Source organism: Mesorhizobium sp. BHscii (assembly GCF_053848065.1).
The window spans coordinates 57,672-115,342 of record NZ_JBSPKW010000017.1 but is presented as its reverse complement, the minus strand read 5'-3'; the positions used below and the strand labels follow the sequence as shown (position 1 = coordinate 115,342).

At 62.4% G+C, this 57,671-nt stretch carries 47 protein-coding genes and 1 pseudogene (1 of these 48 only partly in view); 21 read left to right on the top strand and 27 right to left on the bottom strand.

Going from position 1 to position 57,671, the window contains the following annotated elements; all coding sequences use genetic code 11:
- Positions 1-134: 134 nt before the first annotated feature.
- Together hisN and ACWTU7_RS22245 are read left to right on the top strand one after the other, a co-directional pair.
- Positions 135-908 (top strand): histidinol-phosphatase, encoded by a 774-nt coding sequence (gene hisN / locus ACWTU7_RS22250; RefSeq protein WP_095517235.1) that lies wholly within the window; start codon positions 135-137, stop codon positions 906-908.
- Positions 909-1,002: 94 nt separating this feature from the next.
- A complete protein-coding gene (locus ACWTU7_RS22245) occupies positions 1,003-1,530 on the top strand; it encodes a DUF1579 domain-containing protein (RefSeq protein ID WP_455840259.1) in 528 nt (175 codons plus the stop codon).
- A gap of 98 nt (positions 1,531-1,628) precedes the next feature.
- Here ACWTU7_RS22245 and ACWTU7_RS22240 read toward each other — a convergent pair whose 3' ends face one another.
- The gene (locus tag ACWTU7_RS22240; protein ID WP_455840258.1) at positions 1,629-2,603 is read right to left on the bottom strand and encodes an alpha/beta fold hydrolase; all 975 of its coding nucleotides are present in this window, start codon (positions 2,601-2,603) and stop codon (positions 1,629-1,631) included.
- A 541-nt stretch (positions 2,604-3,144) separates the two neighbouring features.
- Between ACWTU7_RS22240 and ACWTU7_RS22235 the strand changes: the two genes are divergently transcribed.
- Positions 3,145-3,612: an Hsp20 family protein gene (locus ACWTU7_RS22235; RefSeq protein ID WP_029349636.1), complete on the top strand. Its 468-nt coding sequence runs from the start codon at positions 3,145-3,147 to the stop codon at positions 3,610-3,612.
- A gap of 73 nt (positions 3,613-3,685) precedes the next feature.
- On the opposite strand, the gene ACWTU7_RS22230 is transcribed toward ACWTU7_RS22235, so the two are convergent.
- Entirely contained in the window at positions 3,686-4,738 is a 1,053-nt protein-coding gene (locus tag ACWTU7_RS22230; protein WP_455840257.1) for a threonine aldolase family protein, read from the bottom strand.
- A gap of 468 nt (positions 4,739-5,206) precedes the next feature.
- On the opposite strand from ACWTU7_RS22230, the gene gltB reads away from it, so the two are divergent.
- A complete protein-coding gene (gltB, locus tag ACWTU7_RS22225) occupies positions 5,207-9,943 on the top strand; it encodes a glutamate synthase large subunit (protein WP_455840256.1) in 4,737 nt (1,578 codons plus the stop codon).
- Between the two features lie 144 nt (positions 9,944-10,087).
- Positions 10,088-11,542, top strand: a complete 1,455-nt coding sequence (locus tag ACWTU7_RS22220; RefSeq protein WP_455840255.1) for a glutamate synthase subunit beta — start codon at positions 10,088-10,090, stop codon at positions 11,540-11,542.
- Between the two features lie 70 nt (positions 11,543-11,612).
- Here the strand turns inward: ACWTU7_RS22220 and ACWTU7_RS22215 are convergent, their stop codons facing one another.
- Together ACWTU7_RS22215 and ACWTU7_RS22210 are read right to left on the bottom strand one after the other, a co-directional pair.
- Complete coding sequence (locus tag ACWTU7_RS22215; protein ID WP_455840254.1) at positions 11,613-12,848, bottom strand: SGNH/GDSL hydrolase family protein; 1,236 nt, start codon at positions 12,846-12,848, stop codon at positions 11,613-11,615.
- 131 nt (positions 12,849-12,979) lie between these two features.
- On the bottom strand, positions 12,980-14,206 hold the full coding sequence (locus tag ACWTU7_RS22210) for a lytic murein transglycosylase (RefSeq protein WP_455840253.1): 1,227 nt from the start codon (positions 14,204-14,206) through the stop codon (positions 12,980-12,982).
- A gap of 213 nt (positions 14,207-14,419) precedes the next feature.
- Between ACWTU7_RS22210 and galU the strand changes: the two genes are divergently transcribed.
- Positions 14,420-15,325 (top strand): UTP--glucose-1-phosphate uridylyltransferase GalU, encoded by a 906-nt coding sequence (galU, locus tag ACWTU7_RS22205; RefSeq protein WP_036267133.1) that lies wholly within the window; start codon positions 14,420-14,422, stop codon positions 15,323-15,325.
- Positions 15,326-15,477: 152 nt separating this feature from the next.
- Here the strand turns inward: galU and ACWTU7_RS22200 are convergent, their stop codons facing one another.
- Positions 15,478-17,220: an outer membrane beta-barrel protein gene (locus tag ACWTU7_RS22200; RefSeq protein ID WP_455840252.1), complete on the bottom strand. Its 1,743-nt coding sequence runs from the start codon at positions 17,218-17,220 to the stop codon at positions 15,478-15,480.
- 151 nt (positions 17,221-17,371) lie between these two features.
- Here ACWTU7_RS22200 and ACWTU7_RS22195 point away from each other — a divergent pair, with 151 nt between their 5' ends.
- Positions 17,372-18,373 (top strand): KpsF/GutQ family sugar-phosphate isomerase, encoded by a 1,002-nt coding sequence (locus ACWTU7_RS22195; protein ID WP_029349650.1) that lies wholly within the window; start codon positions 17,372-17,374, stop codon positions 18,371-18,373.
- A 52-nt stretch (positions 18,374-18,425) separates the two neighbouring features.
- Here the strand turns inward: ACWTU7_RS22195 and ACWTU7_RS22190 are convergent, their stop codons facing one another.
- The 9 genes and pseudogenes from ACWTU7_RS22190 to ACWTU7_RS22150 form a co-directional block, all read right to left on the bottom strand.
- Positions 18,426-18,890, bottom strand: a complete 465-nt coding sequence (locus ACWTU7_RS22190) for an NfeD family protein (RefSeq protein WP_095517228.1) — start codon at positions 18,888-18,890, stop codon at positions 18,426-18,428.
- 10 nt (positions 18,891-18,900) lie between these two features.
- Entirely contained in the window at positions 18,901-19,851 is a 951-nt protein-coding gene (locus ACWTU7_RS22185; RefSeq protein WP_029349653.1) for an SPFH domain-containing protein, read from the bottom strand.
- 147 nt (positions 19,852-19,998) lie between these two features.
- Positions 19,999-21,063 (bottom strand): ferrochelatase, encoded by a 1,065-nt coding sequence (gene hemH, locus ACWTU7_RS22180; protein ID WP_455840251.1) that lies wholly within the window; start codon positions 21,061-21,063, stop codon positions 19,999-20,001.
- 144 nt (positions 21,064-21,207) lie between these two features.
- Positions 21,208-23,310 carry a 5'-nucleotidase C-terminal domain-containing protein gene (locus tag ACWTU7_RS22175; protein ID WP_455840250.1) on the bottom strand — a complete coding sequence of 701 codons (2,103 nt, stop codon included), beginning with the start codon at positions 23,308-23,310 and terminating at the stop codon, positions 21,208-21,210.
- A gap of 178 nt (positions 23,311-23,488) precedes the next feature.
- Positions 23,489-23,863, bottom strand: a complete 375-nt coding sequence (locus ACWTU7_RS22170; RefSeq protein ID WP_065007649.1) for a hypothetical protein — start codon at positions 23,861-23,863, stop codon at positions 23,489-23,491.
- Positions 23,864-24,061: 198 nt separating this feature from the next.
- On the bottom strand, positions 24,062-25,507 hold the full coding sequence (locus ACWTU7_RS22165; protein ID WP_455840249.1) for a homospermidine synthase: 1,446 nt from the start codon (positions 25,505-25,507) through the stop codon (positions 24,062-24,064).
- 345 nt (positions 25,508-25,852) lie between these two features.
- Positions 25,853-26,113 carry a nitrate reductase gene (locus ACWTU7_RS22160; RefSeq protein ID WP_455840248.1) on the bottom strand — a complete coding sequence of 87 codons (261 nt, stop codon included), beginning with the start codon at positions 26,111-26,113 and terminating at the stop codon, positions 25,853-25,855.
- 33 nt (positions 26,114-26,146) lie between these two features.
- A pseudogene (locus ACWTU7_RS22155) lies at positions 26,147-27,150 on the bottom strand (CobW family GTP-binding protein).
- 84 nt (positions 27,151-27,234) lie between these two features.
- Positions 27,235-27,615, bottom strand: coding sequence for a Fur family transcriptional regulator (locus ACWTU7_RS22150; protein WP_455840247.1), 381 nt, complete (start codon positions 27,613-27,615; stop codon positions 27,235-27,237).
- Positions 27,616-27,951: 336 nt separating this feature from the next.
- Between ACWTU7_RS22150 and aztC the strand changes: the two genes are divergently transcribed.
- Together aztC and aztD are read left to right on the top strand one after the other, a co-directional pair.
- Positions 27,952-28,938, top strand: a complete 987-nt coding sequence (gene aztC / locus ACWTU7_RS22145; protein ID WP_455840246.1) for a zinc ABC transporter substrate-binding protein AztC — start codon at positions 27,952-27,954, stop codon at positions 28,936-28,938.
- A gap of 68 nt (positions 28,939-29,006) precedes the next feature.
- Entirely contained in the window at positions 29,007-30,218 is a 1,212-nt protein-coding gene (gene aztD / locus ACWTU7_RS22140) for a zinc metallochaperone AztD (protein WP_455840245.1), read from the top strand.
- A 133-nt stretch (positions 30,219-30,351) separates the two neighbouring features.
- On the opposite strand, the gene ACWTU7_RS22135 is transcribed toward aztD, so the two are convergent.
- From ACWTU7_RS22135 to ACWTU7_RS22120, 4 genes are all read right to left on the bottom strand, one after another.
- On the bottom strand, positions 30,352-31,014 hold the full coding sequence (locus ACWTU7_RS22135; protein WP_455840244.1) for an aminotransferase class IV family protein: 663 nt from the start codon (positions 31,012-31,014) through the stop codon (positions 30,352-30,354).
- Complete coding sequence (locus ACWTU7_RS22130) at positions 30,963-32,108, bottom strand: aminodeoxychorismate synthase component I (RefSeq protein WP_455840243.1); 1,146 nt, start codon at positions 32,106-32,108, stop codon at positions 30,963-30,965. Before ACWTU7_RS22130 ends, ACWTU7_RS22135 begins: the two co-directional genes overlap by 52 nt.
- Before the next feature lie 172 nt (positions 32,109-32,280).
- On the bottom strand, positions 32,281-33,084 hold the full coding sequence (locus ACWTU7_RS22125) for a proton-conducting membrane transporter (RefSeq protein ID WP_455840242.1): 804 nt from the start codon (positions 33,082-33,084) through the stop codon (positions 32,281-32,283).
- 377 nt (positions 33,085-33,461) lie between these two features.
- Positions 33,462-35,300: a M3 family oligoendopeptidase gene (locus ACWTU7_RS22120; RefSeq protein ID WP_455840240.1), complete on the bottom strand. Its 1,839-nt coding sequence runs from the start codon at positions 35,298-35,300 to the stop codon at positions 33,462-33,464.
- Between the two features lie 193 nt (positions 35,301-35,493).
- On the opposite strand from ACWTU7_RS22120, the gene ACWTU7_RS22115 reads away from it, so the two are divergent.
- Together ACWTU7_RS22115 and ACWTU7_RS22110 are read left to right on the top strand one after the other, a co-directional pair.
- Positions 35,494-37,029, top strand: coding sequence for a sigma-54-dependent transcriptional regulator (locus ACWTU7_RS22115; protein ID WP_455840239.1), 1,536 nt, complete (start codon positions 35,494-35,496; stop codon positions 37,027-37,029).
- A gap of 379 nt (positions 37,030-37,408) precedes the next feature.
- On the top strand, positions 37,409-39,313 hold the full coding sequence (locus ACWTU7_RS22110) for a DUF882 domain-containing protein (RefSeq protein WP_455840238.1): 1,905 nt from the start codon (positions 37,409-37,411) through the stop codon (positions 39,311-39,313).
- A gap of 107 nt (positions 39,314-39,420) precedes the next feature.
- Here ACWTU7_RS22110 and ACWTU7_RS22105 read toward each other — a convergent pair whose 3' ends face one another.
- The gene (locus ACWTU7_RS22105; RefSeq protein ID WP_455840237.1) at positions 39,421-40,059 is read right to left on the bottom strand and encodes a 2-dehydro-3-deoxy-phosphogluconate aldolase; all 639 of its coding nucleotides are present in this window, start codon (positions 40,057-40,059) and stop codon (positions 39,421-39,423) included.
- A gap of 191 nt (positions 40,060-40,250) precedes the next feature.
- Between ACWTU7_RS22105 and trhO the strand changes: the two genes are divergently transcribed.
- From trhO to ACWTU7_RS22090, 3 genes are all read left to right on the top strand, one after another.
- Positions 40,251-41,174 (top strand): oxygen-dependent tRNA uridine(34) hydroxylase TrhO, encoded by a 924-nt coding sequence (trhO, locus tag ACWTU7_RS22100; RefSeq protein ID WP_455840236.1) that lies wholly within the window; start codon positions 40,251-40,253, stop codon positions 41,172-41,174.
- Positions 41,175-41,388: 214 nt separating this feature from the next.
- Positions 41,389-42,201 (top strand): tellurite resistance TerB family protein, encoded by an 813-nt coding sequence (locus ACWTU7_RS22095; protein WP_455840235.1) that lies wholly within the window; start codon positions 41,389-41,391, stop codon positions 42,199-42,201.
- Positions 42,202-42,481: 280 nt separating this feature from the next.
- Positions 42,482-43,237: an SDR family oxidoreductase gene (locus ACWTU7_RS22090; protein ID WP_455840234.1), complete on the top strand. Its 756-nt coding sequence runs from the start codon at positions 42,482-42,484 to the stop codon at positions 43,235-43,237.
- Between the two features lie 23 nt (positions 43,238-43,260).
- Here the strand turns inward: ACWTU7_RS22090 and ACWTU7_RS22085 are convergent, their stop codons facing one another.
- Positions 43,261-43,641 carry a YciI family protein gene (locus ACWTU7_RS22085; RefSeq protein WP_029349689.1) on the bottom strand — a complete coding sequence of 127 codons (381 nt, stop codon included), beginning with the start codon at positions 43,639-43,641 and terminating at the stop codon, positions 43,261-43,263.
- A gap of 125 nt (positions 43,642-43,766) precedes the next feature.
- On the bottom strand, positions 43,767-44,951 hold the full coding sequence (locus ACWTU7_RS22080; protein WP_455840233.1) for a pyridoxal phosphate-dependent aminotransferase: 1,185 nt from the start codon (positions 44,949-44,951) through the stop codon (positions 43,767-43,769).
- Between the two features lie 83 nt (positions 44,952-45,034).
- On the opposite strand from ACWTU7_RS22080, the gene ACWTU7_RS22075 reads away from it, so the two are divergent.
- The 4 genes from ACWTU7_RS22075 to denD all read left to right on the top strand — a co-directional run bounded on the left by ACWTU7_RS22075 (position 45,035) and on the right by denD (position 48,235).
- Positions 45,035-45,721 carry a GNAT family N-acetyltransferase gene (locus tag ACWTU7_RS22075; protein WP_095517269.1) on the top strand — a complete coding sequence of 229 codons (687 nt, stop codon included), beginning with the start codon at positions 45,035-45,037 and terminating at the stop codon, positions 45,719-45,721.
- A 269-nt stretch (positions 45,722-45,990) separates the two neighbouring features.
- On the top strand, positions 45,991-46,986 hold the full coding sequence (locus tag ACWTU7_RS22070) for a cation diffusion facilitator family transporter (protein WP_455840232.1): 996 nt from the start codon (positions 45,991-45,993) through the stop codon (positions 46,984-46,986).
- A 63-nt stretch (positions 46,987-47,049) separates the two neighbouring features.
- Positions 47,050-47,256 carry a hypothetical protein gene (locus ACWTU7_RS22065; RefSeq protein WP_029349698.1) on the top strand — a complete coding sequence of 69 codons (207 nt, stop codon included), beginning with the start codon at positions 47,050-47,052 and terminating at the stop codon, positions 47,254-47,256.
- Between the two features lies 1 nt (position 47,257).
- Positions 47,258-48,235 (top strand): D-erythronate dehydrogenase, encoded by a 978-nt coding sequence (gene denD / locus ACWTU7_RS22060; RefSeq protein ID WP_455840231.1) that lies wholly within the window; start codon positions 47,258-47,260, stop codon positions 48,233-48,235.
- A 32-nt stretch (positions 48,236-48,267) separates the two neighbouring features.
- Here the strand turns inward: denD and ACWTU7_RS22055 are convergent, their stop codons facing one another.
- The 4 genes from ACWTU7_RS22055 to ACWTU7_RS22040 all read right to left on the bottom strand — a co-directional run bounded on the left by ACWTU7_RS22055 (position 48,268) and on the right by ACWTU7_RS22040 (position 52,255).
- A complete protein-coding gene (locus ACWTU7_RS22055) occupies positions 48,268-49,395 on the bottom strand; it encodes a nickel/cobalt transporter (RefSeq protein ID WP_455840230.1) in 1,128 nt (375 codons plus the stop codon).
- Positions 49,396-49,399: 4 nt separating this feature from the next.
- Complete coding sequence (locus tag ACWTU7_RS22050; RefSeq protein WP_455840229.1) at positions 49,400-50,068, bottom strand: DUF1007 family protein; 669 nt, start codon at positions 50,066-50,068, stop codon at positions 49,400-49,402.
- A gap of 86 nt (positions 50,069-50,154) precedes the next feature.
- The gene (locus ACWTU7_RS22045; protein ID WP_455840228.1) at positions 50,155-51,054 is read right to left on the bottom strand and encodes a LysR family transcriptional regulator; all 900 of its coding nucleotides are present in this window, start codon (positions 51,052-51,054) and stop codon (positions 50,155-50,157) included.
- 1 nt (position 51,055) lies between these two features.
- Entirely contained in the window at positions 51,056-52,255 is a 1,200-nt protein-coding gene (locus ACWTU7_RS22040; RefSeq protein WP_455840285.1) for an amidase, read from the bottom strand.
- Between the two features lie 545 nt (positions 52,256-52,800).
- On the opposite strand from ACWTU7_RS22040, the gene odc2 reads away from it, so the two are divergent.
- Both odc2 and ACWTU7_RS22030 read left to right on the top strand, forming a co-directional pair.
- On the top strand, positions 52,801-53,934 hold the full coding sequence (gene odc2 / locus ACWTU7_RS22035) for an ornithine/lysine decarboxylase (RefSeq protein WP_455840227.1): 1,134 nt from the start codon (positions 52,801-52,803) through the stop codon (positions 53,932-53,934).
- Positions 53,935-54,091: 157 nt separating this feature from the next.
- Positions 54,092-54,763, top strand: a complete 672-nt coding sequence (locus tag ACWTU7_RS22030; RefSeq protein WP_455840226.1) for a GNAT family N-acetyltransferase — start codon at positions 54,092-54,094, stop codon at positions 54,761-54,763.
- A gap of 61 nt (positions 54,764-54,824) precedes the next feature.
- Here ACWTU7_RS22030 and ACWTU7_RS22025 read toward each other — a convergent pair whose 3' ends face one another.
- Together ACWTU7_RS22025 and ACWTU7_RS22020 are read right to left on the bottom strand one after the other, a co-directional pair.
- Positions 54,825-55,109 carry an SCP2 sterol-binding domain-containing protein gene (locus ACWTU7_RS22025; RefSeq protein WP_455840225.1) on the bottom strand — a complete coding sequence of 95 codons (285 nt, stop codon included), beginning with the start codon at positions 55,107-55,109 and terminating at the stop codon, positions 54,825-54,827.
- Positions 54,994-55,821, bottom strand: coding sequence for a TauD/TfdA family dioxygenase (locus ACWTU7_RS22020; RefSeq protein WP_455840284.1), 828 nt, complete (start codon positions 55,819-55,821; stop codon positions 54,994-54,996). The genes ACWTU7_RS22025 and ACWTU7_RS22020 overlap by 116 nt, the downstream gene beginning before the upstream one ends.
- Before the next feature lie 446 nt (positions 55,822-56,267).
- Between ACWTU7_RS22020 and ACWTU7_RS22015 the strand changes: the two genes are divergently transcribed.
- On the top strand, positions 56,268-57,671 hold the 5' portion of the coding sequence (locus tag ACWTU7_RS22015) for a hypothetical protein (protein ID WP_455840224.1). Its footprint extends 18 nt past the window's final position; 1,404 of the gene's 1,422 nt are visible here — the first part of the coding sequence; the start codon lies at positions 56,268-56,270; the stop codon falls past the right edge of the window.

Sequence of the window (57,671 nt, the reverse complement as noted above, 5' to 3'; positions counted from 1 at the left end):
GAAACTGGATTCGAGGGCGCTAGCGTTGCAATCGAGCAACAGTTGACGATGCGCAAAAGTTCCGCACGCCCTTGTTTTGGCGGAAAACCACAGGCAAACGACGGTTCCAGCACGCTACAACGCGGGAGAATCAGTTGGACATCAGCATCGATTTCATGCGGCGCATTGCGCATGCCGCCGCAGCCGAAACCTTGCCGCGCTTCCGCAGCCAAGGCGCGGTCGCCAACAAGGAGCAAGGCAGCTTCGACCCGGTCACCGAGGCCGACCGCGAGGCCGAGCGGGTCATCCGGGCGCTTATATCAGCGGAATATCCCGATCACGGCATCCTCGGCGAGGAGCATGGCAGCGAGAACATATCCAGCAGGCATGTCTGGGTGATCGATCCGATCGACGGCACGCGCGCCTTCATTTCCGGCCTGCCGGTGTGGGGAACATTGGTCGGGCTGACGGTCGACGGCGATGCCGTCGCCGGCATGATGTCGCAGCCCTTCACCGGCGAGCTTTTCTACGCCAACGCTTCCGGTGCCCATTATGAAGGCCCGGGCGGGCCACGAAGGCTGACGACGCGCAAGACGACAAGCCTTGCCGACGCGACGCTGTTCACCACCACGCCGGCACTGTTCAAGGGAGACGCGCGTCTGCGCTACGACCTGTTCGAGCGGCAGGTCCAACTCGCCCGCTACGGCACCGACTGCTATGCCTTCGCCATGGTCGCGGCAGGAAGCGTCGACATCGTCGCCGACCCCGGTTTGAAACCCTACGATATCGTCGCGCTGATCCCGATCATCGAGAACGCCGGTGGCGTCGTCACCACCTTCGAAGGCGGACCGGCGGAAAGGGGTGGCGACATCCTGGCTGCGGCAACGCCAGAGCTTCATGCCGCCGCGATGGCGGCGCTGCGTGGCTGAGCGTGGAAAGCGTTCGGGCGGTGATTCCCCGACCCTCCTGACAGGAGGATGTCGGCAGCTCTCTGCTATGGAAGTGATGTCCGGAGGGATTCACATGCCGACGCAGTCAACAACCAACCATTCCGAAGATGCGTCGGCAGAAAACGCTCCAGCAGACGGGCGGGCCGATTTCGATTTCTTCTTTGGCCGCTGGAACGTCAGCCATCGGAGGTTGGAGAAGCGCCTGCAAGACGACACGAACTGGGACGTGTTTGGCGGGACATGCGAAGTGCGCCCGATCCTTGGCGGCCTCGGCAATGTCGATGACAATGTGATTGAATTGCCCGTCGAGGCCTATCGCGCCGCCACGTTGCGGACGTTCGATCCGGCGACGAGCCAATGGTCGATCTGGTGGATCGACGGCCGCAACCCGGCGACCATCGATGTTCCGATGCGCGGCACCTTCGAAGCAGGCGTCGGCACGTTCCTGTGCGAAGACGTCTTCGACGGACGCAATATCTACGTTCGCTTCCTGTGGTCGCGGATCACTGAAAAATCGGCGCGCTGGGAGCAGGCTTTTTCACCGGATGTCGGCAAGACCTGGGAGACGAATTGGATCATGCATTTCGCCCGGCAAGGGTAGGCGGGCCGATCGACTTGGAAGGCATTTTTTCAAGCCGAGGCATGGATTTCAATGATTTGAAGCGCTCTTTGCGCGTCCGGAGGGAGTGCGGTACTCAATCAGCCCGTGTCGTCGCTTCCCGGGATGAAGGCATCGAAGGCGGCAAAGAACTGCTCGCGATAGAAGTCGGCTTCCTGCAATATTTCATGGCGTGCACCATCGATCACCAGCAGCGAACCGAGGCGCAGACGCCTGGTGTAGGTTTCCACCGCCTTGGTCGAGACGACCTGGTCGGCGCCGGCGGCGATCACCAGCAAGGGTACCTGGATCCTGGCCATGAAGTCGGGGTCGCTGATGGCGTCGGACGCCTCCGCCGCCGCTTTCAGCCAGCGTATCGTCGGGCCGCCGAGTGCCAGTTGCGGGTAGGTTTCGTAGATCAGCGTGTTGCGCCGATACCGCTCCGGATCCGATGTCACCATGTTGGCGGCAAACGGAATGGTTCTTCTGGGCCGCGGACCCCAGGCGGCATAAAGCTTGCCAAGGCCCAGCAGACAGAACAGCGAGCAGAGGCGGCGAACGGTGGTTGTCGAGACCGGCAGGTCGGGCACGGCCAGGAATGGCGCGATCAGCACCATGCGCCGTACGCGGTTCACCATCGACGGCGCAGCAAGCAGCGTAATCACCGCACCAGCCGAATGGGCCAATATGTAATATGGCCCCCGGCAGTCGGGCAGCACGATCTCCTCGAAGAACTGTTCCAGGTCGCCGGTGTAGTCGAAGAAGCTCCGGACATAGCCGCGCTCGCGGTCGCTGATCAGCCGATCGGAACCGCCCTGGCCGCGCCAGTCGAGGGTGGCAACGCCAAAGCCGCGATCGGCAAGGTTGCGGATGGTCTCGAAATACTTTTCGATGCACTCGTTGCGGCCGGTCAGCACGACCACGGTGCCCTTCATCGGGCGGGCAACGGCGGGAAAGAGGCCATAACGGATCTTCTTGCCGTCGCGCGTGGTGAAGAAACCACCGGCCGCATTTTCCGGTAGCGGATTGCCCGGAACTTCGCGGAAGAGGGGAATTTCGTTAAGAAGGTCCGTCATTCGGCGCTGCGTTTGTGTGTCGCTGCCTGCATGGCGCAGGCTTTGGTAGGCATAGACGTCCATGCAGCAAAAGCAAAGGAATTCCGGACGCGTTGGAGAGGCTGAACGAGGCAGCCAGCAAGTGAGGCCGAAAGCAGCTTGCGGCATGCTTCCGGCCCCCGTCGATCCGGGAGGAAGGGACGTTACACCCGGTCGGCCTCGTTGCGGTATCTCGCGCATAACCCCGAAAATCGCACCCGATTTTCGCTGTGAATCATGCGCAATCAAACTGTTACAGCGTCCTTTGCGTGTCCGAGAGGACGCGCGACGCCGTAACCGCCGCCTGTTCCTTGATCCTGGAACCAGTCTAGCGCGACTTAGCTGAACGCCCGCCGAAGCCGCGGTTCATCTGCCGTTCATCGAGAAATCTTGAAATGCTTTCACGTGTTCCCCAAATGTCTGTTGCGGCCGCCAATGTCGGGGCCGCTGGCCTATCCGGAACGCCGTCACGGGTTTCGCACCGGCCATACGCAAACCTTGTTGCTCAACAGGAGAACACACTATGCGTCACGTTGATTTTTCCCCGCTCTATCGTTCGACCGTCGGTTTCGACCGGCTGTTCACCATGCTCGATTCGCTTGCGCAGCCTGAAAGTGCGCAGACCTATCCGCCCTACAACATCGAGCGCACCGGCGAGGATTCCTATCGCATCTCGATGGCGGTCGCCGGCTTCTCGGACGACGAGCTCTCGATCGAGGCTCACCGCAACGTCCTGACTGTCACGGGTGAGCGCAAGGAAGAGGGCAATGGCGAAGGCTCCGAACTGCTCTATCGCGGTATCGCCGGCAGGGCCTTTGAGCGCCGCTTCCAGCTTGCCGACCACGTTGACGTCGTCGGCGCCTCGCTGAAGAACGGCCTGCTCTTCGTCGACCTCAAGCGCAATATTCCCGAGGAGCTGAAGCCGCGCAAGATCGCCATCACCGCGTCTTCGGCGAAGGCCAAGCAGATCGAGGCTAACACCGCCGCGTAAGCCGCGTCACAAGACGACCTCAGGGACGAAGGGCGGCGCCTGGCGCCGCCCTTTTTTGTTGGATAAGGTGCCGCTATCGAGCAACTAGCTGGCCAAAGCGGTCGACCTCTTCGGCCGTGGTCGCAAAGCTGGTGACGAAACGGTAGAGCGCCTCGTCCTCGCCGATATGGCCGTCGAAGCCATACGGCTTGTGCCAGTCGTAGAAGGCGGCACCGGCCAATTGCACCCGTTCAGCCTCGGCCTTTTTCATCACCGCGAACACTTCGTTCGCTTGCGGCAGCCAGGCCAGGCGAGCCGACGGGGAATCCTCGATCAGTGCAGCAAGGCGTGCTGCCGTAACGTTGGCGTGCCGGGCCGTCTCAAGCCACAGGTCGTCCTTGAAATAGGCTTCGAACTGCGCGGCGACGAAGCGCGATTTCGAGAACAATTGCGCCGCGCGTTTGCGCAGGAAGGCCAGTTCCCTGGCGCGGTCGAGATCGAATAGCACGATAGCCTCGGCGCACCAGCAGCCGTTCTTGGTACCGCCGAAAGAGAGGATGTCGACGCCGCGCTTCCAGGTCATCTCCGCCGGCGTCGTCTCTAGCGCGACCAGCGCATTGGCGAAGCGGGCGCCATCCATGTGCAGTGGCAGTTTGTGATGCTTGGCGATCGCCGAAATCCGGGCAATTTCGTTCAGTGTGTAGATGGTGCCGACTTCGGTCGACTGGGTGATCGACACCGCCATCGGGCGCCCGGAATGGACGATTTCAGGCGCGAATCTGGCCACCGCCCTGTCCAGGTTGTTCGGATCGATCTTGCCCAGCGCACCGTCGACGGGATAGAGCCGTGAGCCGCCGGTAAAGTATTCCGGCGCGCCGCATTCATCCTCAATGACATGCGACTCTCGATGGCAGAAGGAAATGCCGCCTGATTTGTTATAGGCGGTCAGCGACAGCGAATTGGCGGCGGTGCCGGTCGCCACGAAAAACACCGCGACCTCGCGCTCGAAAATTTCGTTGAAGCTCTGGTAGACAGCCTGGTCGAGGGCGCCGTCGCCATAGGCGGTGGAGAAGCCGCCGGCGTGGGCGGACAGGCCCGCGGCGATGCTGGGATGGGCGCCTGCCCAATTGTCGGAAGCGAAATTCATACGTTTGCCTGTGCTAGAAAAATCGATGCAACCTTGGCCGCTTTCGCATGCCGCTCGCAAGTGCCAAGCACCGGATAGGCGGTAACGCCAGCGAGAGCGGAAAACAGGACATACGGGCGAAGGTTGCGTTTTGGCGTGGCCGCGCGTAATTTTCTGTCGCGGACAGCCCAAGATTGTTGTGAATCGGTCTTGTGCGCATACGTGATTTCTGTCATAAAAATTTAGGACAGTAGTGCTGTCTTATTTTGTCGCACAAAACAGGCTGGATTGGCGTATCATTAAGCCTCTCCGGCCGCTGCCGCGAGCGACAGATAGACGGCCGGCTCTGGCCTGTACGATTACCGGATGCGAACCAGGCCGCCTGGTTCGGCAAGGATTTCGCAAGACGTGCCGTAAGGATGAGAGGGAAGCTCATGCGCTTCCCAACGGAAACCAGCGCCCTAAGGGCTGGGGATGGAGGACAGGACGATGACGGAAGTGACGCCATCTGCGACGAACGGCCCGGCCGCGCAGACGAAAGCGCCAGCCGTCAAAAATCGGTCCCGAACCAAAATTGAGCGAACCGACACCGGCTTCGCCGCGCACGGCCTGTACGATCCGCGCAACGAGCACGATGCCTGCGGCGTCGGCTTCATCGTCAACATGAAGGGCGTGAAGTCGCATCAGATCGTCAAGGACGGCCTTGCGGTGCTCGAAAACCTGACGCATCGCGGCGCCGTCGGCGCTGATCCGCTGATGGGCGACGGCGCCGGCGTGCTGGTGCAGCTTCCCGACCGCTTCTTCCGCGAGGAAATGGCCAGCCAGGGCGTCGAATTGCCCAAGCCCGGCCACTATGCCGTCGGCCATGTGTTCATGCCGCGCGATCCGGAGCTTCAGGCGCATATCGAAGGCATCATCGCCGAGGTGGCGCAGCTCGAAGGCCAGCCGCTGCTCGGCTTTCGCGATGTGCCGGTCGACAATTCATCGCTGTCCAAGGCGCCTGATATCGCGGCTTCCGAACCGGTCCAGCGGCAGGTGTTCCTGGGCCGTGGCGCCGAGATCGAGAGCGACGACGATTACGAGCGGCGGCTCTACATCCTGCGCAAGGTCATTTCCGGTCGTATCCACGAGGAGACCAAGGGCGTCGACAATGGCTTCTATGTCGTGTCGATGTCATCGCGGACCATCGTTTACAAGGGCATGTTCCTGGCTTATCAGGTCGGCGCCTATTACAAGGATCTGACCGATCCGCGTTTCGAGACGGCGCTGATCCTGGTCCACCAGCGTTTCTCGACCAACACCTTCCCGTCGTGGAAGCTAGCGCATCCCTATCGGATGGTCGCCCACAATGGCGAGATCAACACGCTGCGAGGCAACGTCAACTGGATGGCGGCGCGGCAGGCTTCGGTCGATTCCGAACTGTTCGGCAACGACATCTCCAAGCTGTGGCCGATCTCCTATGAGGGGCAGTCGGACACCGCATGTTTCGACAATGCGCTCGAATTCCTGACGCAGGGCGGCTACTCGCTCGCTCACGCGATGATGATGCTGATCCCGGAAGCCTGGGCCGGCAACAAGTTGATGGATCAAGATCGCAAGGCCTTTTACGAATACCACGCCGCCCTGATGGAGCCGTGGGATGGGCCGGCGGCGGTGGCCTTCACCGATGGCCGCCAGATCGGCGCCACGCTCGACCGCAACGGGCTGCGCCCGGCGCGCTACATCGTCACCGACGACGATCGCGTCATCATGGCCTCGGAAGCCGGCGTGCTGCCGGTGCCGGAGGAGAGGATCGTCAAGAAGTGGCGGCTGCAGCCCGGCCGCATGCTGTTGATCGACCTGGAAAAGGGCCGCATCGTTTCCGACGAGGAGATCAAGTCGGAGATCGCGACCAGGCATCCCTACAAGAACTGGCTCGCCAACACCCAACTTATTCTGGAAGACCTGAAGCCGGTCGAGCCACGCGCATTGCGCAGGGACGTCAGCCTGCTCGATCGCCAGCAGGCGTTCGGCTACACCCAGGAAGACACCAAGCTGTTGATGTCGCCGATGGCGACCACTGGCCAGGAAGCGGTCGGCTCGATGGGCACCGACACGCCGATCTCGGCGATGTCGGACAGATCGAAGCTGCTCTATACCTATTTCAAGCAGAACTTCGCCCAGGTCACGAATCCGCCGATCGACCCGATCCGCGAGGAGTTGGTTATGAGCCTGGTATCCTTCATCGGACCGAGGCCGAACATCTTCGACCTCGTCGGCAATTCGCGTCGCAAGCGGCTCGAAGTGCGCCAGCCGATCTTGACCAATGGCGATCTCGAGAAGATCCGCTCCATCGGTCATACCGAGGACCGTTTCGACACCAAGACGATCGACATCACCTATGCTTCGAACGAAGGCGCAGCCGGCATGCAGGGCGCCATCGACCGGCTGTGCGAGCGCGCCGAGGCGGCGGTCGCCGGCGGCTACAACATCATCATCCTGTCTGACCGTCAGCTCGGGCCGGACCGCATCGCCATCCCGGCATTGCTGGCGACAGCGGCGGTCCACCATCATCTGATCCGCAAGGGCTTGCGCACCTCGGTGGGGCTCGTTGTCGAGTCCGGCGAACCACGCGAGGTGCATCATTTCTGCTGCCTTGCCGGCTATGGCGCCGAGGCGATCAATCCCTATCTCGCCTTCGACACGCTGCTCGACATGCATAAGCGCGGCGAGCTGCCGGCCGAGGTCGACGCCTATGAGGTTGTGTCCCGCTACATCAAGTCGATCGGCAAGGGCATTCTCAAGGTGATGTCGAAGATGGGCATCTCGACCTACCAGTCCTATTGCGGCGCGCAGATCTTCGACGCCATCGGGCTGAAGACCGATTTCGTGCAGAAGTATTTCACCGGCACCGCGACGCTGATCGAAGGCGTCGGGCTGGAAGAGATCGCGGCCGAGACGGTCAGCCGCCACGCCGACGGCTTCGGCAACGACCCGGTGCTACGCAACAGCCTCGAGGTCGGCGGCGAATACATGTTCCGCATGCGCGGCGAAGCACATATCTGGTCGCCCGATGCGGTGGCCACCCTGCAGCACGCTGTGCGCCAGGGGTCGTGGGAGACGTTCAAGGACTATTCCGCTCAAATTGACAGCGAGACGGCGCGGGCGCAGAGCATTCGCGGCCTGTTCAAGATCAGGCTCGCCGAAGAAACCGGGCGCAAGAAGGTCGCGCTCGACGAGGTCATGTCAGCGGCCGATATCGTCAAGCGGTTCTCGACCGGAGCGATGTCCTTCGGCTCGATCTCCAGGGAAGCGCACACCACGCTGGCGCGCGCCATGAACACCATCGGCGGCAAGTCGAACACCGGCGAGGGCGGCGAAGAGGCCGACCGGTACCTGCCGCTGCCGGGCGGCGGCAAGAACCCCGAGCGTTCGGCGATCAAGCAGGTTGCCTCCGGGCGTTTCGGCGTGACGGCGGAATATCTGGTGAATTCCGATGTGATGCAGATCAAAGTCGCGCAAGGCGCGAAGCCCGGCGAGGGCGGTCAGCTGCCCGGCCACAAGGTCGATGCCACCATTGCCAAGGTCAGGCATTCGACGCCCGGCGTCGGCCTGATCTCGCCGCCGCCGCATCACGACATCTACTCGATCGAGGATCTGGCGCAGCTGATCTACGATCTCAAGAACGTCAATCCGGCGGCTGATGTCTCGGTCAAGCTGGTGTCCGAAGTCGGTGTCGGCACGGTTGCGGCCGGCGTCGCCAAGGCGCGCGCCGATCACATCACCATTTCCGGCTACGACGGCGGCACCGGCGCATCGCCGCTGACCTCGCTCAAGCACGCCGGCAGCCCGTGGGAAATGGGCCTTGCCGAGACGCACCAGACGCTGGTGCTCAACGGCCTCAGGTCGCGCGTCGCGCTGCAGGTCGATGGCGGCCTGCGCACCGGCCGCGACGTGGTCATTGGCGCGCTGCTTGGCGCCGACGAATTCGGCTTCTCGACCGCGCCGCTGATCGCGGCCGGCTGCATCATGATGCGCAAGTGCCATCTCAACACCTGCCCTGTCGGCGTCGCGACGCAGGATCCGGTCTTGCGCAAGCGCTTCAAGGGTACGCCGGAACATGTCATCAACTTCTTCTTCTATGTGGCTGAAGAGGTCCGGGCGTTGCTCGCCGAGATGGGTTACACCCATCTCGACCAGATCATCGGCGACACCGATCTCTTGGAAAAGCGGGCGCTGATCCAGCACTGGAAGGCGCGCGGGCTCGATTTCAGCAAGATGTTCTTCAAGCCGGATGCCCCGCATGAGGCGGTGCACTGGACTGAGCGGCAGAAGCATCCGATCGACGACGTGCTCGACCGCAAGCTGATCGAGTTGGCCAAGCCGGCGCTAGAAGCCAGGCAGCCGGTCAGCATCGAGCTGCCGATCCGAAATGTCGACCGTTCGACCGGCGCCATGCTGTCCGGCGAAGTGGCAAAGCGCTTCAAGCACAAGGGCCTGCGCGAGGACACGATCGCGGTGAAGCTCACCGGCACCGCCGGCCAGTCGTTCGGCGCCTTCCTGGCGCGTGGGGTCTCGTTCGAGCTGGTCGGTGCGGCCAATGACTATGTCGGCAAAGGCCTGTCGGGCGGCCGCATCGTCATCCGCCCGCCGGAGAACACCAAGATCGTCGCAGCGGAGTCGATCATCGTCGGCAACACGGTGCTCTACGGCGCGACCGAGGGCGAGGCCTATTTCAGCGGCGTCGCCGGCGAGCGTTTTGCGGTTCGCAATTCGGGCGTGGCCGCCGTCGTCGAAGGCGTTGGCGACCATGGCTGCGAGTACATGACCGGCGGCATTGTCGTCGTCATCGGCCAGACCGGCCGCAACTTTGCCGCCGGCATGTCGGGCGGCGTCGCCTATGTGCTGGACGAGGAAGGTGATTTCGCCGAGCGCTGCAACATGGCGATGGTCGAACTGGAACCCGTTCCCGAAGAAGACGACCTGATGGAGAAACTGCTCCATCATGGCGGCGACCTCGACCACAAAGGCCGCGTCGACGTGTCCGGCGACATGACCAGCCATGACGAGGAGCGGCTCTATCAGCTGATCTCGAACCACGTCCATTATACGGGTTCGGTGCGCGGCCGCGAGATCCTCGACAACTGGGCGATTTTCCGGCCGAAATTCCGGAAGATCATGCCGGTCGAATACCGTCGCGCGCTGATCGAAATGGAGCGCATGCGCATGGGCGTGGCGGCGGAATAGGCTTTGGGAGTTGCCGGGAAGCCAGGCTTCCCTGTCGACGCCTTTATCAACAATCCTAGCCTCGGACTGAAGGTTGCCATGGCTGCCTTATGAGGTTAACGGGTGCGTCTTCGAGCGCGCCATCTGGACAGCAGGGACTGGACTATGGGCAAGGTAACAGGGTTTCTCGAGATCGACCGGCAGGTGCACAAGTACCAGCCGGCTTCCGACCGCATCCGGCATTTTCGCGAGTTCACGCTGCCGATGTCGGACAAGGAGGTCGAGAAACAGGCCGCGCGCTGTATGGATTGCGGCATCCCGTACTGCCACGGGCCGACCGGCTGCCCGGTCCACAACCAGATCCCGGACTGGAACGACCTCGTCTACAATGGCGACTGGGACAATGCGATCCGCAACCTGCACTCGACCAACAATTTCCCGGAATTCACCGGCCGCATCTGTCCGGCGCCTTGCGAGGAAGCCTGCACGCTCAACCTCGAGGACATTCCGGTCGCCATCAAGACGATCGAGCAGGCGATCGCCGACAAGGCCTATGAAACCGGTCATATCCGGCCCTATCCGCCGGAAAAGAAGACCGGCAAGCGCGTCGCAGTCATTGGCTCGGGGCCGGCCGGCATGGCGGCCGCCCAGCAGCTTGGCCGCGCCGGCCACGACGTTCACGTCTATGAGCGCGAGAGCCGGCCGGGTGGGCTGATGCGCTACGGCATTCCCGACTTCAAGATCGAGAAACACTATATTGACCGGCGCATCGAGCAGATGCAAGGCGAGGGCGTGAGCTTCCATTGCGGCGTCAATGTTGGCGTCGACAAACCGGTGGCGGAGCTGCTCGCCGAATACGATGCGGTGCTCTATTGCGGCGGTTCGGAAACACCGCGCCCGGCCAACATTCCCGGCGACGATCTCGACGGCGTGCATGATGCGATGCCCTATCTGGTGCAGCAGAACAAGCGCATCGGCGGCGAGCCGATCCAGTCGGTGGCGTGGCCCTCGCGGCCGATCGTCGCCGGCGGCCAGCATGTTGTCGTCGTCGGTGGCGGCGACACCGCATCCGACTGCGTCGGTACCGCCTTCCGCCAAGGCGCCGTTCGTGTCACCCAGCTCGACATCCGGCCGCAGCCGCCGGAAAAGGAGGACAAGCTTTCGGTCTGGCCCTACTGGGCGACGAAGATGCGCACCTCGTCCTCGCAGGCCGAAGGCGCCGAGCGCGAGTTCCAGGTGGCGACGCTCGAATTCATCGGCGAGGACGGCGCGTTGACCGGCGTCAAATGCTGCGAGGTCGATGAAAAGCGCAAGCCGATCGCCGGCACGGAATTCGTCATCCGCGCGGATCTCGCCTTCATCGCCATCGGCTTTGCCGGGCCGGCTACCGTCGGACCGGTGTCGGAACTGGCTGGCCAGATGACGATCGTCATCGACAGCCGCCGCTCGAACAACGTCGAGGCCAATGACCGCGACTACAAGACCAGCGTCGAAAAGCTCTATGCGGCGGGCGATGTGCGCCGCGGTCAATCGCTGGTCGTCTGGGCGATCCGCGAGGGCCGGCAGGCGGCTCGTTCGATCGACGAGGCGCTGATGGGATCGAGCGTGCTGCCGCGCTGAGGCTGTCTCGAGACCCTACTTGCGCGCCCTCTGAAGACGTTTTCTGCTATTCCGGTGCCCCGGGGCAGGTTTACGGAGTGGTCGCCGTGGTCGTTTCGGTTGCGGCGGCCGCAGGCTGTCCCCTGGGCGGCCAGGAAAAATCGTCGGCGCGGCCGGGCGAAGCAGCGGGCGCCTTGCCCTCGACGAGGAGCTTTTCGCCAGACCCGTCGGCCTTTGCCGGCGCTGCGGCGCCGAGAAGTTCAGAACCGCCATCGAGCGCCGGATCGTTGAGCAGCATCGGCACGGTGCGATCGACGGCCATGGGTGCCGGTGCCGGCGCCCCGACGGGAGCGCCCGCTGGCGCGTAAGCTGCCGGTGTGCCCGTGGGCGCGGTCATTCCAAGGATCTTCATCAAGGGTTTTTCGGCATAGAAGGCGAGCTTGCGTTTGCCGGCTTTCGACACATAGATGCCGTCGTCGGTGCGCAGGCGCACCGGCTGGCCGTTGATATCAGGTCCGCTGGTGACAAAGGCCCCGTCCTCGTCGACGAAACCGTCCCAGATGTCGACGAATTCGCCGCCATGGCTTTCGGCCGTCGAGCGGTAAATGTCGTTGAAAGCCAGCATGTCTGAGGTCATCTTCGGCGCCTTGAATGCCGGCATGCCGACCCATAGATACGGCACCTTGGCCGCTGCAATGGCCTTACCGAACGCTTCGGTCCGGCGTTCGTATTCCTTGGTCCAGGCCTCGGACCGCGGCTGTTCGCGTTCACCGTTCACGCGCATTTGCTGCCGATCGTTGGAGCCCAGCATGACGATTACGGCCGCGGGCTTTTCGGTCTCGATCAGCGACTTGATCTGTTCGGGCCAGTTGTAGAAATCGTCACGCACGAAACCGGACGAACCGTTGCTGCGGACGACGATCCTGACGTTGGTGTTTTCGGCAAAGGCGGTATCGAGACCTTCGCCGAGGCCGCTCGCCATGAAATCGCCGACCACCAGAACGGTGCGGGCATCCGACGCCTTCTCGACAATCGGGGTTGCCGGCTCAGCCGGCCGGCGCGGCGCGGCGCGGGGCTTTCTTGCTTTTAGCTTCCGTGGCCCGGCCCTCTGGATCTGTCGCGGTGGCTCCATCCACTCGGTTCGGCCCACCCGCTCGCTTCGGCGCAGAAACAACAAGTCGCGCAGCGACCAGCCACGCCTTTGTTCTTCCTGCGCCACGGCCGGCGTGTGAAAGACGGCGGCAGTGCTGACGGCCAGAACGGCAATAGCCAGAACCAGGATCGGCACGCGACGAAGGATCACCCGGATACGCCCAGCCGAAACCAATTACCCTCTCCATCCCTTAAGAGCGCCGGACCCTCAAATCCAACCCGGCCGCCGCTCTATCTTAGTCTGAGCATCGGATTTCCCAAAAAACCGGTTGGGTCCGAGGCTCTAGGTCGTCTCCCTATGCGAGGCTAGTTCTGCCTGAGCCATTTGAGCACTTCCATGCTCGGATGTCCGTCCTGGGTCAAGCCAGCCTTTGCCTGGAAGGCCATGATGGCGGCTTTCGATCCCTCGCCGATCTTGCCGTCGAACTTGCCGTCATAGTAGCCGTACTGGGAAAGCCGCTGCTGAAGCTCTTGCCTCTCCTCGAAGGAGAGCTTCGTGAAAGGCCGCTTCCAGTCCTGCACCAGCCCACCATGGCCGGCGATTTCGTCGGCAAGAAGGCCAACGGCAACCGCGTATTTGTCGGCATTGTTGTAGCGCTTGATGACCGAAAAATTCTTGATCATCAGGAAAGCCGGGCCGCCGCGGCCGCCTGGCACCTTCAGCGTGGCCTTCTCCGCGCTATTCTTGAACGGCTTGCCGTTGACGCGCGTGACACCCAGCGCTTGCCATTGCGACAGTGACTTCGATCCGGCCGGGAACTTCTTTCCGTCGGGAAGGCTGACTTCATAGCCCCAGGTCTTGCCGGCCTGCCAGCCGTTCTTCTTGAGCAGATTGGCGGCCGTTGCCAATGCATCGGGAATGGAATTCCAGATGTCGCGCTTGCCATCGCCGTCCATATCGACCGCATAGGCCTGATAGCTGGTGGGAATGAACTGGGTATGGCCCATGGCGCCGGCCCATGAGCCGCTGAGGTGGCTTTTGTCGATGTCGCCCCTTTGCAGGATTTTCAGCGCCGCGATCAACTGGGTGCGGGCAAATTTCGATCGTCTCGAGTCGGCATAGCCAAGCGTTGCCAGCGAACGCACGACATTGCGCATGACATCGTCGCGCTTGAGGATTTCGCCGTAATTCGATTCCATAGACCAAATTGCCAGCAGGATATGACGGTCGACGCCGTATTTTGCCTCGATCCTGTCCAGCCACGGCTTCCACTTCCTGGCCATCTGCTGGCCGACAGCGACCGACTGGTCATGGACGCGGTTGTCGAAATAGTCCCAGGCGGGCGCGGTGAATTCGGGTTGATAACGCGCTTTTTCCAGCACGACCGGGTCGGCATCGCTGATGCCCTCGAATGCCCGGTCGTAAACGGCGCCGGAAACACCGCTCCGCACCGCGGTGGCGCGGAAGCTGGCCACCCATTGCCGGAAACCGGCGTCGGCAAAAGCCGATCCGGTGGGCATCAGCAAGGCAAGCGACAGGCTGGCGGCCGCAACGATGCTTGTGAAGCGCTTTGCGGCGTTGCGAACGGACATCTTTTCCTCCTTCTTCATCACAGGAAGACTATTCATCGCCGAACCCGGTTAGCATTTAGTTTACCATAGGTGCCGTTGGGAACGAAAAGGCGGGTTGGTGCTTTACAGACTACGAATTTCTTCTGACCAGCCGTTCCATAATCCTCGATTCCGGCACGAAAATGTCTTGAAGCGGGATTGCCGAACAGGCTTAGAAGCGGATAATTTGACAGCATGAAGAGAGTTCGCAAGGCAGTTTTCCCGGTCGCCGGTCTCGGCACGCGTTTTCTCCCGGCCACCAAGGCCATACCCAAGGAAATGCTGACCGTCGTCGACAGGCCAGTCATCCAGTATGTGGTCGACGAGGCACGCGAAGCCGGGATCGAGCATTTCATCTTCGTGACCGGCCGCAACAAGGCGGTCATCGAGGACCATTTCGACGTCCAGTTCGAACTCTATGACACGCTCGCCCAGCGCGGCAAGGACGACGAGCTCGCCCGCCTGCAGCGGCTGCAACCCTCGCCTGGGCAGACCAGCTTCACGCGCCAGCAGGTGCCGCTCGGCCTTGGCCATGCCGTCTGGTGTGCCCGGGAACTGGTCGGCGACGAGCCCTTCGCGCTGCTTTTGCCTGACATGATCATGCAGTCGGAAAAAAGCTGCATGAAAGAGATGGTCGAGCTTTATGCGGAGACCGGCAACAACATCGTCGCGGTTCAGGAATGCGACCCCGCCGAGGCCCATAAATACGGCATCGTCGGCCGTGGCGAGGATACACATCACGGTTTCCGTATCACCGGTATGGTGGAGAAGCCGAAGACCGGCACGGCACCCTCCAATCTATACATCAACGGGCGCTACATCCTGCAGCCGGAGATATTTGGGATTCTCGAGGGCCAGGAGAAGGGCGCCGGCAACGAGATACAACTCACCGATGCGATGCTGAAGCTGGAGAAGCAACAGCCCTTTTATGGGTGCCACTACCAGGGGCGCACCTTCGATTGCGGATCGCCGGAAGGCTTTGTCGAGGCCAATGTCGCCTTCGCGCTGTGGCGCAGCGACATAAACGGACGCATGGCGGGCGTTATCCGCCAGCTTCTCGACGAGATGAAACCCTCAGAGCAGCGGGGCGCGGCGTTCTAGGTATGTCGCCCAAAAGCATGCCCTCGGGCTTGAACCGAGGGTGCGCAACGGTTTTGGGACAACGACAAGCATAAGAACAAGGTTCTCGAAACCACCGTTCTCGCCACGGCCTGACTTGAATCTCGACATGCCCCAACCTTCAACGGTTTGCTTTACGGCTGCAGTGTCACCCCGACGAAGATGCTGTGGGCGGTGTAGTCGCGGCCCTCCAGATTGCTGGTCTGTTTTTCAGTTCTGGCGCGGGTGGTCAGTCCGGCATACCGGTTCAGCCACCATGTCAGTCCGGCCTCGGCGCTCAGCGTCAGATCATGGCCGTCCGACCCGATGTAGTCGCGCCAGTCCACGCCGAGAGCTGCGTTCCCGATCAGGTTGGCACGGATTTCCCGCTCGCCGGTGAGGCGGCCGGAGTAAAGGATGTCGCCGCTTTCGTTGGCGGTCGTCGTGCCCTCGACGATCGTCTGCCCGGTGAGGCCGATCGTGGTGCCGCGTTCCGGCGACCATCTGAGGTCGGCGTTCACCGTGGCACCCGAAATTGCCGGCAGGCGGTCGTCGTCGATCGCCTCCCGCAGCCAGCCGGCCGAGAATTCGCCGGCAAGCTTCTCGCCAAGATCGACCTCGGCGCCGGCCCGAAGGCCGAGCCGCGTCGAGGATCGTTCGAAACCATTGGTGTCGACGCGCAAATCATAGACCCGGCGGCCGATTTCGACCTCGGCGAAAGGGGTGATGGCGGGAGAAATCTCATAGCCGGTGCGCAAGGTGGCGGTATAAAGCGTCGAGTCGCGGTCTTTCTGCGACAGCGTTCCGCCCGTCGAAAGCTTCGCGTCGCCGTAAATGTCGTGTTCGACAGCGCCGGTCAGGGCGAAGCGCATCTTGCCGGCATCCTTCTCGAGCGCAAGGCTGCCGTCAATGGTCTGGCGCACCGGCTGCTCGACGGTGCCTTCGATGACGACTGGCGACGAAGCCGATTCCGGCGCCGACTCGTAACCGAGCTTGGCGAGAGCGCGCAGATCGTTGTCGAGGTCGACACTAAGCGTGCCATCGACACGGCCCCGTGCCTCCTGAACCTCGTCGCCCGATATAGTCTTGAGAAAGGTGCCGTAGCCGTCGATGACAGCCGAATTCTCCCGCCAGTCGGAGATGGCATTGAAGCGCAGCGTCGTTTCCGACAGCAGGGCCGGCTTGCCTTCGCTGCTTGAATCGGCATTTGATGTCGCCGTCAGGCCTTGCTCGAGCGTTGGCCTGATCACGAAGGAGCCGAGTTTGATGCCGGTGGCGGCGAACGGGTCGTCCTCGGCCCTCTTATCCCGGCCTTCGATGGCTTCGGCGCGCTCAGCGCCCGGATCGAGCTGCTGCCTGTCGGCGGAATCAATGGTCATGGCACGGCGATTGGTGGCGTCCTGGTCAGTTTCGCCGGTATCCGTGTCATCCGTCGTGGCTGCAGTCGCGGCGGTGGCTTGTGTCTCGGCGGCTTCGTCTTGATCGGCCGCCCCTTGCGTTGCGCTCGATGGCCGGCGCGGCGGGACGGGAGCGGGGGTGTCCGCAAACGCATCGTCGGTGGCCTCAGGCGGATCAAAAATGCTGCCAGTCGCGGGTGCCGTGTCGTCGTCCTGTACGGCGCCCGGGCTGGCCGGCTGATAGGTGGGCGCCGGCGCAGTGCTCTGGGTGGTTGCGCCGGCCTGCGCCGTCTGATCCTCGGCGCTGGCCATGCTCAATTGCCTGGTCTTGCGCTGCTGGTCGTCCAGAATTGCCGATTCTGAAACCTCGCCGCGCAGCTCGGTTACCTGGGCATAGGGCTGCGCAGGCCGCAGCAAGGCGAAGACGCTGGTCGCCAGCAGCAAGGCGCAGACCGCTTTGCCGTTTCGTCTTCTTTTCTTTTCAGGCTGGGCCCCGGACATCGCCACCACTGCTTGCGCGGCGCACGCGCGCCATACTTACCGAACCGTAAATGGGGATGGTTAACGGAGGGTTGAGGCAGTGGTGGATCAGGCCTCGCTGGATGGCAATTCCGTTGGACAGGCGCGCGGCAAAGCGCTAATCGCATCAGCCATGCATGCGAGATCCCCAGACAAGAAGCGGCTCGATGGGCAAGCTTCGATCGCCTCGGCGCTTAGAACGGTAGCGACTGAGCAGGCCGGTGTCGCGGCGCTGGCGGCCGCGCTCGAAAATGGATTGACCGAACCGTTCGCGCACGCCGTCGACATGGTGTCGCAAATCGAGGGCCGCGTCATCGTCACCGGCGTCGGCAAGAGCGGCCACATCGGATCAAAGATCGCCGCAACGCTCGCCTCGACCGGCACGCCGGCTTTCTTCGTCCATCCTGCCGAAGCCAATCATGGCGACCTCGGCATGATCGCCAAGGACGATGCCATCATCGCCATGTCGTGGTCGGGCGAGAGTCGCGAGCTCAAGGGCATCATCGCGTATTCCAGGCGCTTCTCGATTCCGCTGATCGCGGTCACCGCCGGAGAGCGATCGGCGCTGGCGCGTGCGGCCGATGTGGTGCTCCTGCTGCCGCGTGCGCCGGAAGCCTGCCCGCACGGCCTGGCACCGACGACATCGACGCTGCTGCAACTGGTGATCGGCGATGCGCTGGCCATCGCGTTGCTCGAAGCGCGCGGCTTCACGCCGGATCATTTCCGCACCTTCCATCCCGGCGGGCAACTTGGCGCCAATCTGACGCAGATCCGCGACATCATGCATGTCGGCGACAGGCTGCCGCTGGTGCCTTCGGGCACCGGAATGCGCGAAGCGATCCTCGAATTGTCGCGCAAGGGGTTCGGCTGCGTGGCGATAACCGCCGCGGATGGTGCGCTGATCGGCATCGTCACCGATGGCGATATCAGGCGCCACATCGGCAGCAATCTTCTGGCGATGAGTGTCGATCAGGTCATGACCAAGAAGCCGAAGACCGCCGGGCCGGATACGTTGGTGGCGACGGCGCTGCAGACGATCAACAATTCGGCCATCTCCAGCCTGATGGTTGTCGAGGGCGGACGGCCGGTCGGACTTGTCCATCTGCACGACCTGCTGCGCATCGGCGCGGCCTGACAGACCTCAGGCCTGTTTGAAAAGTCGCCCGCCGAGATGGGTAGGATCGGTCCTAAACCGCCTCGACCGTCAGCTCCAGATCGGTGTCGGCAGCGCCCGTCACGCGCACCTGCGTGCCGGCCGGCAGATCGGGGCCTGAGACGCGCCATAGCGTGTCGCCCAGCTTTATGCGGCCGCGCCCGTCCTTGATCGGCTCGGCCAGTGTCGCCATCCTGCCGATCATTTGTTCGCCGCGGCGATTGAGCAGCGGCTGGTCGGTCGGGTCATGGCGTCCGCCCGCCAGTCTCTTGCCGACATAGGCTGAGATCAGCGACAAAGCGAGGAAGGCGAGAACCTGGATCTGCCAGGTCCAGAATCCTGCGTCCCAGATGAGCAGGGAGACTGCACCGATCAGCAGCGCGGCGATGCCGATCCATAGCATGAAGATGCCCGGTGCGATGACCTCCATTACGAGGAGAACAAAGCCGAGAACCATCCAATTCCAGGGACCGAGTTCCGAAATGATGCGGTCGAACATCGGATCGGCCTCAGCTTTCGCTCGGGCGAACTACCGGCGGACGTGAAGCTTGCCGCGGCGGGCCGGCATTGCCCTCGCTCCCGAAGACTTCCTTGGCGATCGCGCCGATGCCGCCGAGCGTGCCGATCAATGATGAAGCTTCCATCGGCATCAGCACGACCTTGCTGTTTGTGGCGGAGCCGATCCTGGTCAGCGCTTCGGTGTATTTCAGCGCAACGAAGTAGTTGAGCGCCTGCACATCGCCCTTGGCGATCGCTTCCGACACCACCTGCGTGGCGCGGGCCTCGGCCTCGGCCGAGCGTTCGCGCGCCTCGGCGTCGCGGAAGGCGGCTTCCTTGCGGCCCTCGGCTTCCAGGATCTGCGACTGCTTGAGGCCTTCGGCGTCGAGGATCTGCGCGCGCTTGTTGCGTTCGGCCATCATCTGGCGACCCATCGATTCGACGAGATTGGCCGGTGGGTTGATGTCCTTGATCTCGACGCGGGTGATCTTGATGCCCCAGGGATGCGCCGCCTCGTCGACGACGCGCAGCAGGCGTTCGTTGATGGCGTCGCGGTTCGATAAAAGCTCGTCTAGGTCCATCGAGCCCATCACGGTACGGATATTGGTCATCGTCAGGTTGAGGATGGCGTTCTCCAGCCCGGCGACCTGGTAGGCGGCCTGCGCGGCGTTGAGCACCTGGTAGAAGGCCACGCCGTCGACGGCGACGGTGGCGTTGTCGCGGGTGATGATCTCCTGGGTCGGGACGTCGAGCACCTGCTCCATCATGTTCAACTTGGCGCCGATGCGGTCGACGAACGGCACGATGAGGTTGAGGCCGGGGCTCAATGTCTTGGTATAGCGGCCAAAGCGTTCGACGGTATAATTATAGCCTTGCGGGATTGTCCGGATGCCTTTGAAAAGCACGAGCACGACAAGAGCGACAAGAACAAGAAGCGCGATATCGAAACCACTGAAATCCATTTGGCCCTCCCTCAGATGCCGGCCACAGAAGTGTTTCACGCGGCCGACTTCACCAAACACTTAAGTGTGTTTCAGGAACGTTACAATCAGGTGATAGTGGATTACGGTGCATAGAAAGCGGGTTAGCGGCGCGCGATTGTATCCGCTTCAGATCCAGCCCGACAGTTCGCGCCGCACCATCGCCTCGATCACCGCCATGCCCTCGGCACTGTCATTGAGGCAAGGGATGTGCGCGAACTTCTCGCCGCCGGCATGATGGAAAGTCTCGGCCGCCTCCCTGCCGATCTCGTCCAGCGTCTCGATGCAGTCGACGGAAAACCCCGGATTGACGATGGCGATCGATTTCACGCCTTCTCCGGGCAATTTCTCGACCGTCTTGTCGGTGTAAGGCTGCAGCCACTCCTGCGCACCGAAGCGCGACTGGAACGTGGTGATCAGCTTCTTCTCGCCCCAGCCGAGCTTTTCCCGCAGCAGCCGGGTCGTCTCAAGGCAATGGGCCTGATAGGGGTCTCCCTTGTCGGAATAGGGTTTCGGAATGCCGTGATAGGAGGCGATGACCACCTCCGGCTCGAAAGCGAGGGTCGCCAGATGACGCTCGATCGAACGGGCAAGCGCCTCGATATAAACCGGTTCGGCATAGTAGGGCGGCACGCTGCGGATCGCCGGGGCGCGGCGCATCTTCATCAGCGCGCGAAACAGCTGGTCGTTGGCGGTCGCGGTGGTGGTCGCGGAATATTGCGGATAAAGGGGAAAAGAGAGAATGCGGTCGCAGCCCTGCGCCACCAGCCCTTTGGCGACGCTCTCGGTGGAAGGATTGCCGTAACGCATCGCCCAGTCGACGGTGACGCCGGGCAGGTCGCGCAGCGCCTCGGTCAGCTTTTCGCTCTGAGCGCGGGTGTAGGTGCGCAGCGGCGACTCGTTACGCTGCCGGTTCCAGATCCTGGCATAGTTGGCGCCCGACTTCTTCGGCCGCGTGGTGAGAACCAGCCCGTAGAGGATCGGGTACCAGATCGCCTTGTTGAGCTCGATGACGCGCGGATCGGAAAGGAATTCCCTGAGATAGCGCCACATCGGCTTGAATTCTGTGCCGTCGGGCGTGCCGAGATTAACCAGCATGACGCCGATCCTGCCCGCCCCGACCGGCGGCTGTCCTGCCGGCGGCGGGCCGAGGACCTTCGCAGCCTTGGGATCGACAGGGTTGGAAAGCGTCATAAGGGATCTCCGGACACCGCGCGAAACTAGCGATGCCGCGCCGATTTTCAATGCAGCGTCTGGCCGCACCTTATCTTACCTCAGGCGGAAAGCAGAAAACCCGCCCGGTTACCCGGACGGGTTTTCCAACAATGACGGAAGAATTTAGTTTGCGGCCGGGATGGTCAAGGTCACGCCGACGGGAAGGCGGCGCGGCTCATAGTCCTTGTTGGCGTCGGAGATCGTTTTCCACTTGGCGCCATCGCCATAGGCTTTTTCCGCCAGATCCCAATAGGTGTCGCCGGCAACGATCACATGGCTGCTTTCGGCCGGCTTTGCCGGCTCGGCAGGCGCAGCTTCGGCTGGCTTGGCTGGTTCCTGGGCCGGTTCCGCCGCAGGAGCCGGTGCCGCGGGCGCCGTCTCGGCTGGCTTTGCCGGCTCGGCAGGTGCCGGCGTTGCCAGGGCGGGTTCCCCCGGCACGGCTGGCGGCGTCGTGGCGATATCGTCCGAACCGGCCGGCGGTTCGGGCATCGCTGGCTCCGCAGTCGCGGCTGGAGCCGTTTCTGCTGGTTTTGCGGGCTCGGCCGGAGCGGGCGCAGCCTCGGCCGGCTTCGCCGGTTCCTGGGCCGGTTCCTTGGCCGGTTCCGCCGCGGCGGCGGCCGTGATCTCGGTGATGCGGCCATCGAGCTTCGGCGTATAGGGCCGATGTGCACTGAGATAATCGGCGACCACCTGTTCGAGGCCCGGTCCGTAATCATAGGCGTTCTTGGCCTTGTCGGCGAACACCTTGTAGCCGTCGCCGCCCTGGCGCACATAGTTGTTGGTGGCGACCAGGTAATCCTTGTCCGGATTGATCGGGGTCCACGCGCCGCCTTGCATGACTTCGACCGACTTGACGCGCCCGGCATTCGGGGCAGCCGATTTGTCGAATGAGTACTTGAGGCCGGCAACCTGCGGGAAGCGTCCGGCGCCGTCCTCGATCTGGCTGAGACCGTTCTCGAGCCCGGCAATCAGATCCTTGCCGGAAATCTGGAAGGTCGCCAATGTGTTCTGGAACGGCAGCACGTTCAGCACTTCGCCCATAGTGACGGTGCCCTGGTCGATCGAAGCGCGCAGACCGCCGCCATTCGTGATGACGATCTCCACACCCTGGTCCTTGACGCGGTCAAGGACGGCATCGGAGACGAGATTGCCCATCTCGCACTCGCGGGTGCGGCAGTTCTCACGGCTGCCGTCGATCGCTTTGGTAGTTTCGGCGACCTCCTGGTTCTTCAATGCCTCGATCGGCGCGCCGAGCTCCTTGATGCGGGCAAGCACCGCGGGATCTGGCGTGATCGACTTGTCGAGGTAGATCGGGTCGCCGCTGGCTTGCTTGACGACGCCGTTGTCGTCAAACACGACCTTGAACTCGCCGAGATATTTCGAATAGGACGCCGCCTGGACGACCGGCACTTTGTAGCCGTCCGGATTGTCGACCATCGTCGGGTAGGGGCCTTCAGCCTTGGGGTCGGTGTTGGACAGCAGCGAATGGCTGTGGCCGCCGACCACCACGTCGACACCCGGGATCTTGGCGATGACGTCGCGCTCGCGCTTGTAACCGATATGGGTGACCGCGATGATCTTGTTGACGCCTTCTCCCTTCAGCTTCTCGACCTCTGACGTGATCGACTTGACGTCGTCCTCGATCGTGACGTTAGGGCCTGGCGAAGCAAGCTCCGGCGTGTCGTTGGTGACCGCGCCGACGACGCCGATCTTCTGGCCGCCGACCTCGATCACGATCGACGGTTTCACGCGGTCACCCAGCTTGGATTGCGCGTTGGCCTTCACATTGGCGCCGAGCACCGGAAATTTGATCATATCCAGGAACGGCGCCAGCGCCGCCTCGCCGTCGTCGAACTCGTGATTGCCGACCGCCATGGCGTCGAATTTCATCTGGTTGAGGAATTCGCCTTCGGTCTTGCCCTTGTAGGTGGTGTAGAAGAGCGAACCCTGGAAATTGTCGCCGGCGCTGAGCAGCAGCACGTTCTGACCTTCCAGCTTCTTGCGCTCCTGGCCGATCGCCGTGATCAGCCGCGCCGCGCCGCCGGTGCACTCGCCCTTGGCCTCCTCTTCGGCAGAGCAGGTCGATTCATATTTGTTGTTGCTTTCGATGCGGCTATGCCAGTCGTTGATGTGCAGGATGTTCAGCGTGTAGTCGGCAAAGGACACGCCGGCTGACAGGCCAAGCGTAGACGCCGACAGGGCGGCAATGGCGGCGATCTTCTTCATCTTCGTCTCCCGGATGACCTGTTTAACGCCCTTGCTCGACTGGAACATAACAGCCAGCTTTTCGCCCATGTTCACATCGCGTTTTAGGTGATGCAAGCGGAATCGGGGCCAGCTTTGCCGGCGCAAAAAGGACGGCGTCCTCAAGCCGCCGTCCTTTGCAAAGCAGTTCAGTATGGGCTCAGGTGCGTCGCGTCAGCACAAAGTTCTGCCCGCTCGCGCTGGTGCAATTAAGCTGCGAGGTGGAGATTAACAAGCAGTTGAAGCTTATCGGCGTCTGGCGGATCAGCGAAGTGCCATTGATCGCGACCGAAGTACCGCCGGTCATGGTGTAGCTGCCGTCGGCAAGTTTCTGGCCGGTGTCGGTCGCGACGGTATTGAAGCTGCCGGCGGCGAAGGTCGACAGGCCGGTGCCTTGCGCGTCGATCCATGAGCCTTCGACCGCGTTGCGCGTGGCCAATGACGGCCCGCCCGGGCCGGCGGTGGTGCACGCCGCCAAGGCGACGGCAGCGGCCGCGACAATGCCGGCCGAAAGCTGTTTGCGCGCAATCGTCATCATCAAAATCCTCTCCTCTCGCATCGGCCGGAAAATCGATCCGATTTTTCGGAAAGCACGATGCGTACATTCAAAGCGCTATACTTTATGCGTCCAAATGGACGCATACGTCGCTCTAGGCCCCACCTTTCCTTCAATCGCCCGATTTCCAGGCGAATGCAAGGCAGTGAAACATTGCTATCGAACGAGGATGTTGCACTATCGAACGAGGATGTTGCGGAATTGCCATGGGTCGTTTTTGTCGAGGTCTTCCGGGAACAGACCAGGGCGGTTATCGAGCGGCGTCCAATCGGTGTAGTAGCCCTTGATCGGCCCCAGATAGGGGGACTGCAATTCCAGGCAGCGCCTGTAGTCCATCTCGTCGGCCTCGACGATGCCGGCCTCGGGATTTTCCAGCGCCCAGACCATGCCCGCCAGCACTGCAGACGTGACCTGCATGCCCGTGGCGTTCTGATAAGGCGCCAGCTTGCGCGCTTCCGCCAGCGACAGTTGCGAACCGTACCAATAGGCGTTCTTGTCGTGGCCATAGAGCAGCACGCCGAGCTCGTCGACACCGTCGACCAGTTCGTTTTCATCGAGCACGTGATGCACGGATTGCGCCTTGCCGGCGGCACCGAACATCTCGTGCAGCGACAGCACGGCGTCGTTGCAGGGGTGGTAGGCGTAGTGGCAGGTCGGACGATATTGAACCTTGCCCTTCCTGCCGCGCAAGGTGAAAAAGTCGGAGATCGAAATCGACTCGTTGTGCGTCACCAGGAAACCGTATTGCGGACCGGGCGTCGGGCACCAGCTGCGCACACGCGTGTTGGCGCCCGGCTGCTCCAGATAGATCGCGGCCTTCGAGCCATGCTTGTGCTTCTTGGCGTTCTTCGGCATCCACATCTCATGCGTGCCCCAGCCGAGCTCGGCCGGTTGAAGCCCTTCCGAGATGAAGCCTTCGACCGACCAGGTGTTCCAGAACACGTTCATCGGCTTCGGCTTCTTGGTCCGCTGTGTGTCGCGCTCGGCGATGTGGATACCCTTGACGCCGGCCTTCTTCATCAGCCTGGCCCAACTTTCGCGATCGTGCTGCGCGGGCTCCGAGAACTCGAGGCCAAGATCGGTGGCGAGGTTGACCAGAGCCTGCTTGACGAACCACGAGACCATGCCTGGATTGGCGCCGCAGGTGGAGATTGCGGTCGCCCCGCCGGGATGCGCGTGCTTTTCTTCGATCATGGATTCACGCAGCGCGTAGTTGCTGCGGCTGGCATTGTCGGCCTTGGTATCGAAATAGAAGCCGAGCCACGGCTCTACGACGGTGTCGATGTAAAGCACGCCCAGCTTGCGACAGAGCCGCATCAAATCCACTGAGCCGGTGTCGACCGAGAGGTTGACGCAAAAGCCCTGGCCACCGCCTTTGGTCAGCAGCGGCGTCAGCAGCTTCTTGTAGTTCTTCTTGGTCACCGCATCCTGCACGAAGGTGATGTCGCGCTCGTCGAGCAGCTTGCGATCGGTATCGCGTGGGTCGATGACCGTCATGCGCGACTTGTCGAACTTGAAATGGCGCTCGATCAGCGGCAGCGTTCCCCGTCCGATCGAGCCGAAGCCGATCATCACGACAGGGCCGGTGATCTCGCCGTAAACGGGCCAGTTTTCATTCGCCATTTTATCGATTACTCCCTCAGACACGCTGAAAAGCCGGGGCATTCTTTGCCGGACGGCCAAGCGCTACAACCACAGATCATTGTCATAAACCAGCGAAAAACCGCGAGCTACGCCGCATTCGCCACGTGGTTAAGGAGGACGACCAGCCGTTCGTGGCCGTCAGAACCTTGTAGTCGTGTTGGGCAAAGTCGAGCGCCAGCAAATTGCGCGGCGAAAGGTGCGGCGAGCATTAGCTCTCGTCGACGGTTCCCGATCCGGGTCGCAGCACGATGCCTCGGCGACTCTTCCGCAAGCGCTCACAGCTTTGGCCTACAGGCCAAACATTCTGCGGATACGCCAATCTATTCACCCTTGCGGCAGATCGCGCGAGGTCACATCGGCGATTGCCTTGTGAATCCGGATCGTCTCGATTTTCTCGCCGGGACGCATTATGCCGATCACCGTTTCGATGTCGGGACAGCCATCTTTGCGGCATACGAGCTCCGTGACGGACACCACGACGTTGCCATCGAGCCCGCGGGCCTCGCGAACCCAGACCTTGATCTGGCTGGTCTTCTCCGGCAGGGCAAGCCCGCGCGGGGCGAGTGGGTTCGCGAGGCGATTCATATACAATCCTGTCCTAAAGGCGCCTTGCCGAACCTACGCACTCAGAGCCTCTACAGAGTCCACGTCGACACAGCATTTGAGGAAGCCGTCTTCAATCATGCCCTTGGGAAGGTTGCGGCCGATAAACACCAGCCGGCTTACGCGCTTCTCGCCCTCTTTCCATGGGCGCTGGTGGTCGCCTTCGAGCAGCATGTGGACGGCCTGGACGACAAAGCGGTCGTCATCGCCCTTGAACGCCAGGATGCCCTTCATGCGCAGCATGTCGATACCGAATTTCTGTGTGATCATCTGGATCCACGGCAAGAACTTGCTCGGATCGATCGAAGTTTCCGTGACGAGAGAAAAGCTGGTGACGTGATCGTCATGCTCATGCTCGTGTTCTGCGTCGAGAAAGTCCGGCTCGACTTCGAGGACACGGTTCAGATCGAACGCGCCGCGATCCAGAACCTCGTCGAGTGGAACATTGCAACGCGTGGAATGCTTGATTGCAGCCGTCGGTTGATCCTGCGAACGCGCGCCTCCACTGCCTTGACTTCGGTCGGCGTTACCAGGTCGGTCTTGTTGAGTATGACGATATCGGCGAAAGCGAGTTGCTCCTGCGCCTCGTGCGCATGATCCAACTCGCCGAGGAGATGCTTCGCATCGACGACCGTGACGATCGCGTCGAGTTTCGTCTTCTGCCTCACATCGTTGTCGACGAAGAAGGTCTGGGCGACGGGCGCCGGATCGGCAAGGCCGGTCGTCTCGATCAGGATGGCGTCGAAACGATCCCTGCGCCGCATCAAGCTCTCGATAATACGGATCAGGTCGCCGCGCACCGTGCAGCAGATGCAGCCGTTGTTCATCTCGAAGACTTCTTCGTCAGTATCGACGATAAGGTCGTTGTCGATGCCGACCTCGCCGAACTCGTTGACGATCACGGCGTACCGCTTGCCGTGCTGTTCGGTCAGGATGCGGTTGAGCAGCGTCGTCTTGCCGGCGCCGAGGTAACCGGTAAGAACCGTGACGGGCATTTGCTGGGAGGCTTCGAGAGGCATAGTCGTCTCCAAATGTTCGATTGCGGATTTCAGCTGGGTCATGCACAAGCCAATTGGATCGCCCGCGGACGGAAGGCCGGTGTCTCATCCATGCGCGCAAGCCTCGCACACACCCGAGAGCTCCACCGTGGCCGATTTGGTTCGGAAGCCCTGCCGTCGGGCAATCCGGCGTAGCACCCGCTCCAATGCCGGGTCGTGAACCTCACTTGCCCGCCCGCAATTCGCGCAGATTGCAAAGGCGGCGCGCCCATGGGTGCATTCGCTGTGGACGCAAAGCGCGAACGCGCTCAGGCTCTCGATCCTGTGAACCAGGCCCTCCTCGATGAGCCGATCCAGCGCGCGATAGATCTGTAGCGGTGAGCGGAGCCCTTCCTGGCGAAGGAGTTCAAGCAGTTCGTAGGCCCCCATCGGCCGCTCGGAGCGCGCGAGCGCACCGAGAACCAACTGCTGATTACGTCTAGGCATCCGTTGTTCCTTAGTGTTCCACGCAGTTTCGAGCACAACGGTTACCGTGAGTTATAACATAACGTTTTCGATTGACGAACGTGATAACATAACATAACGGATCGTCAAGAGCGGGGCTGACTTTGATGCTTTCCGTGGAGATGGAGCAAATGGCGGTCGGTGTGACCTTTCAAGACCTCACGCTGGGCTACAACAGCCATCCCGACGGAATGGTCCGGCCCGGCGGTCATCCGGTCGGCGGGCGTACATTCTTCCATCTTTGCCGGCGCGCAGCGTGCTCGGCACGCGTCCGGCATATGTCCCCACAGAGCCACTTGAACAGAAGGAGTTGATCGAATGTCCTGGACGCTGAAGCTTGCCGCCGTGGTGGGCGTCATAACATCATTGCCAATCATCCCGTCGGTGGCCGCGGCCGAGAACCTCAAGGTTGTCGCCAGCTTCTCGATCATCGCCGATTTCGCCAAGAATGTCGGCGGCGACCGTGTCGACATCATCACGCTGGTCGGCCCGAATGGTGACGCCCATGTCTACGAACCGAAGCCGGCCGACGCGGCCACCGTCGGTTCTGCCGACGTGGTGCTGGTCAACGGCCTTCAGTTCGAGGGCTTCCTTCAGCGTCTCGTCGAGGCGAGCGCGACGAAGGCGCCGGTCGTGGAGTTGACCAAAGGCGGCGAGGTGTTGCGCAACACCCAGGAAGAAGGTCACCACGATCAGGAAAAAGCCGCCAAGGGCGGGGAAGGCCACGCCGCGGAGGCGGAAGAGGGCCATGAGGAAGGGCACCATCATCACGGCGAGTCCGATCCTCATGCATGGCAGTCGGTGCACAATGCCGAACTCTATGTGAAGAACATCGCCGATGCCTTCTGTGCCGCCGATGCGGCCGGCTGTGACACCTATCGGGCCAATGCCCAATCATACGGGCGGCAGCTCGAGGCACTGGAAGCGGAGATCAAAGCTGCTGTAGCTGAGATCCCGGAGGACAAGCGCACGATCATCACCTCCCACGACGCCTATGGGTATTTCGAGCACGAATACGGCATAAAATTCTTAGCACCGGAGGGCGTCTCCACCGAATCTGAGGCTTCGGCCTCCGACGTCGCGGCCCTCATCAAACAGATCAGGCAAGACAAGGCTTCGGCAATCTTCGTGGAAAACGTCACCAATCCCCGCCTGATCGAACAGATCGCCAGCGAGACGGGCCCGAAAGTCGGCGGTGAACTCTACTCCGACGCCCTATCGGATAAGAACGGCCCGGCTGCGACGTATCTCGAGATGATGCGGCACAACATCACGACGATCAAAGGCGCGATCCTCGGAAGCTGACCGCCACGGAGCAATCCGCCTCTTCGTCGACCACAATCAGTTATGTGATAACATTCAAGGAGATAACCGTGAGGACAAATTGGGCGTCAGCCACGGCCATCGCGCTGTTTCTGTCTCTATCAACAAGTGCTGCCCATGCCGAGGAGGTGACCGCCTGGCGCCTCTTCATCTCAGATCACGCGGACCCGAAGGTGACCGTAATCGATGCAGTCGATGGCGAAAAGCTCGACACGTTCCATCTCAAAGGGCCGGCATCGCTCCATCGGAGCGAAAGCGGCCGGACCGTGTTCGCCGTGCAGGGCGCGGCCGGCGTCGTTACCGGGATCGCAAGCGGCATTTCCTTCGAGGACCACGGCGAACATGGCGACATCGACGTCGAAGCGCCGAAGCTTGCCGGCGTCGAGATCGCAGGCAAGAAGCCGTCGCATTTCGTCGAGCATGACGGAGATCTCGCCGCTTTTTTCGACGGCGAAGGTGTCGCCCGCATCATCTCCGAGAAGGCCGTTCTGGAAGGCAAATCGGATTTCAGGGAAGTGAAGACGGACGCGCCGCAGCACGGCGTCGCAGTCGCCTATGGCTCCCATGTTCTCCTGTCGGAGCCGAACAGGGAAAAGCCGGACGAACTCCCGGTCGGCATCAGGGTCGCTGACGAAGCCGGCGCGCCGATCGGCGGCATCCACGCCTGCCCCGACCTCCACGGGGAGGCGTCTTCCGGCAATATCCTGGCTTTCGCCTGCGCGACCGGTCTGCTTGTTGTCACCGATGGCGACGGCACCCCGGCGATCCGTCACCTACCCTATGCCGATAGCCTGCCGGACGGCAAAACGACGACGCTGATCGGCGGCAGAGGCCTGCAATATTTCCTCGGCAACTACGGCGCCGACAAGGTGGTGCTGATCGATCCGACGGTCGAGAGCGACGCATTCCGGCTGATCAGCCTTCCGACGCGCCGCGTGCATTTCGCGGTCGATCCCGTTCGTGCGAGGTTCGCCTACGTCTTCACCGAGGACGGCCAGCTTCACCAACTCGACGTGGTGAAGGGGGAGATCGCAAACTCGCTCAAGCTGACCGATCCCTATTCGATGGACGGTCACTGGAGCGAGCCGAGGCCGCGCGTCGCGGTCGCCGGCGACAGGATCGTGGTTACGGATCCTTTGAAAGGCGTGCTGCGTCTCGTTGATGCGACATCGTTCGAGAAAACCGGCGACATGGCTGTCGAAGGCAAACCCTTCAACATCGTTTCCGTCGGCGGCTCCGGTCAGACCCACGAAGGCGAATAGTCGCTCCTCCCAAGCGGCTGCCGCGCGTCCGGCCCATTCTTGCCGGGCCGGACGCATCTTCCCAACTCGCAAAGGAAAACCATGCTCGAGACAAAGTCATGGGCGTGTTGTCTGGTGCCTTTTCGCTGCGTTTTCAGCCCAGCCGCGCCGGGATCAATCCGCGCAGGGAATTGCCGACGAACAGCGCTTTGGCCGATTTCAGATCATCCAAGGTGTAGATTGCTTCGCGGGCGCGGCCTTCGTCCAGCAATTCGCCGCGCAATACGCCAGGCAGCAGGCCGCAATCGAGCCGCGGCGTTGCCAGCGCGCCGTCGCCGAAATCGGCGAAGAGATTGGTGATCGTGCCCTCACAGATTTCGTCACGCTCGTTGGCCAGCAGCACCTCGTCGGCCCGGCTGATCAGATATTCGGCTCGCGCCCGCTGATAGGTGTCCCGGCGACTCGTCTTGTGGCGCAGCAGCGTGTCGCTTGAATCGAGCCGCACCCGCGCCAGTTGCAGCCTCCACACCTTGTCGGCTGCATGCGGCTCGTAAGGCAGCGCCGAGACCGTCACCTTGCCGCTGCGCGCCAGGACGAGGCGTGTGCGCAAGGCCATGTCCGGCCGGTCGACGGCGTTCCTGAGCATCTCGCCCACCTTCTGCGGATCGCAGGCAAAACCCAGTTCGGCTGCCGAGCCATAAAGGCGGGCCAAATGGCGGTCGAAACGGAGGAAGCCTTGGCCCGGCTGCCAGCGCATGGTTTCGATCAGCTCGAAATCGGCGGTGTTCCCGTCGCGTAGCGCGCTTTCAGCAGGCACTCCTGATACTCCTCCTCGGCGGTCGAATCGAAGACGACGCCACCACCGATATTGTAGACGGCTTCGCCACTGGAAAAGAGCGATATGGTGCGGATCGCCACCGAAAAGCGCATCCTGCCGCCGGGCGCGATCCAGCCGATGGCGCCGCAATAGACATCGCGCGGCGTGGCTTCCAAGTCGTGCAGGATTTCCATGGCGCGGATTTTTGGAGCGCCGGTGATCGATCCGCATGGAAACAGCGCAGCGAAGATCTGGCGGATGGTGAGGTCGGGCAAGAGCCTGGCCCGCACGCGGCTCACCATCTGATGGACGGTCGGGTAGCTCTCGATGCGGAAAAGCTCCGGCACCTCCAGCGTGCCGACCTCGCTGATCAGCGAGATGTCGTTGCGCAGGAGATCGACGATCATCCGGTTCTCAGCCTGGTTCTTCTCGTCATTGCGCAAGAACGCCTTCAGCCGCTTGTCCTCCGCCTTGGTCGCGCCGCGCGGGGCGGTGCCCTTCATCGGATGTGTCTCGATCATGCCTTCGGCGTCGACCTCGAAGAACAGTTCCGGCGAACGCGACAAGACGACCGGATCTCCGAGCGCGATCAGCGCGCCGTATTTCACCGGCTGGCGCTCCGTCAGCGCGTCGAAGGCGGCCAGCGGATCGCCCGACCACTGCGCACGAACTGGAAAGGTCAGATTGCCCTGATAGCAATCGCCCTTGCGAATGTGATTGTGGAGCCGCGCAAAGCGTTCTGCGTAGTCTTCTGAAGACCAGGCAGCCCTTGCATCGAAGATCGGACCGTTGGTCGCCGGCGCGTTGCTGGGCACGACCGCCTGTTCGACAGGCGCGTCGAAGATCCCCAGGCAGACAAGCGGGGCGCGGCGTCCGCCCGGCAGCAGCGGAACGAGCTTCGGTTCGAGCAGGTAGCCGGCCTCGTAGGAGAAATATCCGGCCAGCCATTTGCCGGCGTCATGCGCGGCCTGCGCGATTTCCAGCGCCGGCAGGAAATCCTCCGCCTCATGCGCCACGATGATGTCGGCCGGACGGTCGAAAACGAGCTGATGCGCGCGCTCGTCATTTCTGAAAATTGCAGAGGGCAGGGGCATGGGACTCGGATGCTGCGATCGATGACGCCAGCTATCGCTCTATATGGGGGCTCGAACGCGCGCAATCGAGACAGCGGCGTCTCAAGACGCAAAGGCAGCCTTGGTGCAAAAGCAAACCGGCGGCACCTCGAAGGGACCGCCGGTCTGTTATGTGCTCGATACCGCAGGCAATTCAGGTGTTGCTCGCGGTTCCCCCGGTCGGGAAGCGACGCGCGAATTCCTCCTCATCGCCGGCGGCAAGCAGTTTCGCCTGCTCGATCCAGCGCTCACGCTCGATGCGGCCGTCGAAGTTCAACGTCTCCTCGATTCGCTTGACGTCGGCGGCCGTCCAGGCGGCGATTTGCGCATAGGTTGTGACTCCGAGCCCGTTGAGCAGTCGCTCGTTAGCCGGGCCGATGCCGATCAGGCGGCGCAGATTGCTGGCTTTGCCAGCCGCCGCCTTTGTTGTCGCGGCTTTCTTTGCCGCTGGCGCAGCGCTCTTCGGTGCAGCACCAGTTTTCGATGCGGGAAGTTTTGGCGCACTTGCCTGCGACGCGCTCGCTTTCGACGCACTGGCCTTCGGCGCGGCTGCGGCCTTCGCGGCCGCCGGTTTCTTGGACGTGGTCGTGGCTGGCGCGGTCTTTGCTGGCCCGTACTTGGACGCGGTCTTTGCCGGCGTCGACTTGGCCGGCGCGGTCTTGGCCGGCGCGGATGTCGCCATCAATGCCGACGGTGCCGGGATTGCTGCCTTTGTCGCACCGGTCTTGGTGCCTTGTGCCTCGCCCAACTGACGCTCCAGGTCGGCGCGGGCGCCGCGGCAGACTTCCAGCTCACCGGTCAGGCGGTCGGCGTCGGCGCGCAGTCTGTCGCGCTCGCTGCGCGTGCGGTCCATGTCACCGCGCAGGCTGTCGAGCTCGCCACGCAGGCGTCCCCAGATGAACCAGCCAACCAACACACCTACCAGGAACGCCAGGAGCATGTAGAAAAAAGTGCCCATTGTCTTTCTCTCCAGTCCGATCCATCTGCCGTGGCCTGGAGTGGTGACCTTGGCACAAGGACCATTCAATGGTGGCTCCGCTGTTCGCGGAACAGCCGGCTTAGATCGAGCTGTCGGCGAACGGCTTTTCCTGCCATGGCCAACGGCCGCTGTCGCATTTGCCGAGCGCCGTGACCGGACCGAAGATTTTTTCCTGGCCTGAGCCCCGCGCCCGACTGAGCTTGAGGCGGGACGCTATCATACAGCTTCCGGAAAGCTAACGGAAAAATTCCACGGAGAGTTATTTAAGAACAGATATTTAGGGGCAAGAATAGAATGGTCTCAATATGCATTGCGGCTAAATTGTTCTGTCAGCCCCGGATGTTCAGCGCTGTGCGTCAATTGTCCAAAGCTTCGAGCTCGTCGATCAGCCCGCCGATCACGCCAAGTCCGATCTGCCAAAAGGCAGGGTCTGTGGCGTCAAGGCCGAAGGGTGCCAGGAGCTCGGAATGATGCTTGGTGCCGCCGGCGCGCAGCATGGTAAAATATTTCTCCTGAAAGCCACGCTCCGCATTCTGATAGACCGCATAGAGCGAATTCACCAGGCAGTCGCCGAAAGCATAGGCGTAGACGTAGAAGGGCGAATGGATGAAGTGTGGAATATAGGTCCAGAAGACCTCGTAACCGTCGCGCAGCTTGATCGCCGGCCCGAGGCTTTCCGCCTGCACTTCCAGCCAGAACTGGCCGAGCCTGTCGGATGTCAGTTCGCCGTTCTTGCGCTCGGCATGCACCTTGCGTTCGAATTCGTAGAAAGCGATCTGGCGCACGACCGTGTTGATCATGTCCTCGACCTTCTGGGCGAGCATGGCCTTGCGCTCGCGTTTGTCCGTGGTCTGGTCCAGCAGCGAACGGAAGGTCAGCATCTCGCCGAAGACGGATGCGGTCTCGGCCAGCGTCAGCGGCGTCGAGGCCATCAGCGCGCCCTGGCCTGCAGCCAGCACCTGATGCACGCCGTGACCAAGCTCATGCGCCAGCGTCATCACGTCGCGCGGCTTGCCCATGTAGTTGAGCAGAACATAGGGATGCGCCGACGGCACGGTCGGATGCGCGAAGGCGCCCGGCGATTTGCCAGGCCTTACCGGCGCGTCGATCCAGTTGCGGTCGAAGAAAACCCGGGCGATCTCCGCCATGTCAGGTGAAAAGCGCTGATAGGCGGAAAGCACCGTGTTCTTGGCCTCGTCCCAGCCGATGATCGCTTGCGGGGTCTCCGGCAACGGCGCGTTGCGGTCCCAGTGATTCATCACTTCCATGCCGAGCCAGCGCGCCTTCATCTGGTAGTAGCGGTGCGACAGACGCGGATAGGCGTCGCGAACGGCTGAGGCCAGCGCATCCACCACGCTGCGCTCGACGCGGTTGGCGAGATGGCGAGAATCGGCGATGTCCTCGAAGCCGCGCCAGCGGTCGGAAATCTCCTTGTCCTTGGCCAGCGTGTTGGTGACCAGCGTGAACGTGCGCAGATTCTTGCGGAAGGTTGCGGCCAGCGCTTCAGAGGCCCGGCGGCGCACCTCGCCATCGGCGTGCTGGAGGCGGTTCAGCGCCGGCTCCAGGGTAAGCTCCTCGCCATCGATGTCGAAGCGCAGATCGGTCATCGTTTCGTCGAACAAGCGGTTCCAGGCGCCGCGTCCGGTAATCGACTTCTCATGGAAAAGCTGCTCGACGCGATCTTCCAGCTGGTAGGGTTTGTCCATGCGCAGATCGAGCACCCACGGCCGGTAGTGAGCGAATGCGGGATCGGCAGCAAGCGCGGTTTCGATCGCGGCGTCGTCGATGAGATTCAGTTCGAGCGCGAAAAACAGAAGATGCGCGCTGGCGTCGGTCATCTTCTCCTGAATGTCGCCATAGAGCTTGGCGCGCTGCGGATCCGCGGTGTTGCCGGCATAGATCAGTCCGGCATAGGAGACGATCCGGCCGATCAGTTCCTCCAGCGCCTCATATTCGGCAAGTGCCTCGCCCAGCCTGCCGCCGTCGGCACGCTCCGCCTCGGCTGCGAGCGTGCCTTTCCAGCGGCTCTCGAAGCTGATGGCATCGGCCGCCGCCCTGGCGATGTCCCGCTTCAGCTCGGGGGCGTCCATCCCCGAATAGAGATCTGCGAGATCCCATTCCGGCAGGTCGCCAAGCTCCGCCGCGCCCTGACCGGACGCTGCCGCCGCAAGCTGCCGACCAAAAACCATGCGCATTGCCGATACTTTCCAGATTGCAGGACCCAAGCGGCCAGTCTCAAAGATTCAAATGGGTATGAGAAAGCCGGTCAAATCCTAAGGAATTCGTTCACCGGGTTTTTTGAAACCTTATTTAGAACCCTGTGCCAAGATGATCCATAGGGCGGATTCCCTTGGGTGGGCATATTGGGCGAGCATCGTTGAACCAGTCATGACAGGTTCCATACTCATAGTCGATGATGATCCCGTGCAGCGCAGGCTGCTCGAGGCGGCCGTGACGAAATTCGGCCACAGCGCGATCATCACGGATGGCGGCGAGGCCGGTCTCGACGCGCTCGACGGGCCCAACGCGCGCGACGTGTCGGTGGTCATCCTCGACCTCGTCATGCCGGGCCTCGACGGCATCGGCGTGCTGAAGGCGATGCGTGAGCGCGGCATCCAAGTTCCGGTCATCGTACAAACCGCCCAGGGTGGCATCGAGACCGTCGTTTCGGCCATGCGTCATGGTGCTTTCGATTTCGTCGTCAAACCGGCATCTCCCGACAGGCTGCAGGCATCGATCGGCAATGCGCTCAAGGTCGAGGCGGTCGAGGGCGAAGTGAAGCGCACGTCGCGGCGGCGCGGCGGCCATCTGACCTTCAAGGACATGATCACGCACAGCCCGGCGATGGACCGGGTGATCCGTCTCGGCCAGAAGGCGGCCGCGTCCAACATCCCGATCCTTATCGAGGGCGAATCCGGTGTCGGCAAGGAACTGGTGGCGCGCGCCATCCAGGGCAGCGGCGATCGCCGCTCAAAACCCTTCGTTACCGTCAATTGCGGCGCCATCCCCGACAATCTGGTCGAATCGATCCTGTTCGGCCACGAGAAGGGCTCGTTCACCGGCGCCACCGAAAAACACACCGGGAAGTTCGTCGAAGCGCATTCGGGCACGCTATTTCTCGACGAGATCGGCGACCTGCCGCTCGACGTGCAGGTCAAGCTGTTGCGCGCCGTGCAGGACGGTGAGGTCGATCCGGTCGGCGGGCGTTCGACCATCAGGGTCGACATCAGGCTGATCTCGGCGACACACCGCAATCTTCTGCAGCAGGTCAAAGACGGCAAATTCCGCGAGGATCTGTTCTATCGCCTGAACGTCTATCCGATCTTCGTGCCGCCGCTGCGCGATCGTCGCGACGACATCCCGTATCTGGTCGAGCACTTCCTGGAGAAGGTTGCGCCCACCGATCCACGTCACCGCCTGCACGGCATTTCGGCTGCGGCGCTCGCCATGCTGCAGGCCTACGACTGGCCGGGAAACATCCGGCAGCTGGAAAACGCCGTCTTCCGGGCCTCGGTGCTTTGCGAAGGCGATGTGCTGACCGAAGAGGAGTTTCCGCAGATCCGGGCGCAGGTCGAGGGCACCGTCAACCTCGATGCGGATGGCGCGTTGCACGCGTCGCCTTTGGTCATCGAGCCGCCTGGCGAGGACGTGCCGGCCGATAACGGCATCGCTGCAACCGAGCTCGATCCGCCGGCCAGGCCGCAGCCCCGATTCGGCACGCTGCGGGCACTCGACGAACGCGGCAATGTGCGCGCGCTGGCCGACGTCGAACTCGAAATGATCAAGCTCGCCATCGACCATTACAACGGCCAGATGAGCGAAGTTGCCCGCCGCCTCGGCATCGGCCGCTCCACGCTCTACAGGAAGCTCAAGGAGTACGGCATCGATCCGGAAACAGGCCGTATCGACCGGCTTGCTTCCTGACTAAGGAAGTCCGGACCAGCTTGTCAGCCTGGCACCAGGACAATCGACAGTCATCGACCGGGCGTGACGCGCGTCGGGGTGACGCGCTTGCCGGCAGTGTTCACGCATTGAGGCAGCCAGTAACAGATCGTGTTCAGGCAAAGGCCGAAACATGATCTAAACCAGCAGTTTACCAAGAAACCCCGCGCAATATTTTTGACGGGATATTGCCACGGTGTTACCGCATTTCGGCTTCAATAAGCGATGATTAACCATTAGGATCGATATTCGGATGCGAACACCACCGCATCCGTTGGTCAAATCCGGGGACAAACGGCAGCCTGCAAGGCCTTTTGATTTGAACAAAGTCGAACGACACACAAACGGGCGGCATTATCACATGAGCGTCTGGCCGAGATGGCTGGCAGCAGTGATTCTCGCCTTTGGCTTCCTTACAGCGGCTGCGACCGGCGCCAGCGCCCAGACACGTTCGCTGAAACTCTATAACCTCCACACCAAAGAGAAGGCGGAGATCGTCTTCAAGCGCGGCGGCCGCTACGACCAGGCGGGTCTGAAAAAGATCAACGTCATCCTGCGCGACTGGCGCCGCAACGAGCCGACCAAGATGGATCCGCGCCTGCTGGACCTGGTCTGGGAGGCTTACCGGCAGAGCGGTGCCACCGACTATATCCAGGTCGTTTGCGGTTATCGTTCGTCGTCCACCAACTCGATGCTGCGCAGCCGCAGCAGGGGCGTCGCCAAGAAAAGCCAGCATATGCTCGGCAAGGCCATGGACTTCTACATTCCCGGCGTGCCGCTGAAGAAACTGCGCGACATCGGTCTGCGGATGCAGGGCGGCGGCGTCGGCTATTATCCGAGGTCCGGCTCGCCCTTTGTCCACATGGATGTCGGCAATGTGCGCCACTGGCCGGGCATCAGCCGCCAGGAACTGGCGCGTGTGTTCCCCAATGGCAAGACGCTGCATGTGCCCAGCGACGGCAAGCCGCTGCCCGGCTATTCACAGGCGCTCGCCTCCTACAAGGCGCGCAAGGGCGCCGGCGCTCCCGCCATCGAACTGGCCAGCGCAGGTGGCGGTTTCAAAAAGTCCGGTGGTCTGCTGGCGGCTTTCTTCGGCGGCGGTGAAGACGAGGCCGATGACAGCGCCGATGTGGCAGCCGCGCCAGCGCCGAAGTCAAAGAGCGTGAAGCTGGCGACCGCGAAGCCGGCGCCGGCCGCCAAGAACAGCAAGCTTCCGGGCATTGCCATCGTGTCGCCTCAGGATGCGAAGCGCGCCGAGATTCCGCAAATCGCCGATGCGCCTGCTCCGGAACCGGAGGAGGACACGCCGGAAACGATCATCGCGGCGCTGCCGGCGCGCAGTGTGCCGCTGCCTGATTTCGCCCCGCGTCCGAAGACCGATGTCGGCGCTCAGCCGCCCGAAAACGTTCCGTTCGGCGTGGCGGATGCCACTGCCACCACTGAACAGGCGGTGGCGACCGCGCAAGCGCCGGCAGGCGCTCCCTTCGGCATGGCCGAGCCGTCCGCTGTCGCCGATGCGGCGCAGGTTGCGGCCAACAACATTCCGTTGCCGACCTGGCGTCCCGATCACTCGCTGCCGTCCGACCTTGCAGCGGCCGACCTTGCGCCGCAGGACAAGGATGTGCTTCTGGCGCTGGCGGATACGGCCGGGCACGGCAAGACCGCTACCGATGCGTTCCCGGTGCTGCCGTCGGCTCGGCCCGATCTGGCGCAGCCTGACTTGGCCCAGCCTGATTTGGCCCAGCCCGACTTGGAGCGGCCCGATTTGGCCCAGACGGACCAGGTTCAATCCGATGCGGTCAAGGCCGTCCTCGAGCGGGTCAGCGCAACCGACGAATACCAGGTCGCTTCGCTCTCCCAGCCGAGCTCGATTCTCAGCGATCCGGCGAACGGCAATGCCGCATCGCCGCGCGAGGCTGTCTTTACCCGTCCGGCCGGCTCGGATCCGGCCGCGGCGATCGGTGCGGGTGTGAAGACCACCCGCAAGGCAGCCAGGGCAACCGCCCGTGACCTGAAGCCTGGTCCCAAATCCGTGGTGGTCGCCGCCGAGCCGAAGGCCGCGCGCTGGGCATTGAACAGCGGCGAGAATGTCGCCACCGTCTCCAGCGCGACGACGGCGCCGCGCTATGCCTACAATATCGTGCACACGCCGCCGACCGAGGTCTACACCGCGGGCTTCCAGCCGAACGATCAGCTGGCCGACGCCAACCGGTTCACCGGCAATGCCGTCAAGTTCATGTCGGTAGCCCGCTTCCAGACCAAGTAGCGGATCGACCAAGCAAAACAAAGCCGCGCCGGACAACCCGCGCGGCTTTTTGCTGTTCGCAAACAAACGCCGCGATGCAGCCAGTCGGCTTGGGGATAAGAGTTTCTCTACCGCCCGAGCTTGCTCGCCGCGCGCGCCAACGCCTCGATTTCGTCCCACCTGCCGGCCGTGACCAAATCGTCCGGCGCCACCCAGGAGCCGCCGACGCAGATGACGTTGGGCAAGCTCAGATAGTCGGCGGCGTTCTTGCCGGTGATGCCGCCGGTCGGGCAGAATTGCACATCGGCCAGCGGCGAGGCGAATGCCTTGAGCGACGCGATGCCGCCCGACTGTTCCGCCGGGAAGAATTTCAGGAAACGCAAGCCTGCCTCGCGGGCGGCCATGATCTCACCCGGCGTGATGGCACCGGGCAGCAAGGGAACGTCGCTGTCCTTCGCCGCCGCCAGAAGCTCGCGGGTGATGCCGGGGCTGACGATGAACTTGGAGCCGACTGCTGCCGCCTCGCCGAACTGGCGGGCGTCCAAAATGGTGCCGGCGCCGACGATGGCGTCCTCGACTTCGCTTGCCACAAGCCGGATCGCCTCCAGCGCGTCAGCTGTCCGCAGCGTGATCTCGATCGCCGGCAGGCCGCCGCGCGCCAGGGCACGCGCCAGCGGCACGGCATCGGCGACGTTGGCGATCTTCAGCACCGGGATTACCGGTTGGCCGTTGAGGAGCGACAGGAGCTTTTCGGTCTTGCTGGGCATTGTCGTCTCTCCGGTATTGATCCGTTCAACCGGTTAGCAGAAGGCCGTTTTTCTGTCCACGAAACGAAGCGTGTCGCGATGTCACGCACTGCCGGCAATGCCGTCAGCACCGGCCGTCAAAGCCACCAGGGAGAGGCTGATCCACGCGTCAGCCTTGAATCGGCTTTCATGAGCGTTTAGTGGCTTCGGCGATGACACTGCCCAATCAACCTTTCCGCGTTGCCGCGCTCTACAGGTTTGCCCGGCTCGACGGCTTCGAGGCGTTGCGCGCACCACTCGCCGCCTTTTGCTGCGGACGCAGTATCAAGGGCACGCTGCTTCTGGCGCATGAGGGCATCAACGGCACGGTCGCCGGCGGCGAAGCTGACATCGCCGCGCTCATCGATCATCTCCAATCCATCGAAGGTCTCGCCGGTCTCGAGGTCAAGTACAGCAGCGCCGCGCAGACGCCGTTCCACCGCATGAAGGTGCGGCTGAAGCGCGAGATCGTCACCATGGGCGTTAGGGATATCGATCCGGCGGCAAGCGCCGGCACCTATGTGGCACCGGCCGATTGGAACGCACTGATCTCGGATGCCGGCACGATCGTCATCGACACGCGCAATGCCTACGAGGTATCGATCGGCACCTTCAAGGGCGCGGTCGATCCCGCCACGACGAGCTTTCGCGAATTCCCGGCCTGGGTCGAGCAGCACCGGGCCGAGCTCGTCGGCCGGACGGTGGCCATGTTCTGCACCGGCGGCATACGCTGCGAGAAGGCAACGGCCTATGTGAAGTCGCTCGGCTTCGAAGATGTGTTCCATCTCAAGGGCGGTATCCTGAAATATCTCGAAGAGGTGCCCGCCGAACAGAGCCTCTGGCAGGGCGAGTGCTTCGTCTTCGACGAGCGCGTCTCGGTGTCGCACGGGCTGGTCGAGGGTGAGGCGGAACTGTGTCGCGCCTGCCGGCATCCGCTGATCGGGCAGGACCTGTTATCGCCGAAATACGCCGCCGGCATCTCATGCCCGCATTGCTTCGATGCCCGTTCCGACGAGGATCGCGCGCGCTACGCCGAGCGTCAGCGCCAGGTCGAGCTTGCAGAAGCGCAAGGCAGGGCTCCGCACATCGGACGTTAGAGCGACGTGCGTCCGCTGGACGCACAAATTACGCTGCAACACATTGCATTTCGGGCCGATGCGTTAGGAGACGGCAGATCCTGACATCATCTCGTTTCCGCCATCATTGGCAAAGCGCTCATCGGTCATTGTAATGTCAATATGGGGGGCCTACCTCTTCAACGTCCGAAAACCCGCCCGTCCACGTTCGGCCGGGCCAATTCTGGAGGCATTGATGTTCGATCCCAAGAAGCTCCTCGACGATCTGCTCGGCTCGCAAATTCCCGGAACGGGGTCGACCGTCCGCGACAAAGGGGGTCAGGCGGTGCAGATGGCCAAGGACAATCCGCTGGCGGCCGGCGCACTGGCCGCGGTGCTGCTCGGAACCGGCGCTGGCCGTCAGGTCACCGGCACTGCGGTGAAGCTGGGCGGCCTAGCCATGATCGGCGGTCTCGCCTACAAGGCCTACCAGAACTACAAGAACGGCAAGGCGCCTGCGGAAATGGCCGCAGCCGGCTCGCCGGAATTGTTGCCGCCGCCCGCCGACACCAGCTTCCATCCCTCGCAAGCGCCGCAAGGCGAGGACGAATTCACGCTGACGCTGGTGCGGGCGATGATTTCGGCGGCGAAGGCCGACGGCCATATCGACGACGACGAACGGCAAAAGATCGCCGGCAAGCTCAGCCTCTCGGGCATCGGCTCCGACGCGGAGAAGTTCCTGATGTCGGAGCTGGAAACGCCGCTCGACCTGGATACGCTGGTCGCCGGCGCCCAAACCGACGCGCAGAAGCTCGAACTCTACACCGCCTCGCGCCTCACCATCGATCCGGATACGCGTTCCGAACGCGGCTATCTCGATCTGCTCGCCGGCCGCCTCGGGCTGCCGGACGCACTGGTCGACCATGTCGAGGCGACGGTGTCAGCGGCAAAGGTACCGGCGGCAAAGGTGCCGGAGTCAGGGGTGCCGGAGTCAGGGGCGCCGGAGTCAGGGGCGCCAGAGTCAGGGGCGCCAGAGTCGGACAAGGCAACCGCCAGCTCGCGCTGGTAGGCTTCAGGGCCGCGGGGGGCGGCAATCCGGGCGCCGCTCTCGCGTTAATGTCTCGTTTACCCAGGAAGCGCATAACTTTAGGTAGTCGGATCGGCTTTCCTCCTCCCAAGTCCGGTTCAGATCAGGGCGGCCGCCAATGGCCGCCCTTTTGTTGAAGCCGGCTGGCGCATAACCCGAAATCGGAATCGATTTTTGGAAGCGATCATGCGCAAAATCAAATTGCTCGAAATCAAGCTGCTATAGCGTCCTTGCGGACACGCGGCGCTGTAGGAGGACAGTTATGACAAACTACAAAACGGCCATCGTCACCGGCGCCGGCACGGGCATCGGCAAAGCCGTCGCTACGGCGCTCCTCAGGTCCGGCTGGAACACGGTGTTCTGCGGACGCCGCAAGCCGGTGCTGAACAAGGCGATCGCCGACGCCGGATCGACACAAGCCAAGGCGCTGGCGGTCGCCTGCGACATCAGCAAGGCCGATCAGGTCGACGAGATGTTCGAGACCGTGGCGGCGGCTTTCGGGCGTGTCGACCTGCTCTTCAACAATGCCGGCACAAGCTACAAGTCGACATTGATCGACGAGATCCCCGTCGAGGTGTGGAACGAAGTCGTCGGGGTCAATCTCACCGGCTCGTTCCTGTGCGCCCGCGCCGCCTTCGGCGCCATGCGCAGGCAGCAGCCGATGGGCGGCCGCATCATCAACAACGGCTCGGTATCGGCTTACGCACCGCGGCCGGGCTCAGTGCCCTATACCGCGACCAAGCACGCCATTACCGGGCTGACCAAGACGCTGGCGCTGGACGGCCGGCCTTATGACATCGCCTGCGGCCAGATCGATATCGGCAACGCCTTGACCGACATGGCGCAGGCGATGACGGTCGGGGTGCCGCAAGCCAATGGCTCCATCGCCGCCGAAGCGGTGATGGATGTACAGCAGGTCGCCAATGCCGTCGTCCATATGGCCAGCCTGCCGCTCGACGCCAATGTGCTGTTCATGACCGTGATGGCGACGAAGATGCCGTATGTCGGGCGAGGGTAGTCGCTCGAAGACTCGACGGCGGTCTAAGACTGAGTAGCCGAAAGCGGCACGCCGGGAAGATACAGCGAAATGGGGCGGATTTCGTAGACGGCGGTTGGATTGACGCGGCGTAGGTCGCGCGCAATCGCGATCGCGGCATCACGCGTGGCGCAATCGACGACGTAAAGTCCCAACAATTGCTCCTTGGTCTCGGCGAAAGGCCCGTCAATGACCATTCCGGCGCCCGGCCCGCGCAAGGTACACGCGTCTTGTGTCGCCCCGAGCCGCGCTGCCGGGCCAAGGGAGCCTTCGCGGTATAGCCGTTCGTTGATCTGGAGCAGGTCGGTCATCAGCGCCGCATCCTCCTCCGGCGTCAGCGCCGCGACCACTTCTTCCACGTGATAGGCGAGGATGGCATAAAACATCTGACGTCACCTTTCTTCGGTCGTGAATTCTTTCGCCGGACGCGCAATGAGCGCTGTAGCACTTTGATTTGCGCATGATCCCCAGCGAAAATCGATTTCGATTTTCGCGGTCATAGGTTTTGTCTTCACTTGCCCAGAAACGCCTCGATCCGCTCCAGCGCGCGCAGGATGTTCTCTTCGGAATTGGCGTAGGACAGCCTGATATAGCCTTCGCCGAGAATGCCGAAATCAGGTCCGCCAATCAGCGCCACGCCGGCATCCTCAAGCAAGGCAGACGCCAGCTTCTTGGCCTTCCAGCCAGTTTTTGAGACATTGGGGAAGGCATAGAACGCGCCCTTCGGTGTGATGCAGGAAACGCCTGATAAGGCGTTCAGCCCTTCGACCACGACCTTCCTGCGGCGGTCGAAGGCGCGCATCATCTTGTCGACGTCGTCCTGCGGACCGTCGATGGCGGCGATGCCGGCATATTGGCTCGGGGCATTGACGCAGGACCAGCAATTGACTGCCAGCTTGCGCACCTTGTGGTAGAGGTGGGCGCCCTTGTCGCCGTTCGGCCAGATCGACCAGCCCATGCGCCAGCCGGTCATCGCCCAGGTCTTCGACCAGCCGTTGAGCACGATCAGCCGGTCGCGGATTTCAGGGAAATTCAGCAGGGAGCAATGCGTCTCGCCGTCATAGGTCATCACCTCGTAGATCTCGTCCGAAAGGATGGCGATGTCCGGGTGTGCTTCCAGTCCTTTGACCAGCTTCTCGATCTCGGCGCGGGGGGTAACCCCGCCGGTCGGGTTGGCCGGCGAGTTTAGGATCAGCAGCCTGGTCTTCGGCGTGATCAGCGCCAGCGTCTCCTGCGCCGAGAAGGCAAAGCCATTCTCCTCGCGCATCGGCACCGGCACCGGAGCAGCACCGGTGAACTCGATCATCGAGCGATAAATGGGAAAGCCGGGATCGGGATAGAGAATCTCGGCGCCCGGTTCGCCGAACATCAGGATCGCGGCGAACATGGTCGGCTTGCCGCCGGGCAGGATCATCACCGCCTCGGGCGAAACCTCGACCCCGGTGGTGGTCAGCGTGCGCCGCACCACCGCTTCGCGTGTCGCCAGCAGGCCGTTGGCCGGCGTATAGCCGTGGTGGCCGTCACGCAGCGCCTTGATCGCCGCCTCGACGATGTGCTGCGGCGTCTTGAAGTCGGGCTGACCGATGCCAAGATTGACGATATCGCGGCCCTGATGGGCGAGCGCGGTGGCACGAGCCAGCACCGCGAAGGCGTTTTCCTCGCCGAGACGATCGAAGGCCGAAATCGTGTGGAGCATTTTTCCCGTCCGTGTGGTTCTTTCACCGAGCGAGCGTTTTTGTGAGCGTCCGCTCACAAAAGTCAAACGGAATGGAGCTTTGGGTGTCGGAAAATCTCAAGAATTGGCAACCGCGCCCGCGGCCCGAACGCAAAGTCCTGGAGGGGCGCACTGTCAGGCTGGAACCGCTCAACGCCGAAAAGCACGGCGACGGCCTGTTCGATGCCTCGTCGGTGCCCGATATCGATGGCCGCTTCGCCTGGCTGTTCGACTATCCACCGCAGACCCGCGCCGCCTTCCAGCCATGGCTGGACAAGGCCGAAGCCAGCGAAGACCCGCTCTTCTTCGCGGTCATCGACAAGGCCAGCGGCAAGGTCGCCGGACGCCAGACGCTGATGCGCATCGATCCGGCATATGGCGTGATCGAGATCGGCAACATCTATTGGGGGCCGCTGATCTCGCGCAAGCCGGCGGCGACGGAAGCGCAGTTTCTGTTCATGAAATACATCTTCGACGAGCTTGGCTATCGCCGCTACGAATGGAAATGCAACAACCGCAACGAGCCGTCGAAGCGCGCGGCGGAACGTTTCGGCTTCAAGTTCGAGGGCATTTTCCGCCAGCATCTTGTGGTCAAGGGCGAAAACCGCGATACCGCGTGGTACTCGATCATCGACAAGGAGTGGCCGGCCCTACGCAGAGCCTATGAGGCATGGCTCGATCCGGCCAATTTCGATGGCGACGGCCGCCAGAAGCGACGGCTCGAGGATTTCCGCGCCGAGTTCGGCGCCTGACCATGATCCCGAAAAGTGGAAGCCGGTTTTCGGGCAAGATCATGGTCAAACAAGAAGGACCATGATCCCGAAAAGTGGAAGCCGGTTTTTGCTGCGCTGACCTTCGGTTCGGGCAAGATCATGGTCAAACAAGAAGGACCATGATCCCGAAAGTGGAAGCCGGTTTTGCTGCGCTGACCTCGGTTCGGGCAAGATCATGGTCAAACAGGAAGATAAAGCCTCCATCACGATTCTGCCGGGATGGATTAGGCTCTAACAGGAGTTCGCAGATGGCGCACACCCATGACCATGGTTCGCAAGGGCATGACCACAGCCACGGCGCCGGTCCTGTGCACGGCTCGACCGACAAGAAACGGGTGCTGATCGCAGCCTGCCTGACCGCCGGCTTCATGGTCGTGGAAGCGCTCGGCGGTCTGTTCACCGGATCACTCGCTCTGCTGGCGGATGCCGGCCACATGCTCGCCGATTGTATCGCGCTCGGCCTTGCCTGGTATGCTTTTCATCTGGCCGGCCGGCCGGCCACCGTTCGCCTCACCTATGGATTCGGCCGGGTCAAAACGCTGGTTGCCTATACCAACGGCATCGCCATCTTCGCCATTGCGCTGTGGATCATCTATGAGGCTTGGGAACGCCTGCTGACACCTGCGCCCGTGCTCGGCGGGCCGATGCTGGTCGTCGCGATCGCCGGTCTGCTGGTCAATATCGGCTCCTTCTTCGTGCTGCATGGCGGCGACCGCGACACCCTGAACATGCGCGGTGCCATCCTGCACGTGCTCGGCGACCTGCTTGGCTCGGCGGCGGCGATCATAGCTGCGCTGATCATCCTGGCAACGGGCTGGACGCCTATCGATCCGATCCTGTCCGTCCTTGTCTCGCTGCTGATCCTGTCCACGGCCTGGTCGCTGATGCGCGAAGCAGCCCATGTCCTGCTCGAGGGCGTGCCGGCGAGCCTCGATCGCGACCTGATCGCAAGGGACATAGAGGGGACGGTCAAGGGCGTGCGCGAGGTGCATCACATGCATGTCTGGTCGCTCGACGGGTCGAGCAACATGGCGACCTTGCATGCCTGCCTCAACGATGGCGTTGATGCTCACAAAGCGGTCAGCGCCATCAAGAAGCGGCTTGCCGCCGAGCATGGCATTGCCCACGCCACCGTAGAACCGGAATTCGGCCATTGCGCCGACAGCCACGACAGCCACGATGGGCACGATGGCGAGCACGACCATCCGCACGATGCGGCTCCGCATCATGGCCACTGTCACTGACACCGGGAGTTACATGGCATTGGTAACGAACTTGATGAATTCCCGCCGCGTCAGGGCCACGTGATGGATCGCGACACGCGCAACGCGGCGATAGGCGCCCTCTGGGTGCTGCTGCTGTTCGGCATCGCCGCCTACTATTTGCCAACCGTGATGCTGGCGGTCGGCCGAGTCTCGACCATTCTTGCCGCTGTTATTGCCGCTGTCTTCATGGTGGCCATTTTCGTCGTGTTTTGGCTCCGTGGCCGCAGCCAGCGTAAAAAGGATCATTGATATGCGTATTTTGATTACCGGCGCGGCAGGCATGGTCGGCCGCAAGCTCATCGCCCGGCTGGCAAAGGACGGAACGCTCAGCGGCCGGAGGATCGCCGCGCTCGACCTTCACGATATCGTGCCGCCGCAGGCGCCGGCACTGGAAGGCGTCGGTGTCACTATCCATACAGGCGATCTCGCCGCGGCGAGCGCGATGGAACGGCTGGTCGCGTCGCGCCCCGACGTGGTCTTCCATCTCGCCGGCGTCGTGTCAGGCGAGGCGGAAGCCAATTTCGATCTCGGTTATCGCGTCAATCTCGACGGCACAAGGGCGCTGTTCGATGCCATAAGGCTGGCGGGGTTTGCGCCACGCGTCGTCTTCACCTCGTCGATCGCCGTGTTCGGCGCACCGTTCCCGGACATCATCCCCGACGAATTCCACCCGACGCCATTGACCTCCTACGGCACGCAGAAGCTGATGGGCGAAGCATTGCTCGCCGATTTTACGCGGCGCGGCTTCTTCGACGGCATCGGTATCAGGCTGCCGACCATCTGCGTCAGGCCCGGCAAGCCCAACAAGGCCGCGTCAGGCTTCTTCTCCGGCATCATCCGCGAGCCGTTGAGCGGCCAGGAAGCGATATTGCCGGTGCCGCGCTCTGTCGTGCACACCCACGCCAGCCCGCGCTCCGCGGTGAATTTTTTGATCCACGCAGCAGGGATCGACGGCAGCGCCGTCGGGCCACGCCGCAATCTGACGATGCCCGGTGTCGCCGTCACGGTCGGCGAGCAGATCGAGGCCTTGGAACGCATTGCCGGCGCCGAGGCGGTGAAACTGATCCGCGAGGAGCCCGACGATACGATCTGGGCCATCGTCAAGGGCTGGCCGACACGGTTCGAAGCGCGGCGGTCGAGGGAGCTTGGCTTTGCCGCCGAAACCAGCTTCGACGATATCATCCGCGTCCACATCGAGGACGAGCTGGACGGCAAAATTGCCGGTTAGCTAACGCGCGTTCGATCGGACGGGCGAAGGCGTCATCCGCCAGCGGTCAGGCTGGCCGAAAGCACCAGCAGCCCGAACAGGAAGACGAAGGCTGCGCCGCCGATCTCGACGATCGAATGTATGCGGTTGCCCATGCGGCCGTCACCGGCGAAATAGACCGCCCAGTTCTTGGCCGTCACCGCCAGTGTCGCCAAGATCGAGACAGTGATCGCGGTGCCGAGTGCCATCGCCAGCACCGACAGGATGCCGCCGAACCACAACCCGTTGAGCATCGCAAAGCTCAGCACGATCAGCGCGCCCGAGCAGGGCCGGATACCGACCGCAGCCACCGCCGACCAGGCGGTGCGCCAGTCGAAGCGGTCGCCGGAAAGCAGCGTCGGGTCGGGCGCGTGTGAATGCCCGCACGTCTCGCAGACTTCGCCCGCCGCATGGTGATGGTGATCGTGCCCGCCATGGTCATGGTGATGGTCGCGTGCGCCGTGATGATGGTCGTGACCGTCATGGCCATGTGCGTGAAGCGCATGCACTGAATGCGTATGTGCGTGGCCTGCATGTGAGTGGCCGGCATGGGCCGCCGACAGGCTGTAGGGAGGGTTGGCGCCGAACAGGCGAAGGATAGCGGGGCCGGCCTTGCGCCACAAAAGCCAGGCGCCGAACAGGGTGACGAAGACAAAGCTCGTGACTTCGAGGAACCATGCCGCATCGGTCATCGATATGGTGGTGCCGCGCAGGACGAAGTAGGCGAGCATCATCACGAGGATCGCCGTCAGCGCCTGCAGCAGGGCCGAGACAAAGGACAGCATGATGCCGCGCTTGAGCGCGACTTCGTTCGCGACCATGTAGGACGAGATCACCGCCTTGCCGTGCCCGGGGCCGGCAGCATGGAAAACGCCATAGGCGAAGGACAGGCCGATAAGCAGCCACAGCTTGTTGCCGTCCTCGCGCATCGCCTTCATTGCGCCGGCAAGCGCGCGGTAGAATTCCTGCTGGCGCAGGTTGATCCACATCAGGATGTGGGCGAATGGGCCGGTGGTGGGCGCCATCCCGTCATTGGTGCCGATGCCGAGCGAGCTCTGGGCGTGGGCGGCGCCGAGGAAGTGCGTCGTCACAAGAGCGACGGCCAAAAGGCCGTAGGCCAAACGCAGGGACGGTTTCGTCACCGGATTATCCTTCTGGCTGACAGTTCAGTTCAAGCTTGGTCGCGAAGATCTTGCTCATATCGGTGCCTGTCGGATCGTTGAAGAAGGCGTCCGTCAGGGTCTTCTGGTTCTCGGCGAGCGCCTCGTCGGGGTTCGGACGAACGACTTTGCTCGCGCATGTCGACGGCATGCCATCGACCTGCAGATTGGCATCCTCGGTGAAATCGATCGCCGTGTAGAAGGTCGGGTCGTAGACGCCGATATCGATCTTGCCGGCCAACTTCATCGGTGCCTTCGGTTCGGATTCGAACAGGATGATGAGTTGATCGTTCTCGAAATTGGCCATCAGCTGCGGCGGCGGGTTCATCGCCTCGTCCTTGCCGTCGACGGTGACGAGCTGGAAGTAATTGAACTCCGCCAGCGAAGCATGGACGGTGTCGGCGACTTCCTTCAACTCCTTGTCGTCGAGCTTCAGGTCGGAATTCTTGTCGAATTCCATCATAACCGTACTCGAAAACAAATCGTCGAAGCGCCAGAGATGGCGCAAAGCCTTCACAGTTTGGTGATCCGGACTGAGGACCACTTCGAGGCGAGCCTCGGCGAAGACGTGCGGATGCACCTCGGCTGGCCCGACCGTGGCAAATGTCGCCGCTGTGGCCGAAGCCATGATGATTGCTTGCCGTTTCAGGTGCATTCTCGGTCGCGATTCCATCAGCTTGGGTAAAATATCGAGAGTTACCAGAAAGGGGGCGAAAATGGGACCACAAGGCGGCTGAAAGCTCATGCGTTGTCAATCGTCTTGAACCACTGCACCAGGAAATCGACAAAGACGCGAACCTTCGCAGGCAAATAGCGCCGGTGGGGATAGACGGCGAAAATGCCGCCACCCGGTAGGACGCGGTCATCCAGCACGGCCACCAGCCGGCCACTTTCTATGTCGGGCGCGGCGATAAAATCCGGCAGGATGGAAAATCCCAATCCCGCCACGGCGGCGGCCCTTGCCGCCATCGGACTGTTGACCTCGATCGGACCGGAGACCGAAACGGTTACCGTATCGCCGCTGTCGCCCTTGAACGGCCAGTTGGTCAGCCAGCGGCCATTGGTGTCGATGATGCAGGGCACGCGGCCAAGGTCCTGCGGGCGCACCGGCATGCCGTGCTTGGCGATCAGTTCGGGAGATGCGCAGAGCCGCACCGAAAACGGCGCCAGGCGCCTCGCGATCAGCGAGGAGTTTTCCAGCCGCGAAATGCGCACGGCGAGATCGAAACCTTCCTCGACCAGATCGACGAAGCGGTCGTCGAGATGAATGTCGAGCACGATGTCGGGATGCTGCTTGGCGAAGTCGATCAGCGACTGGCCGATCGGTGCGTCAGCAAAAGTGCGCGGCGCCGACAGCTTGATCCTGCCGCGAACGTCGCCGGAGGATTCACGCACCGCATCGGCCAGGCTGTCGACCTCGCGGACGATTTCCGAGGCGCGGCGGTAATAAGTGTGGCCGGCCTCGGTCAGCGAGAACTGCCTGGTGGTGCGGTTGAGCAGCAACGCGCCGAGCTCGTCCTCCAGCTCGCGCACATATTTCGACAGCAGCGCCTTGGAGCGGCCGATCTTGCGCGCCGCTGCCGAAAAACCTTCGGCCTCGACCACGTCGATAAAGGCGCGCATGCGGGTCAGCGTGTCCATGTCATGCGCTCCCTTGGTGAGCTGAAAGGATACGCGCGGCAAGCGTCAGCAGCTGCCGGTCGCTGTTCTCAGGTCCAAGCAGCGAGAGGCCGAATGGCGCACCGTCGGCCTTGCCCAGCGGCAGGGTGATCTGCGGAAAGCCGGACAGGCCGGAAAGGCACAGCAGCCTTAGCGCGCGCTCGCGATAGGTCTGCAATTCGTCGAATGAGGCGGCCTTGAGCGGGGCGGCACCTGGAGCGGTCGGCAGCACAAGAACACCGTCCTCGCCAAGCAGGTCGGCAAGTTCAAGACGAAACGAAACGCGACGTTCCGTTTCGCGTTGTGCGGTTGCAAGGTCGATGGTCGCGCCATGCTCGAAACGCTCCTTGACGCCGGGGCCGAGCATCCGGTCACCCTGCGAGATCCAGCCACCATGATTTTGCCAAGCCTCGTACCCCTGCAGCTTGCGGAAGCACCAATAGAGATCATCGGTGGAATGCGACAGCGGGGCAACGGTGCGCGGCACGCCCAGCACCGAAGCGACAGTGCGGACCATGGCGCGATATTCGTCGGCCTGCTGCGGGCCGAGCACGAGGCCGTCCAGCGCGTCGAGGGCGAGGGCGCGTGCCAAGTCGTGGCGATGCCGATCGTCGTCGAGCAGCACCGTGCCGACCTTTTCGTAGGTGGCCATGTCCCTGGCGAACCAGCCGAACGTGTCCAGTGAAGGGGCCAGCGGCATGGCGCCTTCAAGCGAAATGCGGCCATGCGTGGTCCTCAGGCCGATCAAGCCGCAAAAACTTGCCGGCGCGCGGATCGAGCCGCCGGTGTCGGATCCGATGGCGATATCGGCCAGCCCGCCGGCAACCGCGGCGGCGGAACCGGAGGATGAGCCGCCGGTGACGCGGTCCGGCGCTGCCGGATTGACCGGCGACGGAAAATGCGCGTTCAGCCCCATCAGGGAGAAGGCCAGCTCGTCGGTCTGCGTCTTGCCGACAAAGCGCGCGCCCGAATCAAGCAGCGCCTGGACGGCCGGCGCTGTCGCCGAGGCGGGTGAAGCCTCCCGGTGTTTCTGCGGATTGCCGCAGCCGGTGCGGTAGCCGGCGACGTCGTAAATATCCTTGACGGCCAGCCGCAGGCCGGCAAGCGGGCCGGATTGCGCATTGGACACGGGGATATCGTCAAGGTCGAGAAAAGCGTTCAGAGGGCCGCAAGTGCCTGTCATGCGTTCGATATCCGGATACAGTTGTTGCAACATTGTTCGGCGCCAGGAATTTTACAACCTGGCGTACGATTTTTATTGATTGTGAAATCCTTCGACCTTATATCGCGCTTGCCCAAAGTCGCACGTGCCTGTGGGTGTCCGCCGATCCTCAAAATGGTGAGGGATATCGGTAAGGTAACTGGAGCTAACCCCTCCAGCCGGTTTAGCGGCCAACCGCCGGACCGAGGACACCTTGAAGCAACGACGGTGCGGGCCTTTCTGGTGTTCTGCCGGTCGTCCAAAGACCGGGGTTACTGAAGAGGCACACCTTCATTGCCGGCAGTGCGGAACGGGTTCTCCCAATCCAAGCCAAGGCAGACAAAGCGAACCGAGGCCGGGCAAGGCCAAGGTTCACCGCCGCGAGACGGCGCTTCATGGTTCCGGGGTCTCCACCGGCTGGTTCCATGGATTTGACGTCCCGCCTTTGTCCACCGCGTGTTCGCGAGTCGATGACCCGCGTCCCGCAGCCTTTGTGCGCGCCGAAAGGCGCTGATGGAGAGACCCCGATGGCTACCCAGCGCATCCTTGACTTCCTCGCCACCCGACGTCCGAACGGCCCCTGCCTCGTCGTCGATCTCGATGTCGTGCGCGACAATTTCCGTGCTTTCGAGAAGGCGCTTCCCGATTCGAAAATCTACTATGCGGTGAAAGCAAACCCGGCGCCGGAAATCCTGCGCCTCCTTGCTGCGATGGGCTCGTCCTTCGACACCGCTTCCGTTGCCGAAGTCGAGATGGCGATGGACGCCGGTGCGCCGGCGGACCGCATCTCCTTCGGCAACACCATCAAGAAGGAGCGCGACATCCAGCGCGCCTATCAGCTCGGCATCCGGCTGTTCGCGGTGGACTGCGTCGAGGAGGTCGAGAAGATCGCCCGCGTTGCACCCGGCGCCCGTGTGTTCTGCCGCGTGCTGACCGACGGCGAAGGCGCCGAATGGCCGCTTTCGCGCAAGTTCGGCTGCGTGCCGGCGATGGCGGTCGACGTGCTGCGCCATGCCAGGACGCTCGGCCTCGACGCCTACGGCGTGTCGTTCCATGTTGGCTCGCAGCAGACCGACCTGACCGCTTGGGACCGCGCGCTCGGCGACGCTAAAAAGGTATTCGTCGCGCTCGCTGAGGAAGGCATCGTCCTGAAGATGGTCAATATGGGCGGCGGTTTTCCGACCCGTTACCTCAGGGATGTGCCGGTGGCGCAGGCCTATGGCCAGGCGATCTTCTCTGCGCTGCGCAAGCATTTCGGCAACGCGATTCCCGAGACGATCATCGAACCGGGCCGCGGCATGGTCGGCAATGCCGGCGTCATCAAGTCGGAAGTCGTGCTGATCTCGAAGAAGGCCGACAATGACAATGTGCGCTGGGTGTTCCTCGACATCGGCAAGTTCGGCGGTCTCGCCGAGACGATGGACGAGGCGATCCGCTACCCGATCATGACCGCGCATGACGGCACCGAAACCTCGCCGTGCGTGCTCGCCGGCCCGACCTGCGATTCGGCCGACGTGATGTACGAGAAGACGCCGTATCCGCTGCCCCTGTCGCTGACCATCGGCGACGAGGTGCTGATCGAGGGCACCGGCGCCTACACGACGACCTACGCCTCGGTCGCCTTCAACGGCTTCGAGCCTCTGCGATCCTACGTGATCTGACGGCTTCGGCCCTCAGATCACCCGGTGCGGGCGACGAGATCGCCCGCTTCGGTTCGCCTGTGGAACAATCCGCTCGTGAAGGATCGCGGAAATGGAAATTGTGGATTTCATTGTTGAAGGCGCTGTGGGCTGGCAAATCTCCCCCCTTGAGGGGGAGATGGCCGCAAAGCTGCCAGAGGGGGTCGGCTCAGCTGTCGCGACCTCTCTTGGACTGTGTGGGGCCGGCGCTTCAGGCGCGGCGACCCCCTCTGTCGCCCTCGGCGACATCTCCCCCTCGAGGGGGGAGATTGCCGGCGCTTTCGTCATCACCGCCGAAACCGCTGCCGACGTTTCGGCGCGCGAGGCTTTGCTCGATCGCGCCATGGGGCCGAAGCGCCGGAAAAAATCGTCGGAAAAGCTGCGGCGCGGCCGCCGGCCTTCGGAAGGCCTGGCCTTTATCGCGCGCGATGCATCGGGCGCTGTCACAGGCACCGTGCGGCTCTGGGATGTCGTGCTGGGCGAGGGCGGTCGGGCAGCCCTTCTGCTTGGCCCGCTCGCCGTCGATCCGACAATCAAGAATGCCGGCATCGGCTCGGCGCTGATGCGCCATGCAATCGCTGAAGCCGCCCGTCTCGGCCATGCGGCGATCCTGCTGGTCGGCGATGCGCCCTATTACGAGCGCTTTGGGTTTTCGGCCGAAAAAACCGGCGCGCTGGCCATGCCTGGACCTTATGAGCGGCACCGCCTGCTGGCGCTGGAACTGGTGGAAGGCGCGCTCGCCGAGGCGCGGGGCACGCTGAGGGCGGCAGGGCGCAAGCTGAAGGCACAGCGGCTGCCGCTCGCTGCCTGATGGATCGGAGACAAGCCGCCGTCCATCGGGCGGCGGCTTGTTTTCATCCCGAATTGGAGGATCAGCCGATCAGCTGGCTCAGTGCCATGGCGACGCTCATGTCGCCTTCGACCTTTATCTTGCCGGACATGAACGCCATGGTCGGGTTGAGATCGCCTGCTATCAGCGACTCCAGATCGTCGAGCGAAAGCTTTATGGTGCAGTCGGCCGGCGCGTCGGTGGTCGAGACATCAGCGCCGTCGATGACGATGACACCGTCGCTGCCGGTGTCGAATTTCACGGAACGATCGAACCCGGCACTCGCCACGCGCGAGCTGATCTTCTCGGCAATTTCCTGAACGCCCATGGCCGTTCTCCTCGTCTCGTTGCGTTTGTCGCAGAATGGCACTTCGATCTGGCCGAAGTCGCCGTCTTGCGCATTTCGCGATCACGGTCGCTGGCGCATATAGCTTTGGGTTGACGTTTACGTCAACGCGGTTCCCCGAGATGAGGATGGGTTTAATCGCCGCAGCGAAGCTGCGCTGTCCATACTGCCTGTGCGGCCGGCATCGTGGTTGCCATATCGACGCTTCTGCGACGCTTGCGGCATTCCGCCGGCTGCTGACCCATCCGCGCAAATGTCGCCGCCCGGTGTTCGGGTTGAACGATTGACGGCCGTGAAGCACCCGGCGATTGTCGAAGACCGCCATTTCCCCCGCCTCAAGGCGGTAGGCTATTTGAAAACGCGAGCTGCGGATCATCATCATCAGCTTGCGATAAGCCGCATAAAAGGGCGCGCATATATCGGAGGGAAGGTCGATGACATCGACGAGATGAGCGTTGAACCGCAACTCTGTCACTTCCCCATTGCGCCGAGCTACGATCACAGCAAACCGACCGCGCAGATCGTAGTTTTCGTCGTGAAAACGATAGGGTATCTCGACCTCGCACAAGAGACGGTAGGCTTCCGGATCTTCCGCCTGTAATGCGGCCACGACCGCAAATCCGTCGGCAAAGACCGATCCACCGCCCTCAGCTTCGTTCGCGATACAATGCAGGAATTGATAGCCGGGCGGCACCTCCTGGTTGGCGAGATCGGTGTGTAACGGCAGGGCGACCGGGGTGCTATGTCGATCGGGGTGAGTTTCAGAGCCGCATTCGCGTCCTCTCCCGATAGCGGCACGACATAGCGGCACGACGATGATCGCGGATGTGCAGTCAGCGGCGGTCGGTACCCAAGTCTGGAACTCTGACGGACGCTCCTCCGGTTGTTTGTCCGAAAGCGGGCGACAATCAGGGCAGTTACACGGTTTGCGTCATTCAAACAGACGAGGACAGTGGCCAAGCCTGTCCCTAGCGTGGACTCGGCCTCATGCGCTCAGGGTGGTGTAAACGGGACCATGACAGCAGATTCAAGAGCGGTCATCCCACGCGGCGACCGCGTCAGGGGAGGTAGGATGAACCCGTATCTGGCAGGCGAGGATCAAGACCCCATGATGGCGCTACAAGAGGGGGATGTTCAGTCATGAGAATCAAAAGTCTGATCAAGCGTGCCGAGAAGGTGGACAGAGCGTTCAAGGAGCTCGAAGCCGATTTGGCGGATGCGTTCGATGAGTGTCTCAAGCTAGACGACCAATCGCCGTTGAATGACGTCCCGGATGAGAATCTCGCGGCAAAGAATGACAACTCTCAGCCTGAGGACGATGCGGACACTCCCGAGATCGCATTACGGCTGACTTCCCACGCACAAACCCGACTGGCTGCGTTAAACGCCGTTGATGGGCTCTTTGACGATGCGCGGGAGTATCTGGAGGAGATCAACACGAAACTGTCGGAGATCGCGACGTCGCATCATCTGACAGGCGAATTCCTGAAGCTGCTTCACGGGGACATTCTTCGCGCCAATGAACTGGAACTGGCAAATGTCAGCCTGACCACGCAGCAAAGAGTGCTGTCGGAGCAACTCCACGACGCGACCAAAAAGCAGCGCGAGCGTCAAAGTGCTGTCGAGGCCCTGCAGCAGCGCGAGACAAGCCTGGTCGAGGACAAGGAGGCACTTCGCGGTGCGCTGGCTGCAGCAAGGCTGGAACTCGTTGTGGCAGGCAATGCGAGCGCAGAACGCGAAGCGGAGTTCGGCGATCTCGTCAAAACGCTTTCGGCCAGAACCGCCGAGGCCAACAGATGCGCACGCGAGAACGACATACTAAGGGAAAAGCATGTCAGCCTGTCGATAGATCTCGACAAGGCGCTGAAACGGGAAGCTGAGGCGCGGCACAGGCTGGATGAACTCTCGACAATTCATGCAAGTGATGCGACGCGACTTTCGGAACTGCTGGCTGCGCTTGGCAAGAGCGAGAAAGAGGAGATGCGGCTGCAGAAATCGCTCGATATCGCGCAAGCGAAGCTGTCGGAAATGACGGAAGCGGCCCGTATCATGGAAAGTGACAGGGAAGCCGAGCGTGCGCGTAGTTTCACGGAGATCGGCGGCCTGCGTTCTGAAATTCGCAACCTCCAATCACGATTGGAAATTGCCTCGAACGAGAACAGTCAAGCCGCCAGCGAGATCGCCAATCTCAAGGCTCAATGCAGCGACGCTGTGGCCGAAAAGCAAATTGCGGAGGAAAGGTTGTCCGCTCTCAGAAAGGAGAACGAAAACGACAAGATACACCTTTCGACGGTGAGCGCGAATTTTTCGCAGCTTTCCCTGCAACAGGCATCCGAACAGATACAGCTCGATGTCCAGAGGCAGGAATGCGAGGATCTGCGAGCCGAAGTCGCGTTGCTCGATGCTCGGGTCAAGGAACTGTTGCCCTATGAGCGTCTCCACAAGGCCACAAACGCCAGACCGCATGAGAACGGCGTTGTCGAGATCACCGGTGTCGTGGCGGAGAAGGCCCGCGCCACAAGCAGGCGGCGCGTCCGTACGAGC

Bases quoted from the DNA above. Each gene is read 5' to 3' on its own strand.
- hemH (WP_455840251.1), bottom strand. From the start codon at position 21,063: ATGACGCTTTCCAACCCTGTCGATCCCAAGGCTGCGAAGGTCCTCGGC.
- ACWTU7_RS22095 (WP_455840235.1), top strand. From the start codon at position 41,389: ATGTTCGATCCCAAGAAGCTCCTCGACGATCTGCTCGGCTCGCAAATT.
- ACWTU7_RS22245 (WP_455840259.1), top strand. From the start codon at position 1,003: ATGCCGACGCAGTCAACAACCAACCATTCCGAAGATGCGTCGGCAGAA.
- ACWTU7_RS22045 (WP_455840228.1), bottom strand. From the start codon at position 51,054: ATGGACACGCTGACCCGCATGCGCGCCTTTATCGACGTGGTCGAGGCC.
- ACWTU7_RS22090 (WP_455840234.1), top strand. From the start codon at position 42,482: ATGACAAACTACAAAACGGCCATCGTCACCGGCGCCGGCACGGGCATC.
- ACWTU7_RS22240 (WP_455840258.1), bottom strand. From the start codon at position 2,603: ATGACGGACCTTCTTAACGAAATTCCCCTCTTCCGCGAAGTTCCGGGC.
- ACWTU7_RS22110 (WP_455840238.1), top strand. From the start codon at position 37,409: ATGAGCGTCTGGCCGAGATGGCTGGCAGCAGTGATTCTCGCCTTTGGC.
- ACWTU7_RS22190 (WP_095517228.1), bottom strand. From the start codon at position 18,890: ATGTTCGACCGCATCATTTCGGAACTCGGTCCCTGGAATTGGATGGTT.
- ACWTU7_RS22200 (WP_455840252.1), bottom strand. From the start codon at position 17,220: ATGTCCGGGGCCCAGCCTGAAAAGAAAAGAAGACGAAACGGCAAAGCG.
- ACWTU7_RS22185 (WP_029349653.1), bottom strand. From the start codon at position 19,851: ATGGATTTCAGTGGTTTCGATATCGCGCTTCTTGTTCTTGTCGCTCTT.
- ACWTU7_RS22195 (WP_029349650.1), top strand. From the start codon at position 17,372: ATGCATGCGAGATCCCCAGACAAGAAGCGGCTCGATGGGCAAGCTTCG.
- ACWTU7_RS22165 (WP_455840249.1), bottom strand. From the start codon at position 25,507: ATGGCGAATGAAAACTGGCCCGTTTACGGCGAGATCACCGGCCCTGTC.
- ACWTU7_RS22025 (WP_455840225.1), bottom strand. From the start codon at position 55,109: ATGGGCGTTCAGGAAATTGCCGAGAAGATCAGCTCGCGCGTGGCGAGT.
- ACWTU7_RS22125 (WP_455840242.1), bottom strand. From the start codon at position 33,084: ATGGGCACTTTTTTCTACATGCTCCTGGCGTTCCTGGTAGGTGTGTTG.
- ACWTU7_RS22050 (WP_455840229.1), bottom strand. From the start codon at position 50,068: ATGCACCTGAAACGGCAAGCAATCATCATGGCTTCGGCCACAGCGGCG.
- gltB (WP_455840256.1), top strand. From the start codon at position 5,207: ATGACGGAAGTGACGCCATCTGCGACGAACGGCCCGGCCGCGCAGACG.
- ACWTU7_RS22230 (WP_455840257.1), bottom strand. From the start codon at position 4,738: ATGAATTTCGCTTCCGACAATTGGGCAGGCGCCCATCCCAGCATCGCC.
- ACWTU7_RS22085 (WP_029349689.1), bottom strand. From the start codon at position 43,641: ATGTTTTATGCCATCCTCGCCTATCACGTGGAAGAAGTGGTCGCGGCG.
- ACWTU7_RS22040 (WP_455840285.1), bottom strand. From the start codon at position 52,255: ATGACAGGCACTTGCGGCCCTCTGAACGCTTTTCTCGACCTTGACGAT.
- ACWTU7_RS22030 (WP_455840226.1), top strand. From the start codon at position 54,092: ATGGCCGCAAAGCTGCCAGAGGGGGTCGGCTCAGCTGTCGCGACCTCT.
- ACWTU7_RS22105 (WP_455840237.1), bottom strand. From the start codon at position 40,059: ATGCCCAGCAAGACCGAAAAGCTCCTGTCGCTCCTCAACGGCCAACCG.
- ACWTU7_RS22115 (WP_455840239.1), top strand. From the start codon at position 35,494: ATGACAGGTTCCATACTCATAGTCGATGATGATCCCGTGCAGCGCAGG.
- ACWTU7_RS22065 (WP_029349698.1), top strand. From the start codon at position 47,050: ATGGATCGCGACACGCGCAACGCGGCGATAGGCGCCCTCTGGGTGCTG.
- odc2 (WP_455840227.1), top strand. From the start codon at position 52,801: ATGGCTACCCAGCGCATCCTTGACTTCCTCGCCACCCGACGTCCGAAC.
- ACWTU7_RS22170 (WP_065007649.1), bottom strand. From the start codon at position 23,863: ATGACGATTGCGCGCAAACAGCTTTCGGCCGGCATTGTCGCGGCCGCT.
- ACWTU7_RS22080 (WP_455840233.1), bottom strand. From the start codon at position 44,951: ATGCTCCACACGATTTCGGCCTTCGATCGTCTCGGCGAGGAAAACGCC.
- ACWTU7_RS22175 (WP_455840250.1), bottom strand. From the start codon at position 23,310: ATGAAGAAGATCGCCGCCATTGCCGCCCTGTCGGCGTCTACGCTTGGC.
- ACWTU7_RS22120 (WP_455840240.1), bottom strand. From the start codon at position 35,300: ATGCGCATGGTTTTTGGTCGGCAGCTTGCGGCGGCAGCGTCCGGTCAG.
- ACWTU7_RS22130 (WP_455840243.1), bottom strand. From the start codon at position 32,108: ATGCCCCTGCCCTCTGCAATTTTCAGAAATGACGAGCGCGCGCATCAG.
- ACWTU7_RS22235 (WP_029349636.1), top strand. From the start codon at position 3,145: ATGCGTCACGTTGATTTTTCCCCGCTCTATCGTTCGACCGTCGGTTTC.
- ACWTU7_RS22150 (WP_455840247.1), bottom strand. From the start codon at position 27,615: ATGCCTAGACGTAATCAGCAGTTGGTTCTCGGTGCGCTCGCGCGCTCC.
- ACWTU7_RS22210 (WP_455840253.1), bottom strand. From the start codon at position 14,206: ATGTCCGTTCGCAACGCCGCAAAGCGCTTCACAAGCATCGTTGCGGCC.
- trhO (WP_455840236.1), top strand. From the start codon at position 40,251: ATGACACTGCCCAATCAACCTTTCCGCGTTGCCGCGCTCTACAGGTTT.
- ACWTU7_RS22070 (WP_455840232.1), top strand. From the start codon at position 45,991: ATGGCGCACACCCATGACCATGGTTCGCAAGGGCATGACCACAGCCAC.
- ACWTU7_RS22160 (WP_455840248.1), bottom strand. From the start codon at position 26,113: ATGAATCGCCTCGCGAACCCACTCGCCCCGCGCGGGCTTGCCCTGCCG.
- galU (WP_036267133.1), top strand. From the start codon at position 14,420: ATGAAGAGAGTTCGCAAGGCAGTTTTCCCGGTCGCCGGTCTCGGCACG.
- ACWTU7_RS22220 (WP_455840255.1), top strand. From the start codon at position 10,088: ATGGGCAAGGTAACAGGGTTTCTCGAGATCGACCGGCAGGTGCACAAG.
- aztC (WP_455840246.1), top strand. From the start codon at position 27,952: ATGTCCTGGACGCTGAAGCTTGCCGCCGTGGTGGGCGTCATAACATCA.
- denD (WP_455840231.1), top strand. From the start codon at position 47,258: ATGCGTATTTTGATTACCGGCGCGGCAGGCATGGTCGGCCGCAAGCTC.